This is a genomic window from Iningainema tapete BLCC-T55, assembly GCF_014698965.1.
GTDB classification, from domain to species: domain Bacteria; phylum Cyanobacteriota; class Cyanobacteriia; order Cyanobacteriales; family Nostocaceae; genus Iningainema; species Iningainema tapete.
Map to the genome: position 1 here is coordinate 168,628 of NZ_JACXAE010000118.1, position 57,671 is coordinate 226,298.

Annotated in this window: 53 protein-coding genes and 1 pseudogene (2 of these 54 only partly in view); 28 read left to right on the plus strand and 26 right to left on the minus strand. The window is 41.1% G+C overall.

The genetic code is table 11. The features are described 5' to 3' along the window. Nucleotides 1-791, minus strand: partial view of a UDP-N-acetylmuramoyl-tripeptide--D-alanyl-D-alanine ligase gene (locus tag ICL16_RS39135; RefSeq protein WP_190836951.1) — the 5' portion only. It extends 559 nt beyond the left edge of the window; only the first 791 of its 1,350 coding nucleotides appear in the window; it begins with the start codon at nucleotides 789-791; its stop codon lies beyond the left edge, outside the window. 316 nt (nucleotides 792-1,107) lie between these two features. Continuing rightward, nucleotides 1,108-1,269: a hypothetical protein gene (locus tag ICL16_RS39140; protein ID WP_190836952.1), complete on the minus strand. Its 162-nt coding sequence runs from the start codon at nucleotides 1,267-1,269 to the stop codon at nucleotides 1,108-1,110. Nucleotides 1,270-1,734: 465 nt separating this feature from the next. Between ICL16_RS39140 and ICL16_RS39145 the strand changes: the two genes are divergently transcribed. Beyond that, nucleotides 1,735-2,961, plus strand: coding sequence for an O-antigen ligase family protein (locus ICL16_RS39145; RefSeq protein ID WP_190836953.1), 1,227 nt, complete (start codon nucleotides 1,735-1,737; stop codon nucleotides 2,959-2,961). 6 nt (nucleotides 2,962-2,967) lie between these two features. On the opposite strand, the gene ICL16_RS39150 is transcribed toward ICL16_RS39145, so the two are convergent. Then, on the minus strand, nucleotides 2,968-3,960 hold the full coding sequence (locus tag ICL16_RS39150) for a hypothetical protein (protein ID WP_238361152.1): 993 nt from the start codon (nucleotides 3,958-3,960) through the stop codon (nucleotides 2,968-2,970). 576 nt (nucleotides 3,961-4,536) lie between these two features. Between ICL16_RS39150 and ICL16_RS39155 the strand changes: the two genes are divergently transcribed. Next, complete coding sequence (locus ICL16_RS39155; RefSeq protein WP_190836954.1) at nucleotides 4,537-5,586, plus strand: glycosyltransferase family protein; 1,050 nt, start codon at nucleotides 4,537-4,539, stop codon at nucleotides 5,584-5,586. Nucleotides 5,587-5,669: 83 nt separating this feature from the next. Here ICL16_RS39155 and ICL16_RS39160 read toward each other — a convergent pair whose 3' ends face one another. Continuing rightward, nucleotides 5,670-6,737, minus strand: coding sequence for a glycosyltransferase family 47 protein (locus tag ICL16_RS39160; RefSeq protein WP_190836955.1), 1,068 nt, complete (start codon nucleotides 6,735-6,737; stop codon nucleotides 5,670-5,672). A 171-nt stretch (nucleotides 6,738-6,908) separates the two neighbouring features. Between ICL16_RS39160 and ICL16_RS39165 the strand changes: the two genes are divergently transcribed. The 3 genes from ICL16_RS39165 (at nucleotide 6,909) to ICL16_RS39175 (ending at nucleotide 10,607) form a co-directional block, all read left to right on the plus strand. Next, nucleotides 6,909-7,904 (plus strand): glycosyltransferase family 2 protein, encoded by a 996-nt coding sequence (locus ICL16_RS39165; RefSeq protein WP_190836956.1) that lies wholly within the window; start codon nucleotides 6,909-6,911, stop codon nucleotides 7,902-7,904. Nucleotides 7,905-8,045: 141 nt separating this feature from the next. Beyond that, nucleotides 8,046-9,263 carry a glycosyltransferase gene (locus tag ICL16_RS39170; protein WP_190836957.1) on the plus strand — a complete coding sequence of 406 codons (1,218 nt, stop codon included), beginning with the start codon at nucleotides 8,046-8,048 and terminating at the stop codon, nucleotides 9,261-9,263. Nucleotides 9,264-9,266: 3 nt separating this feature from the next. Beyond that, a complete protein-coding gene (locus tag ICL16_RS39175) occupies nucleotides 9,267-10,607 on the plus strand; it encodes an oligosaccharide flippase family protein (RefSeq protein WP_190836958.1) in 1,341 nt (446 codons plus the stop codon). A gap of 69 nt (nucleotides 10,608-10,676) precedes the next feature. Here ICL16_RS39175 and ICL16_RS39180 read toward each other — a convergent pair whose 3' ends face one another. From ICL16_RS39180 to ICL16_RS39190, 3 genes are all read right to left on the minus strand, one after another. Beyond that, complete coding sequence (locus ICL16_RS39180; RefSeq protein WP_190836959.1) at nucleotides 10,677-11,480, minus strand: Uma2 family endonuclease; 804 nt, start codon at nucleotides 11,478-11,480, stop codon at nucleotides 10,677-10,679. 39 nt (nucleotides 11,481-11,519) lie between these two features. Continuing rightward, nucleotides 11,520-11,696 carry a hypothetical protein gene (locus ICL16_RS39185; protein WP_190836960.1) on the minus strand — a complete coding sequence of 59 codons (177 nt, stop codon included), beginning with the start codon at nucleotides 11,694-11,696 and terminating at the stop codon, nucleotides 11,520-11,522. Between the two features lie 172 nt (nucleotides 11,697-11,868). Then, on the minus strand, nucleotides 11,869-12,459 hold the full coding sequence (locus ICL16_RS39190; RefSeq protein ID WP_190836961.1) for a superoxide dismutase family protein: 591 nt from the start codon (nucleotides 12,457-12,459) through the stop codon (nucleotides 11,869-11,871). Between the two features lie 215 nt (nucleotides 12,460-12,674). Here ICL16_RS39190 and ICL16_RS39195 point away from each other — a divergent pair, with 215 nt between their 5' ends. After that, on the plus strand, nucleotides 12,675-12,986 hold the full coding sequence (locus ICL16_RS39195; RefSeq protein ID WP_190836962.1) for a hypothetical protein: 312 nt from the start codon (nucleotides 12,675-12,677) through the stop codon (nucleotides 12,984-12,986). Nucleotides 12,987-13,059: 73 nt separating this feature from the next. Here ICL16_RS39195 and ICL16_RS39200 read toward each other — a convergent pair whose 3' ends face one another. Then, nucleotides 13,060-13,359 (minus strand): hypothetical protein, encoded by a 300-nt coding sequence (locus tag ICL16_RS39200; RefSeq protein WP_238361153.1) that lies wholly within the window; start codon nucleotides 13,357-13,359, stop codon nucleotides 13,060-13,062. Between the two features lie 460 nt (nucleotides 13,360-13,819). On the opposite strand from ICL16_RS39200, the gene ICL16_RS39205 reads away from it, so the two are divergent. Further along, a complete protein-coding gene (locus ICL16_RS39205) occupies nucleotides 13,820-15,199 on the plus strand; it encodes a vanadium-dependent haloperoxidase (RefSeq protein WP_190836963.1) in 1,380 nt (459 codons plus the stop codon). A gap of 153 nt (nucleotides 15,200-15,352) precedes the next feature. On the opposite strand, the gene ICL16_RS39210 is transcribed toward ICL16_RS39205, so the two are convergent. The 4 genes from ICL16_RS39210 to petB form a co-directional block, all read right to left on the minus strand. Next, nucleotides 15,353-16,513, minus strand: a complete 1,161-nt coding sequence (locus ICL16_RS39210; protein ID WP_190837203.1) for a glycosyltransferase — start codon at nucleotides 16,511-16,513, stop codon at nucleotides 15,353-15,355. Nucleotides 16,514-16,744: 231 nt separating this feature from the next. Next, nucleotides 16,745-17,185 carry an ATP-binding protein gene (locus ICL16_RS39215; protein WP_190836964.1) on the minus strand — a complete coding sequence of 147 codons (441 nt, stop codon included), beginning with the start codon at nucleotides 17,183-17,185 and terminating at the stop codon, nucleotides 16,745-16,747. 205 nt (nucleotides 17,186-17,390) lie between these two features. After that, nucleotides 17,391-17,873: a cytochrome b6-f complex subunit IV gene (gene petD, locus ICL16_RS39220; protein ID WP_190836965.1), complete on the minus strand. Its 483-nt coding sequence runs from the start codon at nucleotides 17,871-17,873 to the stop codon at nucleotides 17,391-17,393. A 277-nt stretch (nucleotides 17,874-18,150) separates the two neighbouring features. After that, nucleotides 18,151-18,798 carry a cytochrome b6 gene (gene petB / locus ICL16_RS39225; protein WP_190836966.1) on the minus strand — a complete coding sequence of 216 codons (648 nt, stop codon included), beginning with the start codon at nucleotides 18,796-18,798 and terminating at the stop codon, nucleotides 18,151-18,153. Nucleotides 18,799-19,267: 469 nt separating this feature from the next. On the opposite strand from petB, the gene ctpA reads away from it, so the two are divergent. Beyond that, nucleotides 19,268-20,509, plus strand: a complete 1,242-nt coding sequence (gene ctpA / locus ICL16_RS39230) for a carboxyl-terminal processing protease CtpA (protein WP_190836967.1) — start codon at nucleotides 19,268-19,270, stop codon at nucleotides 20,507-20,509. A gap of 72 nt (nucleotides 20,510-20,581) precedes the next feature. On the opposite strand, the gene ICL16_RS39235 is transcribed toward ctpA, so the two are convergent. After that, nucleotides 20,582-21,265 carry an MBL fold metallo-hydrolase gene (locus tag ICL16_RS39235; RefSeq protein WP_190836968.1) on the minus strand — a complete coding sequence of 228 codons (684 nt, stop codon included), beginning with the start codon at nucleotides 21,263-21,265 and terminating at the stop codon, nucleotides 20,582-20,584. A 49-nt stretch (nucleotides 21,266-21,314) separates the two neighbouring features. Between ICL16_RS39235 and ICL16_RS39240 the strand changes: the two genes are divergently transcribed. From ICL16_RS39240 to ICL16_RS39250, 3 genes are all read left to right on the plus strand, one after another. Continuing rightward, a complete protein-coding gene (locus ICL16_RS39240) occupies nucleotides 21,315-22,793 on the plus strand; it encodes a site-2 protease family protein (RefSeq protein ID WP_190836969.1) in 1,479 nt (492 codons plus the stop codon). A 59-nt stretch (nucleotides 22,794-22,852) separates the two neighbouring features. Next, nucleotides 22,853-23,638, plus strand: a complete 786-nt coding sequence (locus tag ICL16_RS39245) for a DUF4058 family protein (protein WP_190836970.1) — start codon at nucleotides 22,853-22,855, stop codon at nucleotides 23,636-23,638. Nucleotides 23,639-23,747: 109 nt separating this feature from the next. Beyond that, nucleotides 23,748-24,848 carry a hypothetical protein gene (locus tag ICL16_RS39250; RefSeq protein ID WP_190836971.1) on the plus strand — a complete coding sequence of 367 codons (1,101 nt, stop codon included), beginning with the start codon at nucleotides 23,748-23,750 and terminating at the stop codon, nucleotides 24,846-24,848. 98 nt (nucleotides 24,849-24,946) lie between these two features. Here ICL16_RS39250 and ICL16_RS39255 read toward each other — a convergent pair whose 3' ends face one another. The 4 genes from ICL16_RS39255 to ICL16_RS39270 all read right to left on the minus strand — a co-directional run bounded on the left by ICL16_RS39255 (nucleotide 24,947) and on the right by ICL16_RS39270 (nucleotide 28,461). Further along, on the minus strand, nucleotides 24,947-25,507 hold the full coding sequence (locus ICL16_RS39255; RefSeq protein WP_190836972.1) for a phycobiliprotein lyase: 561 nt from the start codon (nucleotides 25,505-25,507) through the stop codon (nucleotides 24,947-24,949). A gap of 67 nt (nucleotides 25,508-25,574) precedes the next feature. Then, nucleotides 25,575-26,252, minus strand: coding sequence for a HEAT repeat domain-containing protein (locus ICL16_RS39260; RefSeq protein ID WP_190836973.1), 678 nt, complete (start codon nucleotides 26,250-26,252; stop codon nucleotides 25,575-25,577). Between the two features lie 174 nt (nucleotides 26,253-26,426). Further along, complete coding sequence (locus ICL16_RS39265) at nucleotides 26,427-26,852, minus strand: response regulator (RefSeq protein ID WP_190836974.1); 426 nt, start codon at nucleotides 26,850-26,852, stop codon at nucleotides 26,427-26,429. A 166-nt stretch (nucleotides 26,853-27,018) separates the two neighbouring features. Continuing rightward, nucleotides 27,019-28,461: an MFS transporter gene (locus ICL16_RS39270; RefSeq protein WP_190836975.1), complete on the minus strand. Its 1,443-nt coding sequence runs from the start codon at nucleotides 28,459-28,461 to the stop codon at nucleotides 27,019-27,021. A 66-nt stretch (nucleotides 28,462-28,527) separates the two neighbouring features. On the opposite strand from ICL16_RS39270, the gene ICL16_RS39275 reads away from it, so the two are divergent. Next, nucleotides 28,528-29,052 carry a phosphoribosyltransferase gene (locus ICL16_RS39275; RefSeq protein WP_190836976.1) on the plus strand — a complete coding sequence of 175 codons (525 nt, stop codon included), beginning with the start codon at nucleotides 28,528-28,530 and terminating at the stop codon, nucleotides 29,050-29,052. 47 nt (nucleotides 29,053-29,099) lie between these two features. Here ICL16_RS39275 and ICL16_RS39280 read toward each other — a convergent pair whose 3' ends face one another. Beyond that, nucleotides 29,100-30,017, minus strand: a complete 918-nt coding sequence (locus ICL16_RS39280; RefSeq protein ID WP_190836977.1) for an AEC family transporter — start codon at nucleotides 30,015-30,017, stop codon at nucleotides 29,100-29,102. Nucleotides 30,018-30,099: 82 nt separating this feature from the next. Between ICL16_RS39280 and ICL16_RS39285 the strand changes: the two genes are divergently transcribed. Further along, entirely contained in the window at nucleotides 30,100-30,894 is a 795-nt protein-coding gene (locus ICL16_RS39285; protein ID WP_190836978.1) for a M15 family metallopeptidase, read from the plus strand. A 125-nt stretch (nucleotides 30,895-31,019) separates the two neighbouring features. Continuing rightward, nucleotides 31,020-31,235 carry a hypothetical protein gene (locus ICL16_RS39290; RefSeq protein WP_190836979.1) on the plus strand — a complete coding sequence of 72 codons (216 nt, stop codon included), beginning with the start codon at nucleotides 31,020-31,022 and terminating at the stop codon, nucleotides 31,233-31,235. An 81-nt stretch (nucleotides 31,236-31,316) separates the two neighbouring features. On the opposite strand, the gene mrdA is transcribed toward ICL16_RS39290, so the two are convergent. Then, complete coding sequence (mrdA, locus tag ICL16_RS39295; protein WP_190836980.1) at nucleotides 31,317-33,155, minus strand: penicillin-binding protein 2; 1,839 nt, start codon at nucleotides 33,153-33,155, stop codon at nucleotides 31,317-31,319. A 220-nt stretch (nucleotides 33,156-33,375) separates the two neighbouring features. Here mrdA and ICL16_RS39300 point away from each other — a divergent pair, with 220 nt between their 5' ends. The 3 genes from ICL16_RS39300 to ICL16_RS39310 all read left to right on the plus strand — a co-directional run bounded on the left by ICL16_RS39300 (nucleotide 33,376) and on the right by ICL16_RS39310 (nucleotide 36,567). Further along, on the plus strand, nucleotides 33,376-34,503 hold the full coding sequence (locus ICL16_RS39300) for an ABC transporter ATP-binding protein (protein ID WP_190836981.1): 1,128 nt from the start codon (nucleotides 33,376-33,378) through the stop codon (nucleotides 34,501-34,503). Nucleotides 34,504-34,506: 3 nt separating this feature from the next. After that, nucleotides 34,507-35,592: a polyamine ABC transporter substrate-binding protein gene (locus ICL16_RS39305; RefSeq protein ID WP_190836982.1), complete on the plus strand. Its 1,086-nt coding sequence runs from the start codon at nucleotides 34,507-34,509 to the stop codon at nucleotides 35,590-35,592. Between the two features lie 81 nt (nucleotides 35,593-35,673). Next, nucleotides 35,674-36,567: an ABC transporter permease gene (locus ICL16_RS39310; RefSeq protein WP_190836983.1), complete on the plus strand. Its 894-nt coding sequence runs from the start codon at nucleotides 35,674-35,676 to the stop codon at nucleotides 36,565-36,567. A 136-nt stretch (nucleotides 36,568-36,703) separates the two neighbouring features. On the opposite strand, the gene ICL16_RS39315 is transcribed toward ICL16_RS39310, so the two are convergent. Further along, nucleotides 36,704-36,946 carry a hypothetical protein gene (locus ICL16_RS39315; protein WP_190836985.1) on the minus strand — a complete coding sequence of 81 codons (243 nt, stop codon included), beginning with the start codon at nucleotides 36,944-36,946 and terminating at the stop codon, nucleotides 36,704-36,706. A 388-nt stretch (nucleotides 36,947-37,334) separates the two neighbouring features. Next, a complete protein-coding gene (locus tag ICL16_RS47505) occupies nucleotides 37,335-38,297 on the minus strand; it encodes an ATP-binding protein (protein WP_337907205.1) in 963 nt (320 codons plus the stop codon). 227 nt (nucleotides 38,298-38,524) lie between these two features. Here ICL16_RS47505 and ICL16_RS47080 point away from each other — a divergent pair, with 227 nt between their 5' ends. Together ICL16_RS47080 and ICL16_RS39325 are read left to right on the plus strand one after the other, a co-directional pair. Next, on the plus strand, nucleotides 38,525-38,653 hold the full coding sequence (locus ICL16_RS47080; protein ID WP_273039946.1) for a hypothetical protein: 129 nt from the start codon (nucleotides 38,525-38,527) through the stop codon (nucleotides 38,651-38,653). A 40-nt stretch (nucleotides 38,654-38,693) separates the two neighbouring features. After that, nucleotides 38,694-40,778, plus strand: coding sequence for a WD40 domain-containing protein (locus tag ICL16_RS39325; protein ID WP_190836992.1), 2,085 nt, complete (start codon nucleotides 38,694-38,696; stop codon nucleotides 40,776-40,778). Nucleotides 40,779-40,851: 73 nt separating this feature from the next. Here the strand turns inward: ICL16_RS39325 and ICL16_RS39330 are convergent, their stop codons facing one another. From ICL16_RS39330 to smc, 3 genes are all read right to left on the minus strand, one after another. Then, nucleotides 40,852-41,337, minus strand: coding sequence for an endonuclease domain-containing protein (locus ICL16_RS39330; RefSeq protein WP_190836995.1), 486 nt, complete (start codon nucleotides 41,335-41,337; stop codon nucleotides 40,852-40,854). Between the two features lie 153 nt (nucleotides 41,338-41,490). Then, nucleotides 41,491-42,486 (minus strand): PRC-barrel domain-containing protein, encoded by a 996-nt coding sequence (locus ICL16_RS39335; RefSeq protein ID WP_190837000.1) that lies wholly within the window; start codon nucleotides 42,484-42,486, stop codon nucleotides 41,491-41,493. A 58-nt stretch (nucleotides 42,487-42,544) separates the two neighbouring features. Continuing rightward, complete coding sequence (gene smc / locus ICL16_RS39340; RefSeq protein WP_190837005.1) at nucleotides 42,545-46,207, minus strand: chromosome segregation protein SMC; 3,663 nt, start codon at nucleotides 46,205-46,207, stop codon at nucleotides 42,545-42,547. Between the two features lie 229 nt (nucleotides 46,208-46,436). On the opposite strand from smc, the gene ICL16_RS39345 reads away from it, so the two are divergent. The 6 genes and pseudogenes from ICL16_RS39345 to ICL16_RS39365 all read left to right on the plus strand — a co-directional run bounded on the left by ICL16_RS39345 (nucleotide 46,437) and on the right by ICL16_RS39365 (nucleotide 54,176). After that, on the plus strand, nucleotides 46,437-46,637 hold the full coding sequence (locus tag ICL16_RS39345) for a type II toxin-antitoxin system TacA family antitoxin (protein WP_202895932.1): 201 nt from the start codon (nucleotides 46,437-46,439) through the stop codon (nucleotides 46,635-46,637). A gap of 465 nt (nucleotides 46,638-47,102) precedes the next feature. Further along, nucleotides 47,103-47,903: pseudogene (locus ICL16_RS47935) on the plus strand (protein kinase domain-containing protein); the annotation flags it as partial. Between the two features lie 351 nt (nucleotides 47,904-48,254). Then, entirely contained in the window at nucleotides 48,255-49,805 is a 1,551-nt protein-coding gene (locus ICL16_RS47940; protein ID WP_420485332.1) for an NACHT domain-containing protein, read from the plus strand. A gap of 4 nt (nucleotides 49,806-49,809) precedes the next feature. Then, complete coding sequence (locus ICL16_RS39355) at nucleotides 49,810-50,460, plus strand: restriction endonuclease subunit R (protein WP_190837010.1); 651 nt, start codon at nucleotides 49,810-49,812, stop codon at nucleotides 50,458-50,460. 156 nt (nucleotides 50,461-50,616) lie between these two features. After that, nucleotides 50,617-53,634, plus strand: coding sequence for an L-glutamate gamma-semialdehyde dehydrogenase (gene pruA, locus ICL16_RS39360; protein WP_190837012.1), 3,018 nt, complete (start codon nucleotides 50,617-50,619; stop codon nucleotides 53,632-53,634). A 101-nt stretch (nucleotides 53,635-53,735) separates the two neighbouring features. After that, nucleotides 53,736-54,176 carry a GNAT family N-acetyltransferase gene (locus tag ICL16_RS39365; RefSeq protein ID WP_190837014.1) on the plus strand — a complete coding sequence of 147 codons (441 nt, stop codon included), beginning with the start codon at nucleotides 53,736-53,738 and terminating at the stop codon, nucleotides 54,174-54,176. Here ICL16_RS39365 and ICL16_RS39370 read toward each other — a convergent pair. Next, nucleotides 54,173-55,267 (minus strand): alpha-hydroxy acid oxidase, encoded by a 1,095-nt coding sequence (locus tag ICL16_RS39370; protein WP_190837016.1) that lies wholly within the window; start codon nucleotides 55,265-55,267, stop codon nucleotides 54,173-54,175. The two genes, ICL16_RS39365 and ICL16_RS39370, sit on opposite strands and share 4 nt — an antisense overlap. Nucleotides 55,268-55,676: 409 nt before the next feature. On the opposite strand from ICL16_RS39370, the gene ICL16_RS47945 reads away from it, so the two are divergent. Together ICL16_RS47945 and ICL16_RS39380 are read left to right on the plus strand one after the other, a co-directional pair. After that, the gene (locus ICL16_RS47945) at nucleotides 55,677-56,039 is read left to right on the plus strand and encodes a class I SAM-dependent methyltransferase (protein ID WP_420485333.1); all 363 of its coding nucleotides are present in this window, start codon (nucleotides 55,677-55,679) and stop codon (nucleotides 56,037-56,039) included. Between the two features lie 117 nt (nucleotides 56,040-56,156). Next, on the plus strand, nucleotides 56,157-56,297 hold the full coding sequence (locus ICL16_RS39380; protein ID WP_190837018.1) for a hypothetical protein: 141 nt from the start codon (nucleotides 56,157-56,159) through the stop codon (nucleotides 56,295-56,297). A gap of 76 nt (nucleotides 56,298-56,373) precedes the next feature. Here ICL16_RS39380 and ICL16_RS39385 read toward each other — a convergent pair whose 3' ends face one another. Further along, complete coding sequence (locus ICL16_RS39385) at nucleotides 56,374-56,715, minus strand: endonuclease/exonuclease/phosphatase family protein (protein WP_190837021.1); 342 nt, start codon at nucleotides 56,713-56,715, stop codon at nucleotides 56,374-56,376. Between the two features lie 328 nt (nucleotides 56,716-57,043). Between ICL16_RS39385 and ICL16_RS39390 the strand changes: the two genes are divergently transcribed. Beyond that, nucleotides 57,044-57,671 carry the 5' portion of an MFS transporter gene (locus ICL16_RS39390; protein WP_190837023.1) on the plus strand. It continues 629 nt past the right edge of the window, so 628 of the gene's 1,257 nt are visible here — the first part of the coding sequence; it begins with the start codon at nucleotides 57,044-57,046; the stop codon falls past the right edge of the window.

The following is a 57,671-nucleotide window of genomic DNA, read 5'->3' on the forward strand; positions in this document are numbered from 1 at the left end:
TCAATTGTTTCCGTATCAATCATCTTCCCTTGGATATCACCACCAGATAAACCAAATGTTACCAATTGACCTTGCCAAACTTTCGCTGCTGTGGTAAATAATAGCGGATTGTCATGATTGAGAATAGCTACTCCATCACGAGGTAATTCAGCTAAAAGTTCACATTTTGCTGTGGCGATCGCTTGTTCTGAACCGAGCAACTCAATATGTGCTGTCCCCACATTCGTAATTACACCGATTGTGGGATGGGCTATTTGGGTTAGTTCGGCAATTTGTCCCATCCCCCGCATTGCCATTTCCACTACAGCAAAGTCATGCTCCGCACCAAGTTCTAACAGAGTTTTCGGTACACCGATTTCGTTATTAAAATTTGCATAAGTTTTGTGAACTCGCCCAAGCGTACCTAAAACCGCCGCAATCAGTTCCTTTGTTGTGGTTTTACCTACTGAGCCAGTTACCCCGATAACTGGAATCTTAAAGCGATCGCGCCACCACCGAGCAATTTTTTGATATGCTGCCAAGGTATCGCGTACTTGTAATAGAGGAAACTCAGAATTTTGGTACTCAAAATCAACCACTGCAGAAATTGCACCTTTTTCCACAGCCATAGGAACAAACTGATGTCCATCAAACTTTTCGCCGCGTAAAGCCACAAACACTTCACCCGGCTTTAAAGTGCGGGTATCAGTTTGGATACCCCTACCCAATTGTGCTAACGCTGCTTCAGATAAATTCACTGTCTGGGCAGAAAGAACTTCAACCAGTTGACTTAGGGTGGCAGAGCAAGGCATATTACTATACTTTTTACTAACTTTTTGTATTCCAAATTCTTGGCTCAAATTTGGCAGTGTACCTCGTACACAGAAGTTACGAGGACAAAAGTCTTTAAATCGTATAATCTTTTTCTAAAAAATATAAAGTACCTTCGTTGATGTCTCAAGAGCGGTACAGCTACCGTGATGGTGGTAGTACTGCAACGCCGTGAGACTTTCATACAAAGAGTGTTCCCAGGATTTATGCCCAGTGAACATCCATACTCAAAGTTTCTTGACAAAAAGTGAACTTTTTTCGGTTGAGATTGGCGAATTCAGACGAAAAGCGGCTTCCTTATCCCCCAGGAAGCCGCCTTACTGTGCGAATGTTAGTTTTTTCTATGGTGTCGATTATCGCCAAACCGATACCAGAAGTTGCTAGCAGCAGCAAGACTGACATCAGAAAGGCTTTGACTAGCATGTGGAGGGCTTCATCGAAAAAAATGTAGGTGGTCATAGCTTGTTGTTCTCAACTCAATGGTGCTAGTAATATTTACTTCTTCACACCCTGATAGCTGGTTTTCGTTTTTGAAATTACTAGCATAAGCATCTTAACAAAACTTTAGCTATCGAGCGCAATAGTTTATGATTTTTCTTTTTGAAGATTTAATGAACTTAGAGCCTCATTGGTAAAATCAAATACATTCTTACAATTACTAGTAAAATTCTGCCACCATAATATTACGGAAAATATATGTGGAAAAAAATTCGTAGAGACGTTCCGCCGGAACGTCTCTACCGTATTTCCACCAGAGATTTTAGTTTTACTAACACAGAAAAAAAGCCAGTAAAATGTCAATCAACTTACTTTAAGTGAAAATATCGACAAAACACCTTTTAGTACAACCAATTTTCCTAAACTATATGATAAAACCAATTTATATGAAATTTTACAAATTGTGGAGTATAAGATTCCAAGTTTATGAATAAAAAGTATCGGGAAATTTTGGAAAAATGCTATGCAGTAATTGGATTAACTTTCTTCACAGGAGCTTTTGATATAGGCTTAACTTTGTCCACAGGCGCGATATTTCCCAGCTTTATTAGAACAGGACTAAGATATCTTGTTTGGCTAGCTGCGTATGTGTTCATGGGCTTCAACTGGAAAAATACTTTACGTACAGCAAGACAAGATATATTAATTTGGCTATTAACAGCAATCATCTTACTATCATTTATTTGGTCAGACTTTCCCTTAAAAGTATTAAAAAACAATCGTGAAGTCTTGCAAATGAGTGCATTTGCTTTATATTTCGCAACTAGATTTAGTTTGAAAGAACAAGTAAAATTAATTGCTTGGAATTTTGGGATAGCGCTTGTATTAAGTATACTTCTCGGTCTGGTTATGCCTGATCTTGTTATACACCAAGATGATCATCCAGGTGCATGGAGAGGAATTTACGACTATAAAAATACCTTTGGGAGTATGATGATTATGAGTTCATTGGTATTTTTTCTCCTACCAATAGAACAATCAAGACATGTTATTTACAAGTGGATAGGTGTTAGTTTATCATTGATAATGATTGTGCTTTCTACCTCCAAAACTTCACTTGTTATATATTTTATACTTGTATTAATTTTACTTTTCTATCAAAACTTCCGCTGGCAGGGAAAGGTGTCGGTGGTTATTTTAGATTTTGTTATTTTGCTTGTTGGTTGTGTGGGTACGTTGGTAATCGGTAACTGGGTATCTCTCATAACTGGATTGGGTAAAGATCCCACTTTAACTGGAAGAACAATATTATGGGAAGGTGTTTTCGCTAAACTTCAAGACAGATTATTGTTAGGTTTTGGGCGTGGTGCATTTTGGTTTCCCGAAGGAAAAAATGGTAGAGAAGTAGGTCAAGCACTAGGGCATGGTTTTGTTGCACCTCATGCTCATAATGGGTTAATCGATCTTGCACTTGATGTTGGCTTGATTGGGTTCTCTATTTTTCTCATTGTTTATTTTGTAGCCTTTTTCCGTGCTTTAAAAAGAGCATACGCAACTAAAAGTCCAGAGAACCTATGGCCTCTAGCTTTTCTCATCTTCCTGGCAATGAATAATATGACAGAGAGTTACCTGTTACGTCTATCTAATATATATTGGGTATTGTTTATTACAGTTGTTCTCTCTGTCGGGCAAAATAGGTCAGAAGAAGCGTAGGGATGTTTAAATAACTTTACAAGCTTTCATATAAGCCGACTCTTTACTAGACCTAATGGAGTTAATGACTTTTTTTATTACTCGCGATCGCAATGGCGCTTCATTTTTCATTGGACCAATTGAACTTAGCCAATCAGCTACCGATGGATGAGTGTGGGAAAGACATTCTAAAAACGTATCCCAAAATGGAGGCCACATCGCATCATGGTAATGTACTACCTTGGCTGCCCTCAATAGTTCTTCATTATACCAATCTTTGTGTGTCTTACTACCCATAGCATAGTTGTGAGAGTAAGGCAACGCACGCCAAGGAATTCCCATCTTAACCATAGTCAAACCTAGTGCAACTTGGTCATTGAAAAAGAATCCCGCTTTCTGACAAGCTAAGTATGAGTCACACAATTGAATACATGCTTGCAAATAATGGTCAGCAAAATTCGTGGAACGGCGGTAGACAAAAATCCCGCTATTCCAATATAAACGAATACTTACTCCTTCCTGCTCTGTCTTAATCCAAGGAAGATCCTCAATCTTCAAACCTACACATTTACAAATCTCTTCCCAGTATGGTTCAGTTGGATCATCTGGACCTGTAGTACCGATGTTTTTGTCCGAAGCGCAGGCAAGAAAACTTTCTCCTTCGCCAAGCAGGAGTCGCTCTGGTTCATCCACAATAAGTAAATCGCTGTCTAACCAAGCTACAGCAACAGTAGTCGCCAACTTTTCTACAGCAGCCAAAGCTAACGGCTTATTCAAAAATTTGTTCCAAGAATATTTGTTCTTGCTTTGAAAACTGAGATATTCAACTTGGAACTTGTCAAATATTTGATGTGTTTTTTTAGTCAAAGGAGGTCCAAAGCAAGGCGTTACGGCATATACAGGTGCATCCTTCAACTTGCCCCCCCATCGGCGCAAGCTTTCTATCATCCGTACTGTTTGCGTTTCCAACCATCCCGATTCAACGCAGCACACAAATGTAATCTGAGGTTTTTCAGTCATGATACACCCTTAATTAATACAGGGTTATAAATAATGAATACTTGAACTTATACTGATGCTCTCAACAATGTTTTATTTAATACTTATGAGGCAATTCTAGTTATTTTCACAGTTATAACATCATAAATAGGTTGCGTTCTTTATTATTCTATCTTAAATTTTTATTCTTGTTATTGACGCATACTCAAATTTAAAATTATCTTTATATATATGTGAAGATCGAGTTAAGAAGATACATTATGAGTTTTAAAAATTAGATTTTGTGATAAATATTTAACATAGCCATATAAAAACAAAAAATTGAAATAGTATTGGTTAGCTTTCTAGCAAAAATAAGACCAGCAACCTATTTTTTGGGGAAATCGCTTTAATCGCATTGTACGTTTGACGTCTAATTATGTAGAGCGATTAATTAAATATTGCAACTTAACAATATTTATACTACGTTGTTTTCTAGATGATTCTAGATGCATTTGTGCTTTTAGCCAAGTATAATCAATTTCGCTGCTCGTAATTAGTGCTCGAACGCTGTTTTTATCAACTACCAGTGACAAAAAATCTTTAAAAAATTTAACCATGGTTGTTTGCATCTACGAAGACCGTTGCGAGTACCTCATTGGCGTTAAACTCACTGTATTGAGTTTAAGGCATCACTGTCCTGATATTGCGATCGCCATCAGCTGTCCTCAGCCGTCTGCATCCTTTCGCTCTTGGGTTAAACTTCAACCTAATGTAAAGCTGCTGGCAGAAGATGACCTAGCCGCAGTAGGTTGGAACGTGAAGCCTACTATTTTACTACGTCGTCTCCAAGAAGGTCATCGCGAAGTAGTCTGGATTGACTCAGACATTATCATTACCAAAGATTTTCGTTCCTTATTGCAAAATTTAAACGACGATACCTTAGTTGTTACTCAAGAAGATTACTGGGGACAGCATCAAGGAGGAACCCACCGCACCACCGCTTGGGGACTTAAACCAGGTCGAACTTTTCCCACTACCCTAAATACAGGAGTTGTTCGAGTGACTAAAAAACACATTGAACTGCTCGAAGTTTGGCGGAAAATGCTGAATGAGCCAGCATATATTCAAGCACAGCGCCAACCTTACATCCAACGTCCATTACATATGCTAGGAGATCAAGAAGTACTCACAGCCCTGCTCGGTTCTGTAGAATTTTCACAAATATCAGTAAAGGCTCTAGAACGCGGAACTGATATCGCTCAATGTTACGGTCCTTCTGGTTATACACCAGTAGAACGATTACAAAATCTACTTAGAGGTCAATGTTTACCAGCCTTAATTCACTCTATGGGACGCAAACCTTGGGAGATTACTCCTGATCCTAAAGCAATTTGGAATTCTCCTAAACCACTTCAACAGCGCCTGCGGATGTATTACGATCGCCTCCATTTAGAACTTTCTCCATATACATTAATCGCCCGTCAATATAGAGAGCAAATTGGTGAAGATGCTCCTTGGATGGATGTGAAGACTACTCCGGCAAAGATTTTTGCTATCCTATCAGCTGGTCATCCGACTTTGCAAGGTTTCCCCTTAGCATTGTTCGATGCTGGAGTTCGTTATACTCGTCGCCTCGTTGGTATAGATCGTTATAGTTTGAATTAGGACTAGATAGACATCTCCGAAAAATAGTGTAGAGACGCGCCATGGCGCGTCTCTACAGGATATGTAGGTTGAATAGAAAGCGCTTATGACATGAAATGCAAATTTAATTTCTCAGCAATATACTTACCCACAACATCCTCAGAACATTTTGTCTGCCACCAATTTAAAGATTGTTGATGTATTTCTTGTAAGAGTTGTTGGTTTTTGAGCAATTTTTCCAATGTCTCTTCCAAAGAAAGCCAATCAGTTACTTTAATATTAGGCGCACCATCATAAAACCAGCGTGGAGGTAAAGCTTCAGTTACGACAATACAACCATATTTTATTGCCTCATAAAAGCGATATGTTTCAAACGAAGTTCCTCTAGGAGCGAGACAAATTTTTGTATTCATCATTTTTTCGTTATAACTAAGGGCAACTTCGCTACTACCTGCTGCACCAAAAGCCTGAGTGACTGAAGATTCTATTTTATATTCAGGATGTTTCTCCTTAAACCTGTTTAAACTTGATATCATTTGTTGTCGAGAAACAGTTTTTGGAGTTCTTAACCAATACTGCAAAGACCAAATCGAGTAACGTTCATGTACTGCACTACCAGCAAAATAAACATCATAAAGACGCTCGGATATATCCTTAATCGGCAAATTCTCCGAATTGTAGTAACCCAAAGGAATATCATAAATAGGAGCAACTCTTCTCCCTGAAAGCAAGCCTTTTATCTTCTGCATTTGATATTGTAATATCCAAGGCAGACGGACAATCCAGTTTCTCAAAAATTGAATTGTGGTGACTAAATTGAGATAAGAAGGCTTCAGTAAGGGATTACATCCTAGTATTTGCTGCGTACCGTAACACTTGAATATAGCTCCTACCTTATGAGCATATTTTGGTATACGACACAATTCATCTCCCAACATAATTACGACAACATCTTTGCCATAGGATGGCAATTCTCGCAATTCTGTCATGGTAATGTAAAATGTTAAACCTTTTTGCTTCAAGTGAGTTTCGACAGCTTGAAGTACTTTACCAAAGTAGGCAACAAAGCCACAGTTCTCTGGATTTGGGTTAAATATATCCCAAGGAATTAAACCTTCCTCTGGTGTTATATATATATAATACTGATTGGAAACTAGCTGGGTTGTAGACATATAATTTTGGTAAATTATGTTATATCCCTGATGACTTTCTGATAGTATTGTTACTAACTACCTCTATATATTTTATAAACTATATATATTTTTCTATGTTTGTCAACTATTTAAATATTGACTAATTAATGTAATCATTGTTACAAAATATAAAAAATGGGAGAAGAAAAAATGACTTTAATCGGAGTAGTAATAATTGGGAGAAATGAAGGAAATCGTTTGAGAGACTGTTTACTATCAGTACTGGGCAAAGGGCGAATTGTGTACGTAGATTCTGGTTCAACAGATGGTAGTGTGGCACTAGCAAGATCTTTGAATGTTGATGTCGTAGAACTGGATTTATCGATTCCTTTTACTGCGGCTCGTGCCAGAAATGCAGGTTTTGAGTACTTACTACAAGTGGAACCAAGTGTTGAATTTGTCCAGTTTGTGGACGGAGACTGTCAAGTGGTGGAGGGATGGTTAGAAAGTGCGGTGAGTCAATTAGTTGCACACCCAGAGGTTGTGGTGGTGTGCGGTCGTAGACGTGAGCGAGAGCGCGATCGCACGATTTATAATCGTCTGTGCGACATAGAATGGGACACCCCCATTGGCGAAGCTCAAGCCTGTGGCGGTGATGCGATGATGCGTGTATCAGCACTTCAACAAGTTGGCGGGTTTAATCCTACTCTCATTGCTGGCGAAGAACCAGAACTGTGTGTAAGATTACGTCGTGCCGGGGGTAAAATCTTCCGTATAGATGCTGATATGACTATTCATGATGCGCAAATGACCCGTTTTGGTCAGTGGTGGAAGCGCAACCTCCGCGCCGGACACGCTTATGCTGAGGGATCTTGGCTACACGGTGGCAGCCCGGAAAGACATTGGCTTAAAGAAAGTCGCAGTATCTGGTTTTGGGGTTTACTATTACCGCTAATTACAGTTGCTAGTGTATGGTTTACTTCTGGTTTCTCACTACTGTTACTGTTAGTAGCTTATGCCGTTTTAGTCTATAAAGTATACAAATATACTTTAAAACGAGGTTATAATTTCAGTGATGCAGCCCTTTATTCCTTATCTTGCTTGTTAGGTAAATTTCCCCAAGTTCAAGGACAGCTTCAATTTCACATTTCCCGTTTACTCAAACGACAGCGTACTTTAGTTGAGTACAAAAGCGCTACTTCTTGAAAAGGCAGAGGGTTTCACAGTAACTTTAAAATGTCTAGGCAGATCTAAAGACTAACTTTAAACAAACCATTGCTTTTTCTCTGTAAAGTGAATATCTTATCTCTTAAAGATAGATAAATATAAGTATAAATATCTAGTTTGATGAAAATTGCTTATTTAGTAAATCAATATCCAAAAACAAGCCATAGCTTTATCAGGCGTGAAATTGCCGCCATAGAAGAATGTGGTCTAACAGTAGCACGTTTTTCGATGAGAAGAAGCTTGACTGAATTAGTTGAACCAGAAGACATAGAAGAATCCGAAAAAACTCAAGTAATCTTGGATGTGGGAATAATCGGGTTGTTGTTCAACTTACTGAGTGTGGTGATCGCCAAACCAATTTCCTGGCTATATGGTTTATGGTTGGCGCTCAAAATTGGTTGGAATTCTCAACGGGGAGTTCTGTACCATATTATTTACCTAGCAGAGGCTTGCGTTCTACTCAAACAGCTGCGTAACTTAGAAGTAACTCATCTTCACGCTCACTTTGGTACCAACTCCACTACTGTAGCGATGTTATGTCAAGCAATAGGTGGTCCACCCTACAGCTTCACAGTACACGGTCCCTATGAATTTGATCAAGTTGAGAGTATAGCTTTAACTGAAAAAATCAATCGCGCTGCATTTGTTGTCACCGTCAGTTCTTATAGTGTTAGCCAATTGTATCGATGGTGTAACTATCAGCAGTGGCAAAAAATTCATTTAGTTCGTTGTGGAGTAGATAATAAATTTTTCCATCAAAACACTACAGTCATACCATCCGAACCAAACTTAGTTTGTGTTGGGCGACTGTGTGAAGAAAAAGGACAACTGCTGCTAATCAAAGCAGTGAATCAATTAGCTCTTGAAGGTTGTCCATGCAATTTAACTCTAGTTGGTGATGGGCCATTAAGATCTCAGATCGAAACTTTAACACAAGATTACAGTCTTCAAGATCAAGTAAAGATTACTGGTTGGGCAAGCGGTGAACTAGTGCAAAAATATATGATTAATTCTCGTGCTTTGATTCAACCAAGCTTTGCCGAAGGTTTACCTGTAGTGATTATGGAAGCATTTGCATTGCAGCGCCCTGTAATCAGCACTTATGTTGCGGGAATTCCTGAACTAGTCAAACCTGGAGTGAATGGATGGCTTGTACCATCAGGTTCAGTGGAAGCATTAACAGAAGCGATTCGTGAAGTACTGCAACTTCCCCCAGAAAAACTGGAACAAATGGGTCAAGCCGGAGCAATATCTGTAAAAACTTACCATAATGTTGCACAAGAAGCAAGCAAATTAGCTAATCTATTTTGCTCTGCGTCAGGAACTAATCAACAATAAATTATGACATCTGTAAAAAAGCTTGCTATTCGGGGTGCGATTTGGACAATTGCAGGTTATGGCGCTGGTCAGATCCTTAGGTTTGGTAGTAACCTAATTTTGACTCGCCTACTAGTACCTGAATATTTTGGTCTTATGGCTGTAGTGAATACCTTGAGAAGTGGTATAGATTTATTCTCAGACCTTGGTATTCCGCAAAGTATTGTTAACAACAAACGCGGTGACGAACGAGCTTTTCTGAATACGGCTTGGACACTACAAGCAATTCGCGGCTTGATAATTTGGCTATTTTTCCTGCTCATTACCTTTCCCGCTGCTAAGTTTTACAATGATGAACGCCTGTTTTGGTTAATACCCATTGTCGGACTTTCCTCAATTTTTGATGGCTTTAGTTCCACTACTATACATACTCTGCAACGCCGACTCGATGTACGTAAAGCTACCCTATTCGATCTGTGTATACAAGTATTAACTTTATCTACATTTATTGTCTTAGCTTGGTTCACTAGAAGTATTTGGGCTTTAGCGTTGGGAATCATCGCAGGCTCAGTATTTAGAATGATCGGTAGCTTTTGGTTAATACCTGAATACTCCAATCGCTTTACTTGGGATAAAGATGCAGTTAAACAAATTATATCTTTTGGTAGATGGATATTTTTGGCAACTGCTGTAACCTTTTTGAACGAGCAAGCTGACCGTCTGATTCTGGCTAAGCTATTGTCCTTTCAAACATTAGGCGTTTATACGATCGCTTATACTTTAGCCGCTATCCCACGAGAAATCGTTAAACAACTCAGCTACAAAGTTATCTTTCCTACCATATCTAATCATCTTGATCTGCCCAGGTCAACTTTACGCGCCAAGATTCTGCGTCAACGTCGGCAGATCCTATTTGGATTTGCGATTTTACTGGCAGCACTTGTTACAGTTGGGGATTTAGTCATTGCGGTACTTTATGACGAAAGATACACTGCAGCAACATGGATGATGCCAATTCTCTGTTGCGGTATCTGGTTTTCTGTATTATTCTATACAATGAGTCCGGCTTTGATTGCAATAGGCAAGCCTTTATATACAGCCCAAAGTAATTTTGCGGGATTTTTGATTATTGGATTGGGATTACCCGTGGCATTTTTCCGTTTTGGTGTATTGGGAGCAATTGTAGCGATCGCACTTAGCGATATGCCATTATATTTTGTCAACCTTTACGGACTATGGCGGGAAAAACTCCACACTTTTGCTCAAGACATTCAAAGTACCGTCTTGTTTATCGGATTACTCGCTTTATTTCTTGTCATCAGAAATTCTCTAGGATTTGGTTTACCAATTCACGCCATTCTTTAGACATTGCCAGAAATTAAACGTGCATTATTCAGGATCATTGTAGAGACGTTCCGGCGGAACGTCTCTACATTATTCCACGGCATCTGGATCGATACCCGCAGCCCGTAACCTTTCTGCTAATTGAGCAGCTTTTCGCTCTGCCGCAATAGCTCTTTGTCTTTCTTGCTCAGCTTTTTGCTTTTGCAACTCGGCTTCTTCTTTACCCGTCAGTAACAGGTTCCCCTCTAAATCCCACCAGCGCAACCACAGTTGTTCTGGATTGTTGAGGTAGCTTCCCAGCCATAACCCAATTTCAACCTCAAGAAGTGGAATTGGGTAGTGACCGCGCTCATTAGGTTGTATCTTGTGATATGTAAAATCTATTAGGTGATAAACCTCCAACTTGCCGTTATTAATTTCATAAATGACGTAGTAGGGAATGCGGATAATTTGCTTGTATACCCAAAATTTACCAGGCTTTTTAGCTTCTCTACGCCTAGCATAATTTAAAGGCGTTGTATCTCGTTCTTCTTCGCCATCACCACTGGCAAGTTCTATGGCAATTAGTGGCGGAGTAAATTCTCGCCAAAAAACATAGGAACGACGGATTTTGCCGTCTAGCATTGGTGGTACACCAGGGACATAAAACCAATCTGGTGCTTCGGCTCCTCTTTCTGGTGGATCGGTTTCTCGCCAGTAAATACCACAGTCTTGACCAATACAATATTGTCCATCTGGATGCAAACGCTGCAAAACTGGGGCAATTGAATCAGTTAAAATAATACATTGAGGATGTGCTTGAAAATTATGCACAAAAGTACCATCAGATTCCGGTAGTTGAGTATGGTCGGGAAATGCTGGTGGTAGATCGAGATCAGTAAGTATTTCACTCATAGTGCAAATAGTCCTCAAAGTAAATTTTATACACAAATATTACTTGGGAACGTAATGTTCTTCGCTTTGTTGATCATCTGTTTCTTTGATGTCAGGATTTACTCTTCCATCCCAAGAGTAGTTGCATAATTTAGTTTTAACTATTGTACCTAGAGTGACGTTAACAGCAAAGGCAATGGAATCTATAAACAACAAATCTATAGCTCTGCCAAACATAAGTTCCTTTTAGGCTGATGTAATATTCGACTTTGATTTAAGGAATAATACATCAGCCTTAATCGCTGTTTCGGAATAAATATAAAATTTTGCCAGTATTTCTACCGGGATGAAGCTTTTCGACAAGAGCAAGAAATCTTTTCACACCAGATCGTGCGATCGCTCTTGTCGATCATGAATTAGTCACAACCCCACAGGCTAACCGTCCCCCGCCCGCTTCCGGACCTGTCCCACCCGCTTTTTGTTGATCTGGTAACTGATGAATAATGATTGCACTACCATTTTCGTCAAACACGCTCAGGGGACTTTCACTCAGAGTCACTCGACTAGTTAGCGCATTGTACGTTGCTTGTCCCTGCTCATCCACTTCTAGGTTTGGCAAGTCACCCAAATGGTATGGGTGGTTTGCCTCGACGGGAAGTTCCGAACCAAAAGGACCAGGGTCAAAGTGTCCACCGCTAGTGCTAAAAGGAGGTTGAGCATCGGGTTCGCATACGCCTACGGCATGAATGTGGAGTCCGTGCAGACCTGGAGTTAGCGTTGCCGGATCGCCTTGAATCGTGCCCCGAATCTGCACCAACCCATTGTCTCGCTGCGTGAGGATGAGAGTGCCTGTAATGTCTGTACCCGCAAGCTCGACTCGTGTTTTTAGCTGACTTTGCGCCGGACTGGATTGCCCCAATACAAGTCCGCAGACCAGTATCAAGCAAAGGGTGATTCCGAAGACAAACTCATATTTAAGCTGCGAAAACTTGAACACCATTACCTCCTATGGTAGATACTAGGTTTTGAACAAGCTCGGACATCAGCTCTGGTTCTACTTCTTTACTAGGTGTAAGTGAAATCAACTTATGCACGTTGCGGAAGATGAACGTGGATTGTAGATATCAAGCATTTTGCCGAAATATTTTCCGAAAACCTTACTTTAGGTAGTGGATTTAAGATTACTACTAAATTAACAAATAAACCGAAAAAATTATGAATACTGAAACAGAAAAAGTTTTAAATTATACTGAGCAAAAATCTAATAGCAGCGAAGCTAAAAGTATTTTCACTAGTAAAACAGTTTGGGGTATAGTTTTTACGACAGTTGCAGCGATCGCACCAGTGATTGGAAGTGATGTTGACAAATTACTCAACAAACAACCTATAAATATTGGTCAAGATACTGCACAAATCGTAGTAATTATCTGCGGCGCAGCAGCAACAATTTGTGGACGTGTAGAAGCAAAAGATTCTTTGTATACTCCTAATTGGCTCCCAGGTCCAAATAAGCCAGAGAATGAGTAACATTTGTATTTTTGTACTAAATTGTAGAGGCGAATGATTGTTCGCCTCTACGGGTGAGTATTGCGATCGCTCCTTATCTGTAGCGATCGTAGGGATGGAAAATGGTATGGTAAATTGATGGGTCAACTCTGTCTGTAAAGCGAGAGTAATAATAATGTTCGTCAGTGGAATCAAGTTTGTATGATTGAGTTTGATTCTCTAGTTGTCCTTCTTCACTCGTAACTTGAGTAGGTGCAAACACAGCAGCTAACTTTGACCAGATCATAGACAAAGGATTTTGTCGATACCTTTGCATCAGCGATTTCTTTTTACGGGCATCTGAACTGATTCGAGCGATGTGAGCCACATGTGAATCATGAACGGAATTAGACATATATATCCTCCTACGTGAGATTAAGTTTCATTGCATATTTGTTGATGCAAAGCTACATTTAGTAGTAACTGTAAGCAATATCAACTGATGCAGTTAGAGTACATAACTATTCAAGATATTACTCTACTTAATATCTTTCAGACTCACGCCGTTCCGTTAGTGCAAAACACTATTTTTTGTAATTATTCTTAATTTTTGAGCCATACCCAGAGAAAGACAGGCTTTTAACCTTTGTTGCATACACTATTTTTCACTGCTATGTCTAATAATTGAAATCTTGAAAGTGAACTTACCTTTGACTGAGCAGAAAACAGCATTTGTTGAAAATCCCCAAGCGCATCGGTTAATTTCACTGACACCTATATCAGAAGTAGAAGGAGGGTTTATGTTCTCAAAGTTCAAAACCCCGACTTTGTTGAGGTGATTTATTTGTCCTATGTTTAATTCAAATGAGGAAAAAATGAAAGATACTGTGATCATTCCCTGGAACAACATTTACCTGGAAGCTATACGCAGATTCGGCGGCGCTCCAGGTCCGATTGCCCGTATTGGCGCGATCATGCACATTGCGATGTTTGATGCGATTAATGCTCTTTCTGGCAATCCTTATAAACCGTATCTGTCTAACCTACCAGCTCTAGTCGAAGGCGCAGATCCCGCTATGAGTGCAGCCTATGCTGCACGCAAAGTTTTGCAGCAAACGATTGACACACTTATTAATCAGGCTGCAACGAGTCCAGGCGGAGTGCCTAATCCTTTCGATGTGTATCAAGTCAATCCAGGCTTTGATTCCAAGTCATTTTTAGATGATTGCACCAAGTTCTTCAAAATGACTGAGGGAGAAAGTAATCCCTCACAAAAGTTTGGTGAGGCTGTTGCAGAGGCAATTTTACTGGAGCGTGAAAACGATGGCTCACAAATGGCGAACGATCCTCCTGCTGTAGAGTTTGGTTTTACTCCTGGTGATTGGCGGGAAACGGGTTCAGGAGCAGCCGTTACGCCGCAGTGGGGTCAAGTCAAGCCATTCGGTGGATGGCAAACGAGTCAAATTAATGATTTTCTGCCAACAGCATTGAATGCTAGCAAGTTCAGTAATTACTCACAACTGCTATCCAGCCGAGATTACGCAGGTCAAGTAAAAGAAGTGCAGCGCCTTGGCGAAGCTCGTTCAAAAGAAAGAACACGGGAGCAAACAGAAATCGCTTTCTTCTGGGCTAATGACCTTAACGGTACTTCCAAACCACCAGGTCAGCTTTACACTATCACTCAAATTGTCGCTAAGCAAGAAGGAACTGTGCAAAGCCTACTTGAAACAGCACGCCTGTTCGCGCTGGTGGCGATCGCTATGGCTGATGCCGCCATTGTTGCCTGGTATGTGAAGTATTTGTTCCCTCAAGCAAATAACCAGAACAATTTGATTCGCCTCTGGCGACCAGAAACGGCGATCCGAGAGGCTGATACTGACAACAATCCTGATACAATACCAGACCGCCACTGGCAACCGCTCTCAGCAACGACTGACGGCACTCGTTTCTCACCTGCTTTCCCTGCCTATATCTCTGGTCACGCCACCTTTGGCGCTGCTCATGCAGCAATGATGCGGCTTTTCTTCGCGAGGGATTCTATATCCTTCACCGCAACAACCGAAGATCCAAACGCCTTACGCGATGAGAATGGGGTTAAACTTACCCGTACTTTTACCAGCTTTACAGAAGCCGGAAGGGAAAACGGTCGAAGCCGAGTTTATCTTGGTGTCCACTACCAATGGGATGCTGAGGGTGGCTTTGAGTCGGGGACTAAAGTTGGTGAATTCGCTTTCAACAACGTATTACGCTCATAGTTGATCCTGGACTTGTTGACCATCATCTTTAGACTGAAATATCACCTTATATCAACGGTCACTCAACATTCCTGAGCAAAAAATAGGTGGATCAGGTTTTCCTTTTCCACCAACTCTAATTTTAATTACACTTTACAAACAGGGTTTCTCTGATCATTTGAACTGCGGTTGTAACCGATCAATAAAAGCTTCTATACCAAATAGGTTAATAACTTGTTCGCGGAGCCATTTTTCATCACAACGTGGATCGTCACCTTGAAGAATTTCTATACAAGCCGCCGCCACTGCTGCTGGATCGCGGTGTGGTACACGCCATCCTAATTTACCATCTTGTAATGGATCTGCTGACCCATCGTCATCACCAGATAATACTGGTACACCACAAGCCATCGCTTCTAAGTAGACAATGCCAAAACCTTCTTGGGAAGGCATAACGTAGGCATCAGCAAGGCGGTAGTGTTCTACAAGTTCGGATGTGGGAACGAACCCAGCAAAGATGACGCGATCGCTCATACCTAAATCTGATGCTAGTTGAGCTAATCGTGGTTGGTCGTCGCCGCGACCTATCACTAGATACTTGACTTCTGGGAATACATGTGCTACTTTTGGTAATGCTTGAATCGTAATATCTACACCCTTATAAATATCACCTGACCACAGACGTGCTACAGTCATTAACACCTTGGCATCTGCTAGATTGTAACGTTCTAACAAGGCAGTTGACTTTGCTCCTGGGGTAAAGTAATCACTATTGACAGCACAAGGCAGTATTCTGACTTTAGCTGGGTCAAAATTATTCACAGCACAGGCAACTTGTTTAGTGTAGCGACTGACAGTCCAAATACATGCTGCTTGTTGAATGCTAGATTTTGTCCTTTGAGGTAAAGGTTGCCAAACTTCTTTACCATGAGTCATCACCGTATATGGAATACCTAGAGGTTGGCACAGTGTACTAATTAGAGGTGCAAGATTAACATGACCGCAGAAGACATGCTGGGGGCGTTGGCGTAGTAAATGAGCGAGTAACGCCATTGTTAATTTTACTCTGCCTAATTGAGGAGTTTGAGTTTTGAAGTAATGAAAGTTTAAATTGTCTGATGCAAAAGGATTTTCGCAGTTAGGACTGTCTCTCAGCAAAAATACTTCTGCCTGTGCAGTTTTGTTTAAAGCAAGATAAGCGCGAAAAACATCCTTTACATAGGATTGAATTCCACCTTCGTGTCCAAAAACTTCTATGAACACGAAAACGTGGTTAGGTTTTTTGGTCAATTGATGACCTAAATTGATCTGTTCTCCCACTGTAGTAAATGATATTTTTCTCTACAATTACTATTCAGTAAAATTTCTGACTTATAATTAGTGTGCTGCCAAATCTTAACAAAGAAATAGCTACAACTTTCATGCTAATTATACGTAATTTAGTACTATTTTTTATACTAATTATTGAGGTAATACAAGGGGAGTATTTAACCCCCTTTTAACTGAACTACTCTTAACAATGACTGATGAGCGGGAAGTTGATTGGTAAAGCTTCGCCACCCGTGATTACTTACCTTGGATACCATACTTGACGATGAGCAAGCAATTTCTATCATCTGCATCACGTTCGTAAACAACCTGGTCTACCAATCGTCGAAGTAGAAACCATCCATATCCCCCAACTTGCAGAGTACCTGGCTTTGGCTCTGCGATCGCATCGGGATTAAAGGGTTTTCCATAATCCCAGATTCTAATTTCCAATCGGTCAATCCATAGAGAAACCTCAATCTCAATGGTTGTTTCCGGTGGTAAAGCATGATGAGCATGACGAACGGCATTAGTAAAGCCTTCTGCTAATGCTAAGTTGAGGCGATAAAGTTGGCTTTCAGACCAACCAAGTTGAGATACATGTTTGAGACAAAATTGTTCAAACCATTGTTGCACTTGGTTGAGAAGCTTTAGTTCGCTCTTTACCGTCAGATGGTCTTGCTGCATTATGCTAAGCATTGACCGTGACTTGAATGTAATTAGGTGAAAAGTGTGTGTATCTTTTTATAACCCAGATTTTAGATTTTGGCATCACAGTGATGCCAAAATCCAAAATTTTACTTAGATTATTAAAATTGACGCCTGTTAATTCTTCAATAAAAGCACGGTTATACATGCCTTTTGAAACTTACAGGCGTCAAAGTGGACTGAAGGCGTGACTAATTTAAAACAGTCCCAAAGTGAAGGATTTATCGATTGGTAAAGTAGCACCAATACCCAACCAGATAGTAACCAAAGTACCAAAAAGGAATACAGTGGTAGCCACTGGACGACGGAAGGGGTTTTGGAACTTATTCACGTTTTCAATGAACGGAACCAGTATCATTCCCAAGGGTACAGAAGCCATTGCCAATACCCCTAACAGTTTATTGGGAACTGAGCGGAGAATTTGGAATACAGGGTATAAATACCACTCTGGAAGGATTTCTAACGGAGTAGCAAAAGGATTTGCTGGTTCGCCAGTCATTACTGGGTCTAGCACAGAAAGAGCCACAATACAAGCAAAAGATCCCATGATTACAACTGGGAAGACGTAGAGCAAGTCGTTAGGCCAAGCTGGTTCACCATAGTAATTGTGACCCATACCTTTTGCCAATTTGGCTCTTAAATTAGGATCGTTCAGATCGGGTTTTTTCAGTGTTGCCATTTGTAAATGTGTTCTCCAGCTTAAAAAAAGTTAAAGATTTTTTCCGGTTTCCAGTTATCAGTAAGCAGTTACCACTTAAAAAAGGATACCGATTACTAATAACTGGTCACTGAATATAGCTCTTGTCACCCGCCATTAGGCAAGCTATTGAGAGCGATGTGCATCTTGAGTGTTGTTTTGTTTCTTATGTGTCAATTAACTGTTATTTCTTCCCATAAGTTTAAAACAAACAACTCACGATTGCATACAGTAGCCCTTGCCTGATTTTCTAGTGGAATTACAATGGACCAGAAATCCCTTGCTTGCGGATCATCAAGAAGTGCAGCAGCATGAACACGGCAATGAGCCAGGGCAGTACAAAGGTGTGCGCACTGTAGTAGCGAGTTAAGGTAGCTTGTCCAACGCTTGCACCGCCGCGCAGCATATCAGAAATCAGAGTACCAACTACAGGAATTGCTTCTGGTACACCACTAACGATTTTCACAGCCCAGTAGCCAACTTGGTCCCAAGGTAGGGAATAGCCAGTCACGCCAAAAGAAACGGTAATTACAGCCAGGATGACACCAGTTACCCAAGTTAGTTCGCGGGGCTTCTTAAAACCACCAGTAAGGTACACACGGAAGGTGTGTAAAATCATCATCAGTACCATCATGCTAGCAGACCAGCGATGAACTGAGCGAATCAACCAACCGAAGCTGACTTCATTCATGATGTACTGTACAGAAGAGTATGCTTCTGTAACAGTTGGGTGGTAGTAGAATGTCATAGCAAATCCAGTGGCAAACTGGATCAAAAAGCAAGTCAAGGTAATTCCACCGAAACAGTAGAAAATGTTGACGTGAGGAGGGACGTACTTGCTGGTAACGTCTTCAGCCAGCGCCTGAATTTCTAAGCGCTCCTCGAACCAGTCGTAAACGTTGGCCATACAAATTTTAATTTCCTAGACATTGATCTTTGGTTGCTGACACTCCCACACGTATTAGGAGTGAGATTCTTGGACTCAGACTGCCTAAGTTTGGAATTTCCGTTTTTTAGGTCTTACATTCTGATGTGCCTAGTCTTTCAACTAGCTTCTCAAGCGTTAGTTTCCGTGTGTCGCACGGTACTATACCTTTAAGCGCACACACACCAAAACTAAGGATGTGGCGTGCGCTCGGCAATTTTTGTAAATTGGGTATATATTGCGTGGTCTTTGCACCCAAAAACAAAAAATTGTGGACACAAAGTAGATTTTATCGTTTAGAGAGTGGCACGCGCAGCAGGTCGGTTAAACAACTTTCCTTAACGTGATGCACCACTTCTATAGAAAAAGTAACATAATCGAGAGATAGATTTCATCAATCAGCTTCGTTACTGGGTAAGTTTGGCAATTTGGGTTGAGATTGTAATTAAACATGGGGTTCATGCACAAACAGTTTTTTCGCGCTGGATTAACACTGCTATTGGCTTTTTGGCTGGGTTTTGGCAGTTTTTGCCCACCTGCTGTGGCTTTAAGTGAAGAACAAAAGTTGGTGACAGAAGTATGGAGAATTGTAAACAGAACTTATTTGGATGAGACATTCAATCACCAAAATTGGTCGAATGTGCGGCAAAAGGTGTTGGCACAGCCATTGAAAGACAATCAGACGACATATAAGGTGATTCAAGGGATGCTCAGTAGCCTTGATGACCCTTTTACTCGTTTTTTAGACCCAGAACAGTACCGTAGTTTACAGGTAAATACTTCTGGAGAACTGACTGGAGTGGGATTACAAATTGCCCTCGATCAACAGGGTAAGTTGGAGGTGGTAGCTCCCATAGCAGGTTCACCTGCAGAAAAAGCAGGTATTAGAGCTCGCGATCGCATCATCAAAATTGAGGGTGTCTCGACCGAGAAACTCTCCCTTGATGAAGCCGCAACCAAAATGCGCGGCCCAATTGGTAGTGTTGTCACCCTGGTGATAGATCGAGACTTAGAGGGAGAAAAGGAAATTCAACTGGTGCGCGATCGCATTGCACTTAACCCAGTCATAGCTCAATTGCATTATTCACCACAAAAAATGCCGATTGGCTACCTTCGACTGACTCAGTTTAATGCTAACGCGGCAATGGAACTAGCACACGCCATTTCTAGTTTAGAAAAAAAAGGCGCTGCTGCCTACATTCTCGATTTAAGAAATAATCCCGGTGGGCTGTTGCAAGCCGGAATTGAAATTGCCCGAATGTGGTTAGCAAAAGGCACTATCGTCTACACAGTCAACCGTCAAGGCATTCAAGGTAGCTTTGAAGCTTTTGGTCCGCCACTAACCAACGATCCTCTGGTAATTTTAGTCAATCAAGGATCAGCCAGCGCTAGTGAAATTCTTGCTGGCGCTTTACAAGACAATCATCGCGCTCAACTTGTCGGCGAAACTACCTTTGGCAAAGGTTTAATTCAATCTTTATTTGAGTTATCTGATGGTTCTGGCTTGGCAGTAACAATCGCCAAGTACGAAACTCCCAATCACCGAGATATTAATAAACTCGGTATTCAGCCAGACAAGGTAGTGCCAACTACAGCCATTACCCGCGATCAAATTGGCACAGAAGCTGATGTCCAATATCAAGCTGCTGTGGAATTGTTGACGAAAGGCAAGGTGGTAGCGGGAGCAGCATAGGGAGGCAGTAGAGACGTTCCGCCGGAACGTCTGTTATTGAGTCAGGAGTTATTAATTCTTAACTCCTAACTCTTAAAAAGGTGGTTGTAACTGAAGCAAAGCCTGTAAATCCAGTTGGGCGAGGTGTTTGTAAGCATTATCTATCACACGTCTGCCGCGTAGAAAGCCAGTGTTAGCACCAGGACAAATATATTGGATTGCGGGTGTGAAGCGTTCTAACAAGGACTGAATACTCTTGATTTGTCGTCGCCAGTGAAAAGTTTTCTCTGTACGTAAAGGCACTGGTTCACCTTGCTGGTTGGGGAGTAAATGACGCCCAGAAAACAGTACGCCTCCATGAGCATTGTAGTAAAGGCAAGATGAACCAGGAGAATAACCGGGTGTCCAAATTACTTGGGTGAGTGTATCCAGTGTGAATTCTTGACCAAAAGTAGTTACAGTTAATTCAGGTAAAAGATAAGCTTCTTGCTCTTGAATCAAAATCTCCGGTTGGAAGGTTTGATGAATTTCTGCTATCTTGCCAATCGCCACCCGATGGGTAATTAGCAACCAACGCACACCGCCATGCATTAGCAAAAAATTCTGATTTACTTCATCCCAACTCGGACAGTCGATCAAGATATTGCCTTCATTTCTTACAATAAAGTAAGCGGTTCCCCCTAGTGTGTCCCGATTAGGTGGGAAGGCGAAAATATCATCTAACACTGTCCGTGGGGACTTATCCTTTGAACTAGACTCTTGAGGCAAGGGACACATGAGCAACAACAAGCAAAAATTATATATATCTTAATAACTAGAAGATAGCATGACATTTTGGTTTTTCATTATACTAGGAATCGCAACTTATCTTATGGTGCAGCGCACAGTCGCTCGCATCACTAAAACACCTGTTTGGTTGTTATGGCTGGTGCTGATGATACCAGCAACGATATGGACAACTTGGACAGCAATCTATGGTGCAAAACTACCTCCGCCACGGGCTTTAGTAGTTTGGCCTTTAATTCTTTGTCCTGTGCTATACTGGATTTTGTTTCAATGGGGACGTCAGTTGCCAAATGGTAAACAGAATCAACCCCAAGTACAAGAATCAAACTCAGCTACAAATCCTATTCCTGAACCAGTACAAGTGCGTTTCATTGAACCAACGGAAGAAGCCCAGTTGCGGAATTGTTTTCCCTGGTCTGCATACTACATCCACAACATTGAGTATAGACCCCAAGCTGCAATTTGCCGTGGTCAATTAAGAACTACAGCTGAAAATGCCTATCAGCAGATAAAAGCAAATGTTGAAGCGCAATTTGGCGATCGCTTCTTATTAATCTTTCAAGAAGGCATCAATGACAAACCCTTCTTTGTCATTGTTCCCAATCCTCAAGCAGCTAAGAATAACAATCGTAATTCACAAAAGTTAACAAGGCCAGGATTGGCGTTGTCACTATTAGTAGCTACTTTAATGACAACTACCTGGGTGGGAGTAGTGCAAATTGCTGGTGTTAAGCTTACAGCCATACAAGCCGATCCATCTGTTTTGTTGAGAGGATTGCCCTATGCCCTGGCACTAATTACAATTTTGGGCATTCATGAACTTGGTCATTACCTAACAGCTCGGTCTTACAAAATTCGCTCAACATTGCCTTACTTTATCCCAATGCCTTTTTTCTTGGGAACTTTTGGTGCATTTATTCAAATGCGTAGTCCTGTACCCAATCGTAAAGCTCTGTTTGACGTAAGTATTGCAGGACCACTAGCAGGTTTTTTAGCAACATTACCCTTACTATACTGGGGCTTAGCTCATTCAGAATTAGTTCCGGTAAATGAAAAAACAGGATTGCTTAATCCTGATGCTCTTAATCCGAGAAATTCGATTTTACTAGCATTAATATCCAAGTTAGCTCTAGGAAGTCAATTAGCACCAAAACTTGCCCTTGACATGCATCCAGTGGCAGTAGCTGGTTTTCTCGGACTGATTGTGACAGCATTAAATCTCATGCCTGTGGGACAATTGGATGGAGGGCATATAGTTCACGCAATGTTTGGTCAAAAAACCGCAATTGTAATTGGTCAAATTGCCCGCTTGTTATTACTATTACTTTGTTTGGTACAACCAGAATTTTTCTTGTGGGCAATTATTCTATTATTTATGCCTTTAATTGATGAACCAGCACTCAACGATGTCACTGAACTTGATAACAAACGTGATATTGGCGGGTTATTAGCAATGGTTTTGTTGATTTTAATTGTGCTGCCATTACCGGATGCGATCGCTCGTTTGTTACAAATTTAACTTCTCAGTTGAGCAATCTCTATTGCTACAATAAGTTGTAATAAAATGCAGTCTGACTTATGCTATCTCCTTTTCCAGGAATGAATCCCTATCTAGAAGATCCAGAAATGTGGCCAGAAGTCCATCACTGGATAATTACACTCATTGCCGAGTTACTAGTTCCGCAACTACGCCCCAAGTACAGAGTCGCAATTGAAAAACGTGTTTATCAAAGTACGGATGAAGAATCCTTACTAGTAGGAATTCCTGATGTATCTGTGGGGAGAAATCTGATTGCTGACAAAGGACAATCTAACGTTGCTGTAGCTACACCGCCAAGCAAACCAGTCACTGTCAGAATTCCTATGGTAGAAGAAGTGCGGGAAGGATATTTGGAGGTGAGAGAGGTAGGAACTGGGGAAGTAATTACGGTGATTGAGCTGCTCTCACCCAAGAATAAGCGAGCAGGAAAAGGAAGACAAGCTTATGAAAAAAAGCGGCTGCGGGTTTTGGATAGTCTAAGTCATTTAGTCGAAATTGACTTGCTGCGAGGGGGAAAACCTATGCCAATTTTAGGCGATCGTATTCAAGCCTCTTACCGAATTTTAGTCAGTCGCAGCAACAAACGTCCCACAGCAGAATTATATCCCTTTGAATTGCAAGAACCAATTCCCACCTTTCCATTACCCTTGCGTCAAGGCGATACAGAGCCAATAGTAGATTTACAAGCATTATTACAAGGGGTATACGACCGTGCGGGGTTAGATATGGCAATAGATTATACCCGTGAACCAGTTCCCCCTTTGGCAGAATCGGATGCAGCTTGGGCAAACGCCCTGTTACAACAGCAAGGTTTTCGTTCTTAACTCAATGATGGTAACAAGAAAGTGAATGTATTTACGTAAGACTCCTGAACCGAGTGATGAGCTAAAAGTAGAGAATAGAGGTTAATTAAATTACAGCAGGAAAATTTTGATGAGTGCTGGTATCTACCTCATTCAGGATGATGGACAGCTACTTGAAATGACAGAACAAGCCTATGATTCAGAGGCTTTACTGCAAGAACTGCTTGCCAAATATCCTAATCTTTTAGCCGGAGAACAAATAGATAGTGTTGTACCAAGACGGTGGCTGTTAATTTCTCGTGAGATAGCAGTACCAGATCAAGAAGATAGCACAGGGCGTTGGGCATTAGATCACTTGTTTCTTGACCAAGATGGAGTAAGTACTCTAGTAGAAGTTAAACGTAGTAGCGACAGTCGTACTAGACGAGAAGTTGTTGGTCAAATGCTAGATTATGCTGCTAATGCAGTGGTTTACTGGTCTATAGAGACAATTCGCGCCCAGTTTCAAATTAATTGTCAAAGACTTGGTATTGAACCCGAACAAGTGCTGCGAGAATTTCTTGGTACTGATACCGATCAAGAACAGTTTTGGCAGTTAGTCAAAACTAACTTGCTAGCAGGTAAAATCAGACTAGTATTTGTTGCTGATAAAATTCCCCTCGAACTTCAACGTGTAGTGGAGTTTCTGAATCAGCAAATGAATCCAGCCCAAGTATTAGCACTAGAAATCAAGCAATACGTTGGCGAAAAACAGAAAACTCTTGTTCCTAGAGTAATCAGTCAAACACTAAAAAAACCTAGTATCTCCGGTGAATTTAAACAATGGAACGAATCCTCATTTTTTCTAGAACTAGAAACTAAATATAATAGTGAAACTGTTATGGTTGCCCGCCAAATTTTACAATGGACAACTGACAAAAAAATTGAAATACAGTGGGGCAAAGGTAAAACTTATGGTTCTTTTATTGGTAAAATAAGTAATCAAGTCGGCGAAAAGCAAAAGCTTTTAAATGTTTCCACCGATGGCAAAGTGTGGTGCGAAGCAATCTTTTCACATAGAGAAAAAAAAATCAACTGGCTAAATCACTTTCCCGATGTTTTTGATAAATCAAAATCAGTCAATCTTTCCAGTTGGTCAATCCCTTTACTAGCACTAAAAGATGAACTAGTATTAAAACAGTTTTTAGTCGCAATGAACTGGGCAGTCGAACAAGTCCAAACAATTAACTAATTATTCTCACACAAAGCTGAGGGCGGGCTTTCCGGCCCGCACCACAAGCAAAAACTCCCTCTGCGTTCTGGAGCGCCTCTGCGGTTCAATATCTTACATCAACTCGTTGCTGTAGCAGCCTCAGATGCTTTTGGCGCAGTCGTTCCACCCATGCGAATTTCCGAAGTAAACGAAGCCATACTAAAGCCGCCAAAACGCTTCAATACACTTACCCGCATTCTTAAATTAGGACTAGCAAACCACAAACGCTCCTCAGACCACATAGTTTCATACTCTGTAGTTAGAGTCAAGGCATCATCACTACCAATCTTATAGCTTCCGGCAACAGGAGCCTTCTCAGCATAACCCATTTCCCGCAGCAACTTCCCTTCATTGGGATTACCTTCATCAGGTACAATTACCAGTACCGTAGAACCAGTGTGTTTTTCTTCATCCCATTCCATTGTGCCGTTCCAGGAAACTCTAGCACCACAGTTGGCTTTGCTAGGATCGATTTCGTACTGTTGACACAATTTGATCACATCTGGATGATCTTTTGCTAGCGATTCTATTACAAGCTCTGATTTCCCATTCTCTGCTTGCTTAAAAGCCAAGTGGTGACTAGTACGTTGAGAAAACCATTTACCAGCACTTAACTGAAAAAACTCTTCAATATTCATCAATCAAACCTGACGTTAAATTTCTTAGTGATCTAACTTATTCCAAGGTAGCACCGAAGTGTTGGTATTATGCTTGATTAGCCGCTTCCTCTAATCTTTTGAGAGAAATTCTTGCTGATTCAGCAACGTGGGGATGGCTATCTTTTTCTAGGTATTTCAAAGCTGAGATACTCTTGGGGCTGGGAAGATTACCTAAGGCTTCTGCAAGACGTTGGCGTACTAACCAGTCTTCTGATTGGGCAAAGCGCAGAATCTGATCTACTGATTCTACATCTTTGATTTCTCCTAGTGCTGCGATCGCCGCTTGTTGTACAACTACTTCTTCACTATCCAAGGCGCTAATTAATACTTCATGGGCGCGTTTGTCTTTAAGATTACCAAGGGATACTGCGGCGCTAAAGCGTACTAGCCAATCTGTGTCTTCATAAAATGCTCTTACGAGCGGTTCTAATGCTCTGACATCCCCTAAGTATCCTAACGCACCTGCTGCGTCGGCGCGAATACCGTAATCTGGATCAGATTCGAGGATTTGGATTAAAATTGGATAGCAATCTTGAGTTTGTTTGACTCCTAAGGCAAATATTGCCATTGACCGCAGTTGGAGAGATTCATCATCTAATACCTTTTTAATTAAAGGTACTGCTTCTTCTGCGGGAACTTCTCTTAGACTTGCTAGGGCTACCATGCGATCGCGCAAATTTGGACTTTCTAACTGCGCGGATAATTCTTCTATGCTTTGTGTCATTTATCTTAAAGCGTTTTTGCTAGTTATACTTATCTTATAAGTATTATTGGTATTATAATAATAGGGTCTTTGGATAGATTTAATGAACCGCACGCCTGCACAGAGGACGCAGAGGAGTAAGTGCTATTTGTGAAGCTGTACTTTTGTCTGGGGATTGCTGTTGAGATGGATTTTTCAACTGGCTGGAGTCAATTGGTTACAAATTGTGTTTTGCGCAAGATTGGCGACAACTGTGATCAAGTTATCGGGATCGAAAGGCTTGGTTAGATATGTAGTGAATCCCGCATCGATAGCTTGAGTCAGTGAAGTTTGGTAAGCAATTCCTGTTAATGCTATGGCTGGAATTTTTTGTACTTGCGGATCTTTATGAGCTCTAATTTTCCTAATTAGCGAATAACCATCTTCATCAGGCATGGAAATATCACTAATTAAAACATGCGGTTGAAACTCTGTGATCATTGTCAAGACATTATGAGCTAATGTCGCAGTCATTACCTGCGTATTTAACGTCTCAAAAATAGCAGTGATTAACTCCAGAGAGTCAACGTTATCATCAACTACTAATAAGCGCAAGCCATTAAATATTTCCAAACTGTTCATAAAGTAGATTTTTTGGCATACTCTTTTAATAAGAGTAGATTCATAATAATATATCTATCTATCTTAAGACATATAAAATAATATTTAAATTTGTGTAGTTTTGTAAATAGTAGAGAAGTTCCATGAAACGTCTCTACAAAAATTGTGGATTTCATGGGCGGGAGTATTACTTTTTGTTACGTTCTTGGAGTTTGAGTAAAACTTCTGCGTGTAGTTCGCGGGTAATGGGGTAAAAGTATGTTAAGAATAAGCCAGCGATGAGAAAAATGGTAGGTAAAGGACCAACTGCAATGCGTATGGCTTGTAGTGCTGAGTCTGGTTGTTGGGGTAGTGTAGTTTGTCCGGCAACAGCTTCTTTAAAGCCAGATGTTTCTAATGCTATTCCTACTAAAAATAACCCGAAAGCTAAACCGAATTTTTGCAGCAAAACCATGAAGCTATAAAAAATTCCCTCACGGCGTTGTCCTGTTTGCAGTTCATCTAGTTCGATGACATCTGGTATCATTGACCAGGGAACGAGATAAGCAGTGGAAACACCGATGCCTGCCATTACTGCCATGATGTACATTAAACCAATTTGACCTGGTTGTAAGAAAAATAATCCCCCTGCTGCTATAATCCATAGGCTCATGCCCATAAAATAAACTGCTTTTTTTCCGATGCGTTGACTTAAAGCTGTCCAGACGAATAGCATTAGTAAAGCTGTTCCTTGCACTCCAATCAGTACTATGGGTACGTCTGATTCTTTGAGGCGCATACAGTAGATGATAAAGAAAGGAAGATTGCTTGCTGTTACCTGTACGGCTAACCAAGAACAAAGATATATGCCGATAACGTAGAGAAAAGGACGGTTGGCAAAGGCAATTTTTAGTTGTTCACTGATAGGAATGGATGCTTCAGGCTCAATTGGAGTACGTTTGGCTTCAAAAACCATGATGCGATCGCGTGTTCCCCAAACACACCAATACAGTGACAATACAGAAATCACTGTACAAATCCCAGCTAATACTAAAAATTGTTGCTGGCGATCAGCAATTGTGTCAATGACAATTTTCGCCAATATCAACGATAGAATACTGCCACCAATTGAAAAAGCAAAGCGAAAGCTATTTAACTTTGTGCGTTCATCGTAATCTTGAGTTAGTTCTGGAGTCATTGCCGTATAAGGCAAATTGACGACTGTATAAAATACCTGAGATAATACCCCAATCGCCACATAATACCAGAACAATGCCCACATATTAGTACTGGTATTCGGACTAAATCTAGGTACAATCCACTGTAAGAAAAAGAAAATTCCAAAAGGAATCGCTCCATACAATAACCAAGGAAGACGACGTCCCCAGCGAGATGTGGTTTTGTCAGTCAGCACACCAACAATCGGATCGTTCACCGCATCCCAAATCTTACCAATCATTAAAATGCTACCAGCTAGACCAGCAGGGATACCAGCTACATTGGTAAAGAAAATCATGAGATAAAATATGGCAATATTAGCGGTAATTGCCGGACCTAAATCACCAGCACCATAAGCCAGTTTCGTTTTTAAATCAAGTTTTTCATTCTCAGGAGTTGGATGGGGATAGCCATTAGGGACAGAATCGCTCATAATATTTTAGGTTGAAAATTTGATTACTAGTTTGTTATTCAGTTTTAGCTGTAAATTAAGTTTTTTATGCCAGATCTTTACGTTTCTTGGTCAGATTATCACCAGAAGATTGAACAACTGGCTGCTCAGATTTATGAATCTGGCTGGGAATTCAATCAGATTATTTGCTTAGCTAGAGGGGGATTGCGAGTGGGAGATATTCTTTCTCGTATATATAAGCTACCACTCGCCATTTTGGCAACATCATCTTATAGCAGTGCAGGCAAGCAAGAAAGAAGCAAATTAATCTTTTCTCGTCACCTAACAATGACTACCCCACATTTAGGTTCGCGCATTCTTTTAGTGGATGACTTGGTAGACTCTGGGGTGACACTCATCGAAACCATACCTTGGCTCAAAGAATATAGCGACTCCCCAATCGAAGAAATTCGCTGTGCTGTTATATGGTACAAAGCATCTTCAGTAATCGCTCCTCATTACTACATTGATTACTTACCTGACAACCCTTGGATTCATCAACCATTTGAACCCTATGAACTTATCACTCCAGCAGAAATTTCAACAAAAACAAAGCAGGGGAGTGGGGAGTAGGGAAGAATAATAACTCCTGACTCGGTGACTCGGTGACTCCTGTCTTCTCAAAACAGCCACAACCAGACAGGAATAGTCACCAGTAACAGCATAGTTCCTAACAAGAGTGTGGTGACAGCAAGGTTGTGGTCAAGATGGAAGGTTTCGGCAAGGATGATGGTGGTGAAAGCTGGCGGCATTGCCATTTGAAGCAAAATTACTTGTGAAGCAGCACCTTTTAAACCAAAAAATGATAAAGTGCTACCTAAAATGAGGGGAACTAGTAGCATTTTGAAGAACAGCGAACAACTGGCATATTTAAGGTTGTGCCAAGAATTTAGTTGTGCTAGTCTCATGCCAATTAACATTAGAGACAGTGCAACTACACTCCAGGCTAATTTCTCCAAGCAAAATTCCACCAGGGTGGGAATCTCTTGACGCTTCAACAGCAAGCCTAAGCCGAAACTCCATAAAGCAGGATTGATGGAAATTGCTTTGGCAATCTGCCAATGATTTTTAACTCCACCACCAAAACGAGCTGCTAGTGCTACTCCTAACACGTATGCCCCCAATGTTGTGCCTAGCAAGTCGTAAAATAGCGCCCAAGCAAAGTATTTAGTGCCAACTACTGCCAGAGTAACCGGGTAGCCAAGATAACCTGTGTTACCTACCATTGCTGCCAAAATAAAGCTACCCTGAGTGGGTAGTTGGGGGACAGTTTTTGTTGAATAAGCTTGCCATTTTATTGTTAACCATGCTAGAAATGCCCCTAGTAAAATAGCTGCGTGGGCAAACATCGGCGCAATCCAAACTTGTCCTGACAAGTCAGCCTTGCGTAAAAAAGCTACAATGCTTATCGGTACTCCTACCCAAAAGAGAAATTGACCTAAACGGGTGGGAAATTGTGTTGGTAGTTTTCGACCAATCAAGAATCCCACTAAGACCAATCCTACTAGCTTGAGATATAGTTCTAAAAGATTTGCCAAAATTATGCGAATGACGACAAATTTAAATTTATCTCTAGTTTACAATTTGTTACGATTATTCAACTAAAGCAGGAGTGAACAATTGAGTAATCCAGGGTTTTCTGGAAAACCGGAAAAACCATCACCAACCGAAGGTGAAGAAATTCCGGCAGCTTTACGCGATACTCCTGATGCATTACCCCAGAAGCGATCGCGTATTCCTTTAATCATTGGGGGTGTAGTAGGATTTGTTCTGCTTACTGTTGCTAGTGGTTTTCTGTTTTTCCTCATCACACCAAAAAAAACTGTTGAGCAACAGCCTTCAGTTCAAAATACACAAACAAGTACTTCTGTCAACCCAGAAAGTAACAAAACTGATACATTATTGGGACATTTTTCCTATCCAGAAGCGCCAGAATCAGAATTAGCACCAGTTACGCCAAATGGACAGATTAGAATGCGAAAAACAGCTGCTCAACAGTATCTAGCAATGGCACAAGCTTCCCGTAGCGAAGGTGTGATTTTAGTGCCAATTTCTGGGTTTCGTTCTGTTAAAGACCAAGAACAGTTATTTTTTGGTGTAAAATCTCAAAGGAACCAATCAGCAGCAGAAAGAGCGGCAGTGAGCGCACCCCCAGGATATAGCGAACATCACACAGGTTATGCTGTGGATATTGGAGATGCCGCAGTACCAGCGACTAACGTGAATCCTAACTTTGAAAAGACCAAAGCTTTTCAATGGCTACAAGCGAATGCAGCACGTTTTAGCTTTGAGTTGTCTTTCCCTAAAGACAATCCCCAAGGTGTGAGTTATGAACCTTGGCATTGGCGATATGTAGGCGATCGCTCCAGCCTCGAAACTTTCTACAAAGCCAAAAATTTGAAACCGACTCAGTAGTTTATTAAATTACTTTATACAAGTTAACGTGAATTCCACAATAAATACTTAATAATTAATCTGGGTACTTGATTGTAAAAATCAAACTACCCCTGAAAAATTAAAAAATTGTCAGGAGTGACCGTATGCTTATGTCTAAAGTTGACGACATCAACAAATCTTTTTTTGTAGAATTACAAGATGACGAAGCTGAGGCAATTAATGGAGGAGTAACCATTTCAGCAGACAAATTTAGTTTAAGTGTAAGAAACTTCTTCTTGAACTTGGGACCAGAAGTTAGTGTTTTTGTTGAAGAAGCGAATATATACGCAGAAGATTTATTAGTGTCGTTTGAAGATTAATAAACGAAACGATTTGTAGAGACGTTCCGCCGGAACGTCTCTACATTGTTTTTTGGAGAAGTCTAATTAGCAACGCTGTGATCAATTTCGTGTACTGCGTCCTGATTGTGATTCCTCAGCAGCAGGTTTTGCGTACTTACCCGGATACTTACTTTGAAAATAAGCTTCCAACACTTGTAACACCATTGGTCCACAATTGCTACCACCACCGCCGCCGGTATTTTCACCAAACGCCACAACGACAATTTCCGGTTTATCGCTAGGACCATAAGCACCAAACCAAGTATGATTTTGACGACCTGTGCCTGCTTCAGCAGTACCACTCTTTCCGGAAGATGGGGCAATTGTTGGCATGTTTAAACGTTTACCTGTACCCTCTGTGATCACTTTGCGCAGTCCATCACGCAAAATTTTAATGGTTGTCGGTTTCATATTTAAAGATACCCGCCAGCTTTTTGCTTCTTCATTGTCTTTGAGCAAATGCGGCTGCACTCGGTATCCACCATTAGCAGGGACAGCAAACATAATAGCAGCTTGCAGTGGTGACACTTGTAGCGCACCTTGACCGATTGACATATTGATTGTGTCGCCTACAGTCCAGGGTATCTTCCAGGCTTTCCGTTTCCAAGAATCATCTGGGACTAAACCTTTTGATTCTTCGTCGGCAAACTCAATGCCAGTTTTTTGACCAAATCCATATTTACGACTCCATTCAATCAAAGTGGGACCACCAACTTTCCTACCAACTTGATAGAAAAAGGTATCACTGCTCATCGCCATTGCCCCGGTAAATCCTAAAGGACCGAATCCAGCATGGTTCCACTCACCGAATGTTACCCCACCTATAGTTAGAGAGCCGTAGGTTTGTAGCACTGTATCAGGAGAGAATTTTCCCGATTCCAAACCAGCAGTTGTAGTGACAATTTTATAAGTACTAGCGGGTGGAAAGACGCTCAAAGTGCGATTAACTAATGGAAAAGATTTACCTTGTACGCTTTCCCAATCTTTTTGGGAGAGTTTTTGTTTAGAGAAGATATTTGGATCAAAGGTGGGGTAAGACACCATAGCTAAAACTGCACCGTTTCTGGGATCAATTGCCACAATTCCTCCTTTAACCTTACCCAAAGCTTTTTCGGCGGCTTTTTGCACGTTGAGATCTATAGTCAAGCGTATATCTTTACCTGCCTTTGCCTCTTTCTCTCCCAAAACTCGAATTGGACGACCCCTGCCATCCACTTCGACTCGCTGACCTCCCCATTCACCTCTAAGCATCTTTTCATAAGCCTTTTCTACCCCCATTTGACCAATTACATCACCGAGTTTATACCCTTCTTTCTCCTTTTGTTTTAATTGATCTGGAGTTAATTCACGAGTATAACCTAGAACATGCGCTAATGCTTGACCATGTGGATAATATCGAACTGCTTCCGTATGAATCTCTACATCCTTAAGTTCGTTGGCGTACTCCTTCAAGGCAGTAATTTGTGCTTCATTTAAATCGCGAGCAATCCGCACCAATGAAGATGAGTTGGGACCTGCTTGTTCTAGTTTCTCTACAATCTCATCTTGAGGTAAATTGAGAATTTTAGCCAGACGTGGACCCACAACTTGCCAAGATGCTTTGGTGTGAGCCATAGGCCACAAATATACAGAACGAGGATAGCGAGTGGTGGCTAAAAGTTTGCCATTTCGGTCAAAAATGTTACCTCTTTCTGGTTGTTTGAGAATTAACCGTACCCGGTTTGCTTCTGCACGCTTTCGATATAATGGTCCTTCAACTACTTGTAGATAGATCAAACGACTGGCAATACCCGTGAGCGATAGCAGGGTAAATACAATTAAAAATTTGGACTGCAAACCCCGCCCAACTGTACGTGTATCTTTTTTCCCGCCTAATAGTGGTGATTGTAATAAAGCCATAAGACAAGAGAGCGAATGCAAAATTAGTATTATCTGTATACGAATACGCTTAACGCCTACCCGGTATCCTGCGTCGGAAAATTTTTGAACTATGTTCCTGATTGAACGAGTGCAAATTGTTTTTGCCGGATACAATGAACCAAGATGTGATGTATAGTTTGCTTAATATATTACATAAATTTAAAAAAACACGTAAATTTACGGTATTCAATTTAAAATTATGACTCAAACTGTAACGCATAATCAGGGGGGCTTGGCGGCTATATCGTCGCTTGATGTTGAACTGCGTAACGTTTTCAAGTTTTTTAAAGGTGAGCCGGCAGTACATGGAATAGACTTGGATGTGAAACAAGGAGAATTTTTTAGTATCCTTGGTCCTTCTGGTTGTGGCAAGACTACCACACTCAGGTTAATAGCAGGTTTTGAAAGGGTTGATGCTGGCAAGGTATTGATTCAAGGTGAGTCAATGAATAATGTTCCTCCTTATCGGCGACCTGTCAATACTGTATTTCAAAGCTACGCTCTTTTTAACCACCTGAATGTTTGGGATAACGTCGCTTTTGGACTACGACTGAAAAAATTACGCGCTCATGAAATTGAAAACAGAGTTCAAGAAGCTCTAGAACTGGTGAAAATGGCTGGATTGCGATCGCGCCTACCCAGTCAACTTTCAGGTGGTCAACAACAACGAGTAGCATTAGCACGAGCATTAGTCAACCGTCCTGCTGTAGTACTCCTAGATGAACCTTTGGGGGCATTAGATTTAAAACTGCGTAAAGAAATGCAGGTAGAACTTTCCAATCTACACAAAGACTTAGGGTTAACTTTTATTATGGTCACTCACGATCAACAAGAGGCTCTGTCTTTGTCTAATCGCATAGCTGTCATGAATTTAGGCAAAATTGAGCAAGTTGGTACTCCTGACCAAATTTACGAAAAACCATTGACTCATTTTGTCGCTAATTTTATTGGTGATACAAATTTTTTCACTGGTAAAATTACAGAGGTAGAAGCTACAAACGTCATCGTGACAACGGAAACAGGACAGAAAATTGTCGTCAACCGTCACTCTGATACACCAAGTCAAATATCGCAGTCAGTAGTAGTCAGTGTGCGCCCAGAAAAAATTCAGCTTTCGCTGTATAAATCCACACAAACTAACTGTTTTGAAGGACGCCTTGTCAACACCATGTACTTAGGCACACACGTAAATTATTTAATTGAGTTGACAAATAATATACAAATTACCGTTATGCAACCCAATACTTTTGGTAGTTTACCTGAAGCAGATACACCTATCTACGCTTGGTGGACAGAAATTGATTGTTTGGCTTTACCAGTTGAGTAACCAATGACAAAAAGAAGACAATTTTTCACAGGGTTGGCAGCGCTTTCTAGCTTGTCCTTAGTTAGTTGTGGTTGGAGACTTGCCGATGTGCGTGCCTATTCTACCTCCAAAGGTTCTCGCGATCAACTGCATATTTATACTTGGACACAATATACCGATCAGGAATTACTCTCAACATTTAATGCTCAAACAGGAATCAAAGTACTTACTGATGTTTATGATTCTAACGATGTAATGTTGGCTAAATTACAAGCAGGAGGTGGTGGAACATACAGTGTGATTTACCCATCTGATTATATGGTACAAAAGATGGTGGATAAGGGTTTGTTAGCATCCGTAAATCGCGAACGGCTATTCGGTTTAGATAATTTACTACCACGATTTCAAAATCCTACATACGATCCAAATAACCGCTACAGTATCCCTTTTAGTTGGGGAACAACCGGATTACTTTACAATTCAGAAATACTGAAAACTCCGCCAGAAGACTGGGACTATCTTTGGCAAAATCAAAAGCAGTTATCAAAGCGCATGACTTTGCTGAATGATGTTCGAGAGGTTTTTGGGGCAGTATTGCGGATGCTGGGGTATTCTTATAACTCGAAAAAAGAAAGTGAAATCAAACAAGCTTACGAAAAGTTGATGTTGATTAAAGAAGCGATCGCAGCTTTTGATACCGATGCTTGGCGCAATCAAATAGTAGCAGGAGATTTAGCATTGGCAATGTGTTACTCAGCAGACGCAGTAAAAATTTCTAAAGAACACCCTAAATTAAAATATGTGATTCCTAAAAGTGGTTCTTCCTTATGGACTGACACAATTGTAATTCCGAAAACAGCCCCTAACCAAGATTCCGCATACGCTTGGATTAACTTTATCATGCAACCAGAAGTATCGGCACGAATTAGCCAACGCCTGAGCATTGCCACTCCCAATCGCGCTGGATACGAGCAATTACCAAAAAAAGTACAAAAAAATCCTAATTTATTTCCTCCAGAGTCAATTCTCGAAAAATGCGAACGTATTACTCCTCTGGGGGATTTTGAAGAAGTTTATGAACGTTACTGGACAAAACTTACTAGTAGCTAAGAGCTAATGGCTAAGAGCTAATAGCTAATGGTAAAAACAATTAGCAATTAACAATTAGCAATTAACAATTAACAATTAACAATGTCTACTCAAATTCCTTCTCATATATCTGAAGAATCAACAAAGTCTAACCTACAGTTAAACTGGCTGCAACCATTAGTATTACTTGCACCATCGGGTGTTTGGTTGTTACTTTTGCTTATATTACCAACGCTACTAATTTTTGAGTTAAGTTTAGTTCCAGGAATTCGACCTGGTGATATAGTAAATCCTAGCGGATTCGATAACTATATCCGCATATTTGATCCTCTGTATCTCACAGTTATTCAGCGATCGCTATTTTTTGCTCTAGGCACAACTATATTTTGCTTATGCTTGGGTTTTCCTGTTGCTTATTGGATTGCGCAAATTGCACCAATCCGCTGGCGTAATTTACTCCTAATCGGTTTTGTGTTACCCTTATGGACTTCTTCCTTACTGCGTTCCTATGCTTGGATTACAATTCTTCGTCCTACTGGTTTATTAAACAGTTTGCTTACCAGTTTGGGCTTGCCTACTTTAAGTATACTTAACCGTAGCCCTGCTGTATTAGTTGGTATGAGCTACAGCTTGCTACCTTATATGGTTTTAATTTTATATGCTTCTTTAGAAAAACTAGATAAGCGTTTGCTCGAAGCTGCTGCCGATTTAGGTGCAAATCCCGTGCAAGCTTTTTGGAAAGTAACTGTACCCCAAACTCTCACTGGAATCGCCGCCAGTTCTTTCCTCGTTTTTATCACTGCAATGGGAGATTTTATCGATCCAGAATTACTTGGTGGTGCTTCTAGTATGACTGTAGCACGGTTAATCTATAACCAATTCCTTGGCGCTACTCAAAATTGGGGATTTGGTTCCGCTTTAAGTACAATGTTAGTTCTTTTGATTAGTGTGGCGATCGCACTTTTAATTAAGTTTGGTGATGCTCCCAAGACTTGATCCCCCCAAGCCAAGGGGGGTTTGGGGGGCTTGGGGGGATCTTCTACCTGAAGATGAACATGGTTAACCGAACCGTATTGTTCTGACTCCTGTAGAGACGTTCCATGGAACGTCTCTACAATTCCTGAACCCTGCCTTAATACTCACTTAATCCGCTGCATCGCCTAAACCCAGATTTTCTCTGTTGGGTTACTGCTGCGCTTCTTTGAGGAACTTGAGTTTGAATTTTTGGTTTCGAGATTGGTTTTTCGCTTTCACTAGAAATCAGTCTCTCTAACTCTTCTTTTAAGTAGTGTCTAATTTCTGACTCTGGGTGAGAAATTTCAATAGTTTCGTATAACTCAGTATACACGTATTGTTCTTCATTAACTTTTGCCATTTATAAATAACCTCCTAAGTATTTTTTGTCAAAACGAAGCCGCGCCAGTCTTACGTAGATGTCGCACAAGCACCGAAAACTATTCATTTTTTGGTTAATTCCTCATAAGCTATTCCACATTTAATTTGCTCAGTTGGAGAGAACTGATGCTGACACTACAAGAAGTTCATGAAATCTTGTGATGTAAATTAAGTGTGTTCTAGCTTACTGACTATCTGACAGATAGTATCAAGTTATCTGCTTCAGAACCAATTCAATAATCGTAGTTTTTCTGAAAAACATCTTCGGTGAAAATACATAAATTCAAATTAAATAAAAGTAAAGCTTTGGTAAAACTGCTACCTTTAAGTGAAAGAGCGTAAGTATATTTTATAACTTAACACTGATCCTAGACTATTGACTGCCGTACTGGAATCTCAATGAGAAATTCTGCCCCTTGACTTGGAGCCGACTGGCAATATAGCTTACCGCCATGATTACCGGTCACAATCTGATAGCTAATCGACATCCCCATTCCCGTCCCCTTGCCTACTGATTTGGTGGTGAAGAATGGATCAAATATGCGGGATTGAATCACTTTGGGAATGCCACATCCATTGTCAGCGATCGTAATTCTTACCCATTGAATATCGATGAGTTCAGTACGAATAGTAATGACAGGTTGATGATTGGTGTTTACTACTAATGATTCTTCGAGTGCATCAATCGCATTCGCGAGGATGTTCATAAACACCTGATTTAATTGTCCTGCATAGCATTCCACAAGCGGTAACTGACTATAGTGTTTTGTCACTTCAATCTCACGGCGATCAGTTTTCGCGAGTAAGCGATGCTGCAAGATCAGGAGTGTACTATCAATACCTTCATGAATATCCACAGCCTTAACTTCTGCTTCATCCAATCGTGAGAAGCTACGGAGCGACTTGACGATATCTCGAATCCGTTCCGTACCGTAGGATATGTTTGTCACTAAAATCACCGCAGGTTTGTCATTTCTTGGATCGCTCTGCATCACATCCCAGAGGGAAGTAAACGCTGCATCAAGGGAACCACGCAATACTGCACGGGAGGAGTCCTGTTGATTTTCAAATCGCATCAGTTGCACATCTAATCCCCGGCGTTTGAAAAAGCCTGCTTCCTGGGCATAGAGGACAATATCAAATCCTGCCCAGCTTGAAATCCCAATATGTAATGTGGAATGTTGTTCCACTCTACAGGCATTCAAAACTTGGCTGAATAGTAATGCCAGGACAAATAATCCACTCTGGCATCGCCACGCTTTGAAGTTGAAACGGCGCTTTTGGGAATAACTTGCTGCGGACTGGGCAATGCTGCGCGAAACAGAATTCATTGACACCCTTTAAACTCTCTACCTGTTAGGATGCCCAATCTTCTATCATAATGTAACACAACCTGTATCCAAATTTTGTTGCTCAAAAACACTATACCACTTCATGGACAAACTGCGGGAAGCCTTCCTGCTGCGCTCCGACCATCAAGAAGCCAAAAACCTAATATCATGTCCGCCTAATTACTTTTCATACTGGAGAAGAACTGCGACGAGTATATCAATAATTTATGATTGCTTGGGTGGCGATCGCCACCCTATTGCCGCTTGTAAGTCTTGGCTGTCTTGGGAGAAGAGGTAATGGTAGTTCCATACTCAACTGGAATTTGATATTTTTACCGTTCCTGCGGGAATACTAACTTTAGATTCCTGAGCAGGTGAAATCAAATTCCTACAAATATGGACTGGAAAATCACGCAGAGAGTGCAACTGGCTAAATTTAATCTAGTTTGGAAAAAAGTACACCAACTCTCCAAAATTACACTTTGCATCTTATTGTCATTTATTTTCAGTATAACCGGGATTATTATCCCTGCTGAAGCACATAGCATCTCTCAAGGTTTGTCACCATCTTCTGTAAGAAATATGATTGGTGCTTTAGGAGAAGTTGGTAGTTTTCTTGTATCAAGCAGTTCTTTTTTACCAGATATTTCTATTTTACGAGAACCTAGATTTGCACCAACTCTTGCACCAACTCTTGCACCAACTTTTGCACCAACTTTTGCACCAAATATTTCTTTGTTCCGGTTAGACTTCTATTTGCAAACTAAAGAGTTTAGTTTGGTAAAGGAGATTAACAAACAACAGTATTACCCTTCTGCTGCCGAAGAGTATTATAAGCTGGCAGTAGAAAAGGTTAAAAAAGGATACTATAGAAATGCAGTTAAGGATTACAGTGATGCATTAAGTAAAGATGGTAATTTTGCCGAGGCTTATCTTGGTCGAGGTCGTGCATATTCAGAGTTAGGTTCACAATCCCAAGAAAGTAGATATTATGAAAGAGCTATTGAGGATTATACCAAAGCACTGTATGTAAAAGCTAAGTTTGCTGTAGACCAAAAAAGATATGTTGAACCCTTACTGGGAAGAGGTGCTGTTTATATTAAACAGGGTAAATATCAAGAAGCACTTAATGATTTTAATTTAGCATTAGAACGCAATCCAGATTTTTATGATGCTTATTTAGGTCGAGCTACTATCTACATTCAATCTAAAGAATATCAACAAGCAATTGCAGATTTGAATGAGGCAATTGATCGTAATTTTGACTATGCAACTGCCTTTTTCATGCGAGGTTCACTATGGGGTGAATTGGGAGAATATAAAAAAGCAATTACAGATTTTGATGATGCGCTCAAAAGTCAGCTAGAAAAAATTAATAAACACTACACTGATGCTTATTACAAACGAGGGCTTGCTTACTTAAAGTTGGGACAAAATCAGAAAGCAATAGAAGATTTCAGTCAAGCAATAAAGGGTGATGCTCACTACCTTGAAGCCTATTACTATCGAGGAATTGCCTACGATAACCTTGGTGCATATCAAGCAGCAAATCAAGATTATAGTCAGCTACTATTACACTATAATATTACAAAGGATTCAGGAATATCTGCTGGGATTTATTCAGTAGCTATCAGCCCTGATGGAACAATCCTTGCCACTGGTGGTGAAGACAATATTATCAAACTGTGGGACTTGAATACTAGAGAAGAGATAAAAAAACTTTTTGGGCATTCCGGCTGGGTTCGTGCTGTTACTTTTAGCCCTGATGGTCAAACTCTTGCCAGTGCTAGTAATGACAATACTATTAAATTATGGAGTGTAAAGACAGGAAAAGAAATCCTTACTTTCTCAGGACATACTAGTTCGATGACTTCTGTTGCTTTTAGTCCTGATGGACAAATCCTTGCTAGTGGCAGTAATGACAATACCATTAAACTATGGAATGTAAAAATAGGAGAAGAAATCTGCACTCTCACTAGACATTCAGACTATATTCAATCTGTCGCTTTTAGTCCAGATGGTACTGTTCTTGCCAGTAGTAGTTATGACAAAACTATTAAACTGTGGGATTGGAAAACAGGAGATAGAAATCTCACAATATCACAAAGTAAAGATGGTGTTGGTGCTGTTGCCTTTAGTCCAGATGGTAAAACTCTAGCTACTGGTAGGACAGACGGCTCAGTTATACTATGGGACTGGCAAAATCCTCCAAGTAAAATTTCCACTTTTCCAAGTAAAATTTCCACCTTTACTGGTCATTCTAATGCCGTTACTGCCTTAGCGTTCAGCCCTGATGGTCAAATTCTTGCCAGTGCCAGTTCTGATAAAACTATTAAACTATGGAACTTGCAAACTCGACAAGAAATTATCACCCTTTTTGGGCATTCATCTTCCGTAAAATCGGTCGCCTTTAGCCCAGATAGCAAGACTCTTGTGAGTGGTGGTTATGACAAAACGGTGAAGGTGTGGCAGGTGCAGTAGCTTGATCGGCGCGTAAACTCTTGGATTGGCTTATCTCCAGACATCCCTCATGAGGGGAGTATTTGGGAGAAGACTATGGGGTAGGTTGCAAAGTTTGCGCAATCTCCTCCAACACACCATCAATCAAATTCAAAACTTCCTCATTCCTAAACCGCACCACCCGTAACCCCAAACTTTCCAAAAATTCCTGCCTAATTGCATCTTGCTCCTGAGTGTAGTCATGAATTTCACCATCCACTTCCACAACTAACTGTGCTTCCCCACAATAAAAATCTACAATAAAGCGGTCAATTGCGTGCTGTCGGCGGAATTTAAAGCCTAAAAGTTGCTTATTTCTCAACTTCTCCCAAAGCCGTGCTTCTGCTAATGTAGGTTCACGCCGCATCTGTCGCGCAAATGGTTTAAGTTTCTGCCAAAGTTCTGGCGGAGTTTTCCAAATGTGTGTGGCAATTATACCCCCCTCAGTCCCCCCGCGAGCGGGGGGAAGATCAGGAATAACTTCTGTTTGAGAGAGAGAATGGGATGGGATCAAGCTTGGGGAGTTGTTTTGTTCAGTCATTTTGTGTAATTCGAGGCTAGCTAATTCTCGTTAATTTATTTTTCCCAGCTATGTACTCTTACACACAAAACAGATGTCTCAAAATACTCGTTACGCCTCTTGCCACTAATAAAAGCCCCCTCCCCGTTTGCGGGGAGGGGGTTGGGGGTGGGGTTAATAGCCGCCTTCTTCTTCGTACTCTGGTTGTTTTTCTTTAACTTTTTTAGGAATATTCACTGGCTTAGGTGGTTCATCATCCCAAGCGTCTTTTTTCAAATCGTCGTCTTCGTAATCATCGTACTCGTCATTGTATTGCTTGTTATTGTAGGGCTTGGGTTCATATCTGGGTTGACTTGAATACTTGTCCCTACCCGTTGCCTCACTCCAGTTATCTTCTTCTTCCTCGTCTTCGTATGGAATCGGCTCGTACTGTCTAGCTCTCATCACTTCACGCTGGGGACGTTCTTCTACGTAGTCTTCATCCCATTCTGTAGCTACTGGCTCTGCTGTGCGTGGGGCTTTCGGTTTGATTGGCTCGATTGGTACTCCTGATGGTAGTTGATTTGCTACGGGAGTAGTACGAGGAGTGTATTGTCCGTATTCTTCATCGGCGTCGCGATCCCAGGGCGCTCTACCAATTCCCAAACGCTCTAGTACACCCACTGTCAACTGAGTAACTCGCTCTTCGGCTCCTTCAAAGACAATCAATCGATTTGGTCCGGTACTGACGATTTCTTCTACCGACATCTCGTAAGTACTCAAGAATTGATCGGGAATTTGTGGCAATCCCAACGAAGCGATGACTATAGAGTAAACCTTTCCTGTTTCGCCATTAAACTTGAAGCCCCGCACCCTACCTAATAACTCACCAGTTTCTGTAATGACTTCCCAGTTCATTAAGTTGCTGTAGGTTTCAGCATCAACATCTTCAATTACATCCTCGTTATCAACTAGGAGTACATCTCCAATTTGATTAATACTGGTGAGGTACATGTAGCGCGGCACACCAGACACAGAGATCAGGCTGTCCCTTAATCCCAGAGCCACAACTTCTCTTTGGTCAACATCAATCAACACCTGACTCACGATTCCTAGCCGTTTGCCATTATCGCGGGTGATTACCTGGGTGTTTAATATATCGGAACGTCTTATAATTTGTTCAGATGACATCCTATACCGATTCCTGATCTCTAATCCGGTTAATCTATACACTATTATTAACAAAAACTCAAGCAGTTGTTTGGTCAGTTTGTAATTTAATGCCCAAAACTTGGGTGTAAGCCCCTCTTGCTTGAGTAACGCCGATTGTACGTTCGGCTGATTCGATCATCGGGCGTCGCAAACTCACAACTATAAATTGTGCTTGTTTCGCCTGTTGTTTAATCATTTTAGCTAATCGTTCTACGTTTGCCCCATCTAAAAACATATCTACTTCATCAAAAGCGTAAAACGGCGATGGGCGATAGCGTTGCAAGGCGAAAATAAAACTTAACGCTGTCAAAGATTTTTCTCCCCCTGACATTGAGGCTAGTCGCTGCACTGGTTTACCTTTGGGGTGTGCAACTAAATTAAGTCCACTGTTAAAAGGATCTTCGGCATTGTCGAGTTGCAAATAGCCGTCACCTTCGGAAAGTGTGGCAAAAATTGATTGAAAGTTTTCATTGACAGCATCGAAGGCTTCTTTGAAAGCACGTTGTCGCAATGTGGTGAAGTTTTCAATCCGCAGTAGTAATTCTGTACGCTCCCCTGCTAATGTTTCTAATTTTTGACTAAGTTGCTCTAACCGATTTTGTGTGCGCTCATATTGTTCTAATGCCAGCATGTTTACTGGTTCCAATGCTTGTAAGCGTTTGTTTAGAGAACGCAATTCTTTTTGCAGTTCTTCTAAATCTACTTTATCTGGTACTTCGGGCAGAGGGTTGGGTAATTCTGCTGCCATATTTTGCAACTGAATTTTCAGTGCTGCTAGTTCTTCTCTTCGTGTATTCTGGGTTTCTTGTAGTTTTTGCAGTTCCCATTCCAAGTGTTGTTGACGCGAGGAGTGCGATCGCAATTCAATTTCTGTGGCGTCGCGTTTCTGTTTTTCTTCGCCCAAATTCACTTCCATTTGCGCCAAAGTAGCGCGAGTTTGGGCGATTTGCTCATTATTCTCGGTAATTTGTATGGTGACGCGATCTATCGCCTCTCTACATGATGCCTGTTGCGTCTGGTATTCTGCAACCCGCTGTTCGCCCTCTTGGATTTTCTCTTGCAACCGCTGCTGTTGATTTTCCCAATTTTTTAACTTTTGCTCAGATTCCCTTACTTCTGTTTCCCGTTGTTGTAATTGTTGCTCTTGAATTTTTAACGTTGCCTGGATTTCTTGCCATTCCTGGGGAGTTTGGGACTGTTCTAACTCTGCTAAAGTAGAACGTAGTTGTTGTAATTGTTGCTCTTTATCTGGTAATTCCCGATGTAACACTGACAACCGAGATTGAGCAGTGGCTAATCGTTCGCTATTTTGGGCAAGTTGCGATCGCGTCCCCTCTAACTGCCCAGTCAAACTCTTAATTTCCTTCTGTAACTGCTCCAACTGTAACTGTTGTTCTCGCCGCGCCTGTCGTGCCTCTGTTAATTCTTGTGTCAATTGTTTTGTTCTGGCAGAAAGAGAACTAATCGCCTCGCTACCTCGCTCTAAAACCCGCTCGATATCAACCAACCGTTTTCGTAACGTGGCAACTTCTTCCGATTCCCCCGCTTCTGTACCAAACCGTAAAGCCGAACGTTGAGAGCTACTACCACCAGTCATCGCGCCACTGGTTTCTAACAATTCTCCTTCTAATGTAACAATTCGATACAATCCCAGTTGAGTACGTGCTTGCTCTATAGTTTCAAATATAACAGTGTTACCAAAAACGTAAGCAAACACATCGCGATAGCGGCGATCGCACTCTACCAAATCAACAGCGTAACTAACAAAGCCCCTAACATAACGCAACGTTGCATCTTGGGTAAATTTGGGAGCGTTAATTTTATTCAGCGGTAAAAAAGTCGCCCTACCAGCACGTTTTTGTTTGAGCAATTCAATTCCCGCAGCAGCTACGCTATCATCTTCCACAACAATATGCCCCAATCTAGCACCAGCAGATGTTTCTAAAGCTAGCTGATAGCGAGGTTCCACTCGCCCCAACTGCACAACCAACCCACACACACCAGGCAATCCCGATTGAATAATAACTTTACTTGCTTGGGTTCCCTGCACTTCTTGCTGTGCAGCTTGTTGTGCTTCTAGTTTATCCAAAGCGCGTTGTTTCTCGCGTTGTTCTTGCAACAAACGCTTTTGCGTTTCCTGTTGGATTTGCAGCTCTTGTTCTGTCGCTGATAAAGTTTGAGCTAAGGATTCGACTTGTTGTAGAGACGTTGCATGGCGCGTCTCTACATCAGCAATTTGAGATTGTTTATCAGCAATTTCCGGTGACAACGTTTGAATTAGCTGAGTTTGCTCTTGAATTAACTGTTGTAATTGATTTTGACGTTCTCCTAATTGTGCTTGTTCTGTGCGCTGGGGTTCCACAGTTTGCAGCAATGTTTCGATTTGGCGGTTGAGGGCTGTTTGTTGCTGTACCCACGCTTCTGAAGCTGAAGCAATTTCCGCAGCGGCAGCACGAGAACTTTCTACTAATTGTCGCGCCTCCGAACGTTGTTGCTGTAGAGACGCGAAATACGAAGTCTCTACAATTTGTTGTTGTGCCAGTTGCTCTAGGGTACGCTGGTGTTGTTGAATTTCTTGCTGTTGTTGCAAAAGACGCGAGTCCCTTTCTTGCTGAGAAGTTTCGAGTTCTTTTTGTTGACGCCCTAGTTGTTTACGCTCTGCTTCTTGAGTAGCAAGGGTAGATTGCACTGCTAAAAGTTCTTCTTCTCCTAATGCTTTAACTTGAGCATTAAGTTGTTCAAGTTCAACTGTTTTTTGGGCGATTTCTACGTTAAGGTGCGTGAGTTGATTAGTAAGTTCGGTACTGGTTTGCTCTCCCTGCTGTATTTGAGCAGTTAGCTTTTCGTTTTGTGCTTGTAGGGAGCGCCACGCCAAAACCGCTTCCCAAGATTGTTTTTGTTGAAATTCGCTTTTGAGTTTTTGGTATTTTTCGGCTTTCGCTTTATCTTGAGAAAGGCGATCGCGTTGCGTAATTAACTCTGTCTCTACAATCCGACAACTGTCTTCTTTTTCCTTCACTTCCTCCAAAGTGTTTTTTGCTTGAGTGATTTTGCGATCAAATGCCGCCACCCCTGCCAATTCATCGATTATTTCCCGCCGCTCCCTTGAGTTCATGGAAATAATACTGGTAACATCTCCTTGCAGTACGACGTTGTACCCTTCTGGATAAACTCGCAGTTTTTCTAGTTCCTCATGCAACTCTGTAAGGGTAGCGGAGACACCGTTAATGTAATAGTTCGATGTGTAAGTTCCTTGGTGGGTGACGCGCAGTCTTCTCGTTACACTCCACTCTCCGCCTCGCTGGGGACGGATTTTTTGGGAGCGATTTTCCTGTTCTTCCTTGACTTTTTGCTCTTCTTGTGATTCTTCTAATGGTTCGTCTTCGACGACGGAAATGACAGGGGGGGGTTCGTCTTCTTCTGGGGAGTGATCTGACAAATCAAACGTTACTGTAACTGAGGCTTCAACAGCGGAACGTCCTTTGCTAGTTTGATTGTTGTTGACTAAATCGGGTAGGCGATCGGCTCGCATTCCCTTGGAACTAGCTAGCCCCAGGCAAAATAGTAGTGAATCTAGGATATTCGATTTTCCGGAACCATTGGGACCAGAGATGACAGTAAACTCCGGCAGCAGGGGTACGGAAGTTGTGCCGCCGAAGGATTTGAAGTTGGTGAGTTCGACGCGCTTGATGTGTACCATAGGCGCTAGTTAACAGGGAAGGCTGAAGTTCAAGTGTACCAGTAAAATTCTCAAGCGGTTAGCGTAATTGGTTCTTTTGGGTGAATATTATAGATGATGGTGATGGGGAGCGTGAGGGGATTTGCCAGGTGACAGACAAATTCCTATGTCAATACCAATTGAAACTACAACCCAAATTGAACTGACAATCAGCGAAGAACACAAGGAAACTTGAGAAAAAGCTGCTAATATGACGGGTCTGAGCCTGAATGACTATGTAATCCATCAAGCGTTGAGTGCAGCGATGGAACACATAGCATCTTATGGCAAAATGGTACTGAGCGATCACGATCAAGACATCTTCAACGCCGCACTAGAAAATCCCCCTGAACCAAATGAAGCGTTGAAAGCTGCTTTCAAAGAATATCAGCAAGAATACGGGAATTTATAGCCGTGAAATGGATTTTTTGCCCCATAGATGGCAGTGTGAGGAAGGAAGATTTTGACTGCGGTATTCCCGAATTAAATGACTACCTAAAAAAATACGCTCTTTCAGAATGATAAAAAAGGGATTGCTAAAACATTTGTGGCGATTCCTGAATCCACCAGACAGAGTTGTTGCCGGATATTTTTAAAATTGGTGGAATAGTTGAAAATAATTAAGCTATATGAGTTTGGTATGAATCCTCACTACAGAAATGCAAATGAAATACAAGTTTCTTTTCAAAACTTATGGGCTTTTTGTGGAAAAGAGTATTGATTGCTACTGAAGCTTAGTTATCTGTGACAATGCTTTTTGGTATTCTCCTCGTTCTTGCTCAGCAAAATTATTACTGGCAAAAGTAACATAAACTCTTTACATACTTCTTTGGGCAGAGGCTTACTAATAGTTAGTATGCTATGCTATCTATCCAGGATGAAATCTACATTATTAAACAATCGGTATCAGATTATCCGTGCGTTAGGAAGGGGTGGATTTGGCGAAACTTTTCTGGCGGAAGATACCTATTTACCTTCTCGTCGTATCTGTGTAGTTAAGCAACTTAAACCAGTTACGAACACACTGCAAGCTTACAACCTAATTCAACAAAGATTTGAAAGAGAAGCAGCAATTTTAGAGGAACTCGGTGAAGGTAATGAGCAAATACCCAAGCTGTACGCTTATTTTACAGAACATGGGCATTTTTATCTAGTTCAAGAATGGATTGAAGGTCTGACTCTAAATCAAAAATTTCAGCATCAAGGACTATTCAGTGAAAGTTTAGTCAAGAAATTACTGATAAGTCTTTTGCCAGTGTTAGATTATATCCACTCGAAAGGAATTATCCACCGAGATATAAAACCTAGCAATATTATTTGGCGACAACAAGATGGCAAACCTGTTTTAATTGATTTTGGCATCGCCAAAGAAATGATGAATACCGTAGTAAACGAGCAAGGTGAAATCATCAGCTCAATTGCAGTGGGTACTATGGGTTACATGCCGCCAGAGCAAGCAGCAGGTAAACCAGTTTATGCTAGCGACATTTATAGCTTAGGTATGACAGCAATTTATCTGCTGACAGGTAAGCATCCCCATGAGTTGCAGCCTCTACCTGAAACTAACGAAATAGTTTGGCGCACTGACACTGATATTAGTAACCAGTTGGCTACAGTTTTAGACAAAGCGATTAATTGTCATCCACGCGATCGCTATTCCAATGCTAGAGCAATGATAGCAGATTTGCATCCCCAAGACCGGATGCCACAACTTCCATTAAAAAGAGAAATTGATGCATCAGAGATAGAAACCGCACCACTGCCTAACTTTAGTCAAAAGATACCAATAGAGAAAATTCCTTACAGCCGACAAGAATACCGTCATCGTCAAATATTACTTAATAAAGTAAAAAATTACTGGATCAAAGGTGTTTTAGAAACTTCCTTACACGGAGTAGTATTAATTGAACTAGGTTTAGAAAATCGTTTTGATGCTTTAGATCGTCCTTGGGGTATGCTGTGGGAAACTCCAGAGCAAGCTAGACAACCAATACCCAAAAATATCAGAATCGTTGATTTATTTCAACAAATGGGGGCTGGTTGTTCCCTCCTAATTTTAGGTGAACCAGGTGCAGGTAAAACAATTACACTTCTAGAACTTGCCCGCGACTTAATTGCACAAGCAGAACAAGACATCAATCAACCAATTCCAGTAGTATTTAACCTTTCTGCTTGGACAAATGAAAAGATAACAATTGCCGAATGGTTGGTTCGAGAACTAAATACTAAATATCAAGTCTCCAAAGAAATCGGTAAAAATTGGATAAAAAATCAACAATTACGATTACTCCTAGATGGATTAGACGAAGTTAGCACCATCCGTAGAGAAGCTTGCGTTGCTGCTATTAATAAATTCAGCCAGGAATACGGAGAAACTGAAATAGTAGTTTGTAGCCGCATCAAAGATTATGAAGCATTATCCCATCGCTTCCGCTTTCAAGGTGCAGTTCTAATTCAACCACTGACTTTGGAACAAATTCATCAATATCTCCAAAATGCAGGTTCAGAACTTGCCGCAGTATCTACAACGCTGCAAGCTGATAAAACAATGCAAGAATTAGCCAAGTCACCACTGATGCTTAGTATTATGACTCTTGCATATCAAGGCTTGTCAATTACAGAATTACCAGGAATGAACATGGAAGAACGCCGCCAACATTTATTTGATAAGTATATTCAAAGAATGTTAGAGCGCCGTAGTGCTAGTAATCGATATTCACACAAAAAAGTGATGCATTGGCTAATTTGGTTAGCACAAACTCTAAAAAATCAGTCACAAACAGTATTTTTTATTGAACGAATGCAGCCTGATTTGTTAGAAGAAAAGTGGCAAAAATTTCTTTACATGAGTGGGCTGGTAATCGCTTTTATATTGATTACTGGACTAGCCGGAATGATGATTTTACCAATTCAAAAAGTACTTCTAGCGTTGTTTTTTACTAAAGTATTTTTTTTGCTAATTTTTGGTTTTGGCAAAATTAATCCTGCTGAAACTCTAAAATGGTCTTGGAGAAATGCCAGAAAACATCTAGTTCTGGGACTAATTGGAGGAGTTATTTTTGGCGTGATGTTAAAACTAACTGCTGAACTAATAAATACACCACTAAATTGGCGAACCTTTATTGTTCATATAATGCAAATTCTTCATGATGGCTGGGTGCGTGGAGTCGTATTTGGGTTAAATTTAGGAATAATTTATGTACTAACCCGTGGATTAACTAGTCCCAGTATCCAGACGCTCACAGTTCCTAATCAAGGAATTTGGCAGTCAGCAAAAAATGCAATTATTTTTGGTTCAATCGGATTTTTACTATTAGGTTTAGCCGCCATAACATTAAATTTGCAAAGTTTAGTATGGGCAATCTTAGGATTATTATTTGGCGTTGCCGCCGGAGGTGGTGAAGCTTGCATCAAACACTTTATTTTGCGTGTGATTCTTTGTTATAATAGTTACATCCCCTGGAATTACGCTCATTTCCTAGATTACGCCACAGAGCGCATTTTTTTACAGAAAGTAGGTGGCGGTTACATATTCGTGCATCGTTCCCTTTTAGAACATTTTGCTCAACTTGACGGATAAAACAATGACTACAACACTAGACGCAAGCAATCTATCTCTGGAAGATGTATACAAGCTTTTCAAATATGAAGAGCAGTTCAATGACTCAATTACATCCTTACTATCCTTAGAACCGATTACAGAATTTGAACAGCAAGAAATGTTACAAATTCGTAATTTATTCCGGAGCTACTACGCAGCAGGTAAAATCTCCGAAGGACAAATCAAATTTATTTTCTTAGGTCAGTTAATGAAATTAGCAGGCTTCTATCATCCCAGTATTAAGATAACACTAGAAGAAAACATTGCTAGTATCTTTGTTGAAGACGAAGACACAATCGTCAAAGGACGGATGGATATTTTAGCCGTCAACAAGACACAAGGAAGAATACTAACAACACCCTTCTGGATACTAGTAATAGAATCCAAAAATAGCAGTGTCAACGCCTCAGAAGGTTTACCCCAATTACTTACCTACACATATAAAAGCCTAGAACAACAAACATCAGTGTGGGGACTGACAACTAACGGAATGGACTATCAATTCGCGTACATTCAGCAAGGCAACACCCCAACATATCAACTCCTACCAAAACAAGACATAACTCGCCCCGAATCATCAATCGAACTACTACAAATCCTCAAAGCAATCCGCCATCAATATAATCTACCCTAAATCTCCTCTTACTCTCCTCTTGGCGTCCTTGGCTTCTTGGCGGTTCATTCTCATAATTATCCCCCCCAAACATGGTAGCAACACAAATCAAGAGTCAAAATAGAAAATACAGGCTGACTCAGCAAAGCCTTACCATAAAACAGGAGTTTGTTATCAGTGGTATTACAAGTACAAAAAAGCACATACGAAACTAAAACCCAAGAAATCGCAAGACAACTACTCACAGCAACACAAGAAAATCGATCATTCTTCTCATCCCTACGCGATCAAATGCGCTGGGATGATAAACTACTAGCGTGGGCAATGAGCAACCCAGGCTTGCGAGTACAGCTATTTCGCTTCATAGACACACTCCCTGCACTACACAGTAAACCAGAAATAGCTTCCCACCTACAAGAATACCTGGGTGACGAAACAGTAGAACTACCCGCCGCCCTCAAAGGAATGTTAAATTTTGCCAACCCCGACTCCATGCCAGGGCAAGTTGCGGCGACAACTGTTTCCACAGCCACAGAAACATTAGCGCATAAATATATAGCTGGTGAAAATATTAAACAAACACTCAAAACAATCGAGCGCCTACGTAAAGAAAAAATGGCGTTCACAGTAGACTTACTAGGTGAAGCTGTAATTACCGAAGCAGAAGCTCAATATTACCTAGAGCGTTATTTAGAATTAATGCAACAACTAGTGGAAGCATCCCAAAGTTGGAAGCCAGTACCATTAATTGACGAAGCAGATGGACAACCACTACCAAAAGTCCAAGTCTCTGTAAAACTAACAGCATTTTACTCCCAATTCGATCCTCTCGATGCTCAAGGTAGTGAAGAACGAGTAGGCAATCGCATCCGCCTCCTTCTACGTCGAGCCAAAGAACTAGGTGCTGCTGTTCATTTTGACATGGAACAATACGCCTACAAAGACATAACACTCCGCATCTTGAAAAAATTATTGCTCGAAGAAGAGTTCCGTTCTCGTACCGATATTGGCATCACTATTCAAGCATATCTGCGTGACAGCGAACAAGATGCGCGAGATTTAATCGCTTGGGCGAAGCAGCGCGGTTATCCGATTACAATTCGCTTAGTCAAAGGGGCTTATTGGGATCAAGAAACCATCAAAGCAGCACAGAAACATTGGCAACAACCAGTTTACAACGATAAAGCAGCAACGGATGCTAACTTTGAGCAGTTGACTGAGTTGTTACTGGAGAATTATGAATATGTGTACTCGGCGATTGGTAGCCATAATGTGCGTTCTCAAGCTCATGCCATCGCCATTGCTGAAAGTTTAAATGTACCCCGCCGTTGCTTTGAGATGCAAGTCCTCTACGGTATGGGTGATAAACTAGCTTCAGCGTTGGTTGATAGAGGTTATAGAGTACGTGTGTACTGCCCCTATGGTGAACTTTTGCCTGGGATGGCTTATCTGATTCGCCGTTTGCTGGAAAATACTGCTAATAGTTCTTTCTTGCGGCAAAATTTGGAAAATCGCCCGGTTGAGGAGTTGATAGCAGCACCGATAGGAAAAGCTCTTGAGCAGGGGAGTAGGGGGGCAGAGGAGATGATAAATTTAAATTCTCCCCCACTCACAAACTCCCCCACCTCTTTCTCCGGTGCGGCTGATACAGATTATGCGGTGGAGGAAGCGACACAGAAATCGGAGCAGGCTTTTGCAGCGGTACGGCGTCAGTTGGGGAAAACTTATTTACCGTTGATTAATGGTGAGTATGTTGATTGTAAACAGTTGGTTGATTCTGTCAATCCCTCGCAATTTAATGAGGTGGTTGGTAAGGTTGGTTTGATTAGTGTTGAACAAGCTCAACAGGCGATGGAAGCAGCGAAGGCTGCTTTTCCTGGATGGCGCAAAACACCAGTAAAACAACGTGCTGATATTTTACGCCGTGCTGCTGATTTGATGGAACAACGCCGTGCCGAACTTTCTGCTTGGATTGTGTTGGAAGTTGGCAAACCTGTGCGGGAGGCAGATGCTGAGGTTTCTGAGGCGATTGATTTCTGTCGCTATTACGCGAATGATATGGAACGGTTAGACCAGGGTTATAATTATGACATTCCTGGTGAGACGAATCGTTATATCTACCAGCCACGCGGAATTGCAGTGGTGATTTCTCCTTGGAATTTTCCTCTGGCGATCGCCACTGGTATGACGGTAGCAGCCTTGGTTGCTGGTAATTGTACTCTGCTTAAGCCTGCGGAAACATCTTCTGTGATTGCAGCGAAGTTGACGGAAGTTCTGGTTGAGGCTGGAATACCTAAAGGTGTATTTCAATACGTGCCTGGTAAGGGTTCCCAAGTTGGTGCTTACCTAGTGAATCATGTCGATACGCATGTTATTGCTTTTACTGGATCACAAGAGGTAGGATGTAGAATTTACGCAGAAGCAGCAGTTCTTAAACCTGGACAAAAGCACATGAAGCGCGTAATTGCGGAGATGGGGGGTAAGAATGCTATCATAGTAGACGAAAGTGCTGATTTAGACGCGGCGGTTGTCGGTGTTGTGCAATCAGCGTTTGGCTACAGTGGGCAAAAATGTTCTGCTTGTTCGCGAGTGATTGTACACAATGCTGTTTATGATATTTTTGTGCAACGTTTCGTAGAAGCAACCAAGTCTCTGAATATTGGTGCAGCAGAGTTACCAAGTACGCAAGTGGGACCGGTGATTGATGCTTCGGCACGCGATCGCATCCGCGAGTATATTGAGAAAGGTAAGGCAGAGGCAAAAGTTGCTTTGTCTCTTGAAGCGCCGGAGGATGGGTATTTTGTTGGTGCGACGATCTTTTCGGAAGTCTCACCTGATGCTATCATTGCTCAACAGGAAATTTTTGGTCCAGTTGTGGCGGTAATTCGGGTGAATGATTTTCAGGAGGCGCTGAGGGTTGCTAACTGCACTAATTACGCTTTGACTGGTGGGCTTTATTCTCGCACTCCTTCGCACATCCAACAGGCGCAGGAGGAGTTTGAAGTCGGGAATGTGTATATTAACCGTAATATTACGGGTGCGATTGTGGCTCGACAACCTTTTGGTGGGTTTAAGCTTTCTGGTGTTGGTTCTAAGGCGGGTGGTCCTGATTATCTGCTACAATTTCTCGAACCGCGCACGGTGACGGAGAATATTCAGCGCCAAGGTTTTGCTCCTATTGAGGGGGCGGATTAGGGGCGTTACTCGTTCCCAGGCTCCGCCTGGGAATGCTATTCTTGAGGCTCCGCCTCTTTATATGAACCGCCAAGACGCCAAGAGCGCCAAGAGAGAATTTGATGAGTAATGTAGTTGTTAAGTTAGTTGATTTGCCTCTTGAATGGATGGCGATTCAAGCAATCAGAAAGATTGTTTTTCAGGATGAGCAAGGGGTGAGTTGGGATCTCGATTTTGATGGTTTTGATGAGGTTTGCGATCAATTGATTGCTAGTTTAGATTATAAATGGGTGGGTACTGCTAGGATTAGATATTTGGATGATGAAAGTGCGAAGATAGAACGTTTGGCTGTTTTGCCTTTGGCTAGAGGGCAAGGTGTTGGTAGGAAAATTATGGCAAAGGCAATGGAAGTTGCTGCGCTTAGGAATGTTGCTAAGGTTGTGATTCATGCTCAAGAGTATGTGAAGGGTTTGTATGAACAGTTGGGTTTTGAAGAAGTGGGTGAAATATTTGAAGAAGCGGGGATAGATCATGTCAAGATGATCAAAGTTCTTAAAACTTAGGCTCTGCGCAACAATGTTAAGTCAATATCTTGTAGTTTTGTGCAGCCACTTAAAGCCATTGCCACATCTAACTCTTGTTTTAGTAGGGAAATTACATGAGCTACTCCTGCTTTTCCATCTACTGCTAATCCCCATAATATAGGTCTTCCTATCAGTACAGCCTTTGCTCCTAGTGCTAAGGCTTTGAGAATATCAACGCCGCGACGAATACCCCCGTCTAAAAGTACTTCTGTACCTTCTACTGCTTCTACTATTTCGCTCAAAGCATCGAGGGATGCGATCGCACTATCTAATTGTCGCCCTCCATGATTGGAAACGACAATTGCTTTGGCTCCGTACTCTACTGCTCGAACTGCGTCGTCATCCCGTAGAATTCCTTTGAGTACCAATGGTAGTGGACTTAAAGATTGTAACCATTCTAAATCCCGCCAAGTTACTGCTGGATCTAGCTGTTGGGCGAAGTAGGTGAATAAGCCTGATTCTCCTTGTTGATAAGGAATATTCAGTTCTGACATGGTTGTCAGGTTAGCCAGTTGCATCCCTGGTGGCAAAGCAAACTCGTTACGCTTATCTCGCTCTCGCCTTCCTAAAACAGGAGCATCCACAGTTACGCACAGTGCTTTGTATCCTGCCGCATATGCTCTTTCAACTAAGGCACGAGTTAATCCCCGATCTTTGTGAATATACAATTGAAACCATTGCAGAGCATTAGAGTTGTGACACGCTGCTACTTCTTCAATACTCTTGGTAGATAAAGTACTTAATACCATCCCTACACCCTTTGCTGCCGCACAAGAAGCTGTGGCAACTTCTCCGTCAGGGTGAGCAAGGCATTGAAAAGCCATTGGTGCAATTAGCAGTGGTAGTTGGAGCGGTTGTCCTAAAACGGAGGTAGTCAGGTTGCGTTCACTTACATCCACTAACATTCTCGGTCGAAGTTTGTACCTTTCAAACGCAGCTCGATTGTCTCGCAACGTCACCTCGTCCCAAGCGCCACTAATGTAGTAGTCCAAAGCCATTTGGGATAGTTGTTTTTGTGCTAAGTTTTCGTACTCGAATAAATTGATAGGTGGGTGACTATTATTACTCATACTAACTGCTTTATTTGACAACTCTCATTGTTTTTTATCCACCAAGTTCATCATAGACTGCAACGTAGCCGCGCTCGCGCTTACACGCAACTCCAAAGTAAGAATTGAGCCAAGAATGAATTAGGTTAACTTTTTTAAATTTAAGCGCAACAGCAGTAACCAACTGTGTAATAGTATAGGAAAAATCTAGTTTTAGTTTGCTCGAAGTTAATTGCAATGCAATTTTATAAATATGGATATTAAAGAGCTAAAATTTAACTGGAATAAATTTGGTAAGAACGATCCTATCTAGGCTATTTTTACTGACCCTAACAAAAAAGGAAATAAATGGGAAATTGAACAATTTTTTGAAACTGGTAGGATAGAAATAGAGCTAATTATTAATTCTTGCCATGAATCAGGGATAAAAATATCCAGGAAAACAGCACTAGACTTTGGCTGTGGAGTAGGCAGATTGAGCCAAGCTATGGTTCAGTACTTTGAAACGGTGCATGGAGTTGATATCTCTCCATCTATGCTAAAATTAGCAGATAAATATAATCAGCATGGTTCTAAATGCAAATACCATTTAAATGATCAAGACAATTTAAAATTGTTTCCTGATAATTACTTTGATTTCATTTATTCTAAAATAACTTTACAACACATGGAGCCTCAATATTCTCGAAGATACATACGTGAATTTCTCAGAATTTTAGCTCCTCAAGGTCTACTAATATTTCAAATACCGAGCCAATCGACTTTAGAACCTGCTCCGCATAATAAAATTTAAAAAAAAGAGAACTATCTGGAAAAAAGTCGCAAGCTAATTAAACAAATTATTCCTCTCATATTAATAGATTTGTATCGAAGAGTAAGATATGGTCAAAATGTATCATATCAAGGCTTAATGGAAATGTATGGTATCAGTAAGGATGAAGTAATTAGCTTAGTTCAAGAGGTTAAAGAAGTAAAAATTTTAGATATAAAACTAGACAAAAGTGCTGGTGAAGAATGGAATAGTTTCCAATATTGGGTGACCAAAGTCTAGTTTACTGAAATTGGCATTATCATAGTGAAGATAAATTGCCACTATTGGAATCTGAAATAGGGTGTTGTGGGGAGAGCTAACTTGCTATTTCCAACACAGCAGCAATACCAAAATGATCCGAGGGATACAAGGTAGAGCTTGATGGTGCGGGTTGATTGAGAATAATTTGGCAATCACGCACTTGTATGTGTTGGTTGACAAATATGTGAACACCTAATTTTACTTGACGAGGTACTAGATGCACGTAAGGCATACCAAGCAGCTGTGCAAGCTCATGAGCTGTATTTTCTGGCAGTTTCACTTCTTGCAAAGCGATCAAGTCAGCTTGCTCTGTTGCTAATCCATCGACTAACAAAGTCCGTCGCTGCTCCCAGTCTTGCAAGTCATATAGGATGTTGATTGTGACGACTTTAACCATGTTGTGGTTGTGTGTTTATCGGCGCTTTAAACCCCAGATACACATTTTCCTCTAATTTGGAGAGGAATGAGAATCTTTTGCGTGCGTGTCTTTTTCGTTATCTTTTGGAGATCGGAACCACGCTACAAAATAGGCGGTGAGTAAAACTAAAATTAAGGTAACTTCCATAAATGCTACCTCCTTTGAGGTGATGTTAATTAATACTTCACCCTCACTAATTGGAATTCCAGATTGAGGCTAGATTATTTTGGAATCTTTCGGAGCGAATCCTCACCATCACCTCGTGTAGCATATCAAGTATATCATTACTTCCAACCCTAATAACTACGTGGAAAATCAAAGTATTGTCAATGCTCGACCCTTTTTGCTCCAACCATCCAGTTATCAAGTTTGGGTGCAGGCGCTGGCGCGATCGCTATATATAGCCGGACATGGAACTATGCATTTCTTTATGCCGCTGATTTTTGTCAATCAATTGGGCATGTCGGCAACGGTGGTTGGCTTATCCATGAGCTGTGGAGCGCTGGCTGGGGTTGTCGGGCATTTTTTGGGCGGCTACTTGACAGATTCGCCAAAATATGGCCGCAAACAAACACTTTTATTGTCAGCGCTGCTGTCAATTTTAGCAGTGTTCATGTTAGCAATAATTCCAATACCGACACTAACTGTAGCAAATTTATTTCTGGGATTGAGTTCTGGATGTTATTGGACTGCGGCAGATGCTTCGGTTATCGATGTCACGCCGACTGAACAACGCTCCAAAGCGTTTGCTGTTTTGGTATTGTCAGATAGTCTAGGCAGTGGGCTGGGGATTTGGGGAGGCGGAATACTACTTTCAATGGGAGTGCTTTTTCAAACGCTATTTCTGATTAATGGGCTAATTCTTGTAGTGTTTTTGATATTAATTCAATTTGCAATTACGGAAACACGTCATGAGGTAACTGAAACAGACACAT

What these genes read in the sequence shown, in the direction of transcription:
- ICL16_RS39140 (WP_190836952.1), bottom strand. Translation starts at nt 1,269, where the DNA reads ATGACCACCTACATTTTTTTCGATGAAGCCCTCCACATGCTAGTCAAA.
- ICL16_RS39145 (WP_190836953.1), top strand. Translation starts at nt 1,735, where the DNA reads ATGAATAAAAAGTATCGGGAAATTTTGGAAAAATGCTATGCAGTAATT.
- ICL16_RS39150 (WP_238361152.1), bottom strand. Translation starts at nt 3,960, where the DNA reads ATGACTGAAAAACCTCAGATTACATTTGTGTGCTGCGTTGAATCGGGA.
- ICL16_RS39155 (WP_190836954.1), top strand. Translation starts at nt 4,537, where the DNA reads ATGGTTGTTTGCATCTACGAAGACCGTTGCGAGTACCTCATTGGCGTT.
- ICL16_RS39160 (WP_190836955.1), bottom strand. Translation starts at nt 6,737, where the DNA reads ATGTCTACAACCCAGCTAGTTTCCAATCAGTATTATATATATATAACA.
- ICL16_RS39165 (WP_190836956.1), top strand. Translation starts at nt 6,909, where the DNA reads ATGACTTTAATCGGAGTAGTAATAATTGGGAGAAATGAAGGAAATCGT.
- ICL16_RS39170 (WP_190836957.1), top strand. Translation starts at nt 8,046, where the DNA reads ATGAAAATTGCTTATTTAGTAAATCAATATCCAAAAACAAGCCATAGC.
- ICL16_RS39175 (WP_190836958.1), top strand. Translation starts at nt 9,267, where the DNA reads ATGACATCTGTAAAAAAGCTTGCTATTCGGGGTGCGATTTGGACAATT.
- ICL16_RS39180 (WP_190836959.1), bottom strand. Translation starts at nt 11,480, where the DNA reads ATGAGTGAAATACTTACTGATCTCGATCTACCACCAGCATTTCCCGAC.
- ICL16_RS39185 (WP_190836960.1), bottom strand. Translation starts at nt 11,696, where the DNA reads ATGTTTGGCAGAGCTATAGATTTGTTGTTTATAGATTCCATTGCCTTT.
- ICL16_RS39190 (WP_190836961.1), bottom strand. Translation starts at nt 12,459, where the DNA reads ATGGTGTTCAAGTTTTCGCAGCTTAAATATGAGTTTGTCTTCGGAATC.
- ICL16_RS39195 (WP_190836962.1), top strand. Translation starts at nt 12,675, where the DNA reads ATGAATACTGAAACAGAAAAAGTTTTAAATTATACTGAGCAAAAATCT.
- ICL16_RS39200 (WP_238361153.1), bottom strand. Translation starts at nt 13,359, where the DNA reads ATGTCTAATTCCGTTCATGATTCACATGTGGCTCACATCGCTCGAATC.
- ICL16_RS39205 (WP_190836963.1), top strand. Translation starts at nt 13,820, where the DNA reads ATGAAAGATACTGTGATCATTCCCTGGAACAACATTTACCTGGAAGCT.
- ICL16_RS39215 (WP_190836964.1), bottom strand. Translation starts at nt 17,185, where the DNA reads ATGCTTAGCATAATGCAGCAAGACCATCTGACGGTAAAGAGCGAACTA.
- petD (WP_190836965.1), bottom strand. Translation starts at nt 17,873, where the DNA reads ATGGCAACACTGAAAAAACCCGATCTGAACGATCCTAATTTAAGAGCC.
- petB (WP_190836966.1), bottom strand. Translation starts at nt 18,798, where the DNA reads ATGGCCAACGTTTACGACTGGTTCGAGGAGCGCTTAGAAATTCAGGCG.
- ctpA (WP_190836967.1), top strand. Translation starts at nt 19,268, where the DNA reads ATGGGGTTCATGCACAAACAGTTTTTTCGCGCTGGATTAACACTGCTA.
- ICL16_RS39235 (WP_190836968.1), bottom strand. Translation starts at nt 21,265, where the DNA reads ATGTGTCCCTTGCCTCAAGAGTCTAGTTCAAAGGATAAGTCCCCACGG.
- ICL16_RS39240 (WP_190836969.1), top strand. Translation starts at nt 21,315, where the DNA reads ATGACATTTTGGTTTTTCATTATACTAGGAATCGCAACTTATCTTATG.
- ICL16_RS39245 (WP_190836970.1), top strand. Translation starts at nt 22,853, where the DNA reads ATGCTATCTCCTTTTCCAGGAATGAATCCCTATCTAGAAGATCCAGAA.
- ICL16_RS39250 (WP_190836971.1), top strand. Translation starts at nt 23,748, where the DNA reads ATGAGTGCTGGTATCTACCTCATTCAGGATGATGGACAGCTACTTGAA.
- ICL16_RS39255 (WP_190836972.1), bottom strand. Translation starts at nt 25,507, where the DNA reads ATGAATATTGAAGAGTTTTTTCAGTTAAGTGCTGGTAAATGGTTTTCT.
- ICL16_RS39260 (WP_190836973.1), bottom strand. Translation starts at nt 26,252, where the DNA reads ATGACACAAAGCATAGAAGAATTATCCGCGCAGTTAGAAAGTCCAAAT.
- ICL16_RS39265 (WP_190836974.1), bottom strand. Translation starts at nt 26,852, where the DNA reads ATGAACAGTTTGGAAATATTTAATGGCTTGCGCTTATTAGTAGTTGAT.
- ICL16_RS39270 (WP_190836975.1), bottom strand. Translation starts at nt 28,461, where the DNA reads ATGAGCGATTCTGTCCCTAATGGCTATCCCCATCCAACTCCTGAGAAT.
- ICL16_RS39275 (WP_190836976.1), top strand. Translation starts at nt 28,528, where the DNA reads ATGCCAGATCTTTACGTTTCTTGGTCAGATTATCACCAGAAGATTGAA.
- ICL16_RS39290 (WP_190836979.1), top strand. Translation starts at nt 31,020, where the DNA reads ATGCTTATGTCTAAAGTTGACGACATCAACAAATCTTTTTTTGTAGAA.
- mrdA (WP_190836980.1), bottom strand. Translation starts at nt 33,155, where the DNA reads ATGGCTTTATTACAATCACCACTATTAGGCGGGAAAAAAGATACACGT.
- ICL16_RS39300 (WP_190836981.1), top strand. Translation starts at nt 33,376, where the DNA reads ATGACTCAAACTGTAACGCATAATCAGGGGGGCTTGGCGGCTATATCG.
- ICL16_RS39305 (WP_190836982.1), top strand. Translation starts at nt 34,507, where the DNA reads ATGACAAAAAGAAGACAATTTTTCACAGGGTTGGCAGCGCTTTCTAGC.
- ICL16_RS39310 (WP_190836983.1), top strand. Translation starts at nt 35,674, where the DNA reads ATGTCTACTCAAATTCCTTCTCATATATCTGAAGAATCAACAAAGTCT.
- ICL16_RS39315 (WP_190836985.1), bottom strand. Translation starts at nt 36,946, where the DNA reads ATGGCAAAAGTTAATGAAGAACAATACGTGTATACTGAGTTATACGAA.
- ICL16_RS47505 (WP_337907205.1), bottom strand. Translation starts at nt 38,297, where the DNA reads ATGAATTCTGTTTCGCGCAGCATTGCCCAGTCCGCAGCAAGTTATTCC.
- ICL16_RS47080 (WP_273039946.1), top strand. Translation starts at nt 38,525, where the DNA reads ATGATTGCTTGGGTGGCGATCGCCACCCTATTGCCGCTTGTAAGTCTT.
- ICL16_RS39325 (WP_190836992.1), top strand. Translation starts at nt 38,694, where the DNA reads ATGGACTGGAAAATCACGCAGAGAGTGCAACTGGCTAAATTTAATCTA.
- ICL16_RS39330 (WP_190836995.1), bottom strand. Translation starts at nt 41,337, where the DNA reads ATGACTGAACAAAACAACTCCCCAAGCTTGATCCCATCCCATTCTCTC.
- ICL16_RS39335 (WP_190837000.1), bottom strand. Translation starts at nt 42,486, where the DNA reads ATGTCATCTGAACAAATTATAAGACGTTCCGATATATTAAACACCCAG.
- smc (WP_190837005.1), bottom strand. Translation starts at nt 46,207, where the DNA reads ATGGTACACATCAAGCGCGTCGAACTCACCAACTTCAAATCCTTCGGC.
- ICL16_RS39345 (WP_202895932.1), top strand. Translation starts at nt 46,437, where the DNA reads ATGACGGGTCTGAGCCTGAATGACTATGTAATCCATCAAGCGTTGAGT.
- ICL16_RS47940 (WP_420485332.1), top strand. Translation starts at nt 48,255, where the DNA reads ATGGGGGCTGGTTGTTCCCTCCTAATTTTAGGTGAACCAGGTGCAGGT.
- ICL16_RS39355 (WP_190837010.1), top strand. Translation starts at nt 49,810, where the DNA reads ATGACTACAACACTAGACGCAAGCAATCTATCTCTGGAAGATGTATAC.
- ICL16_RS39365 (WP_190837014.1), top strand. Translation starts at nt 53,736, where the DNA reads ATGAGTAATGTAGTTGTTAAGTTAGTTGATTTGCCTCTTGAATGGATG.
- ICL16_RS39370 (WP_190837016.1), bottom strand. Translation starts at nt 55,267, where the DNA reads ATGAGTAATAATAGTCACCCACCTATCAATTTATTCGAGTACGAAAAC.
- ICL16_RS39380 (WP_190837018.1), top strand. Translation starts at nt 56,157, where the DNA reads ATGGAAATGTATGGTATCAGTAAGGATGAAGTAATTAGCTTAGTTCAA.
- ICL16_RS39385 (WP_190837021.1), bottom strand. Translation starts at nt 56,715, where the DNA reads ATGGTTAAAGTCGTCACAATCAACATCCTATATGACTTGCAAGACTGG.